At 63.2% G+C, this 42,946-nt stretch carries 41 protein-coding genes; 22 read left to right on the top strand and 19 right to left on the bottom strand.

From position 1 onward, the window contains the following. Window positions 1-51 precede the first annotated feature (51 nt). The 4 genes from trmB to CNQ84_RS19100 all read right to left on the bottom strand — a co-directional run bounded on the left by trmB (window position 52) and on the right by CNQ84_RS19100 (window position 2,351). Complete coding sequence (gene trmB / locus CNQ84_RS19115; RefSeq protein WP_245841533.1) at window positions 52-699, bottom strand: tRNA (guanosine(46)-N7)-methyltransferase TrmB; 648 nt, start codon at window positions 697-699, stop codon at window positions 52-54. Window positions 700-849: 150 nt separating this feature from the next. Further along, entirely contained in the window at window positions 850-1,641 is a 792-nt protein-coding gene (locus CNQ84_RS19110) for a thiazole synthase (protein WP_174704272.1), read from the bottom strand. Window positions 1,642-1,664: 23 nt separating this feature from the next. After that, entirely contained in the window at window positions 1,665-1,865 is a 201-nt protein-coding gene (gene thiS, locus CNQ84_RS19105) for a sulfur carrier protein ThiS (RefSeq protein WP_096006373.1), read from the bottom strand. Window positions 1,866-1,976: 111 nt separating this feature from the next. After that, complete coding sequence (locus CNQ84_RS19100) at window positions 1,977-2,351, bottom strand: DUF423 domain-containing protein (protein WP_096006372.1); 375 nt, start codon at window positions 2,349-2,351, stop codon at window positions 1,977-1,979. 50 nt (window positions 2,352-2,401) lie between these two features. Between CNQ84_RS19100 and mtgA the strand changes: the two genes are divergently transcribed. After that, window positions 2,402-3,154: a monofunctional biosynthetic peptidoglycan transglycosylase gene (gene mtgA, locus CNQ84_RS19095; RefSeq protein ID WP_096006371.1), complete on the top strand. Its 753-nt coding sequence runs from the start codon at window positions 2,402-2,404 to the stop codon at window positions 3,152-3,154. Between the two features lie 76 nt (window positions 3,155-3,230). Here mtgA and CNQ84_RS19090 read toward each other — a convergent pair whose 3' ends face one another. The 5 genes from CNQ84_RS19090 to ftsY form a co-directional block, all read right to left on the bottom strand. Next, the gene (locus tag CNQ84_RS19090; protein WP_096006370.1) at window positions 3,231-3,836 is read right to left on the bottom strand and encodes a hypothetical protein; all 606 of its coding nucleotides are present in this window, start codon (window positions 3,834-3,836) and stop codon (window positions 3,231-3,233) included. Between the two features lie 114 nt (window positions 3,837-3,950). Beyond that, complete coding sequence (gene rpoH, locus CNQ84_RS19085) at window positions 3,951-4,814, bottom strand: RNA polymerase sigma factor RpoH (RefSeq protein ID WP_096006369.1); 864 nt, start codon at window positions 4,812-4,814, stop codon at window positions 3,951-3,953. A 169-nt stretch (window positions 4,815-4,983) separates the two neighbouring features. Beyond that, a complete protein-coding gene (gene ftsX / locus CNQ84_RS19080; protein ID WP_096006368.1) occupies window positions 4,984-5,982 on the bottom strand; it encodes a permease-like cell division protein FtsX in 999 nt (332 codons plus the stop codon). Then, complete coding sequence (gene ftsE / locus CNQ84_RS19075; RefSeq protein ID WP_096006367.1) at window positions 5,982-6,647, bottom strand: cell division ATP-binding protein FtsE; 666 nt, start codon at window positions 6,645-6,647, stop codon at window positions 5,982-5,984. The genes ftsX and ftsE overlap by 1 nt, the downstream gene beginning before the upstream one ends. Next, on the bottom strand, window positions 6,648-7,850 hold the full coding sequence (gene ftsY, locus CNQ84_RS19070; RefSeq protein ID WP_096006366.1) for a signal recognition particle-docking protein FtsY: 1,203 nt from the start codon (window positions 7,848-7,850) through the stop codon (window positions 6,648-6,650). A 145-nt stretch (window positions 7,851-7,995) separates the two neighbouring features. Here ftsY and CNQ84_RS19065 point away from each other — a divergent pair, with 145 nt between their 5' ends. Genes CNQ84_RS19065 through CNQ84_RS19050 form a run of 4 tightly spaced genes read left to right on the top strand, consistent with a single transcriptional unit; the run spans window position 7,996 to window position 12,459 of the window. Beyond that, complete coding sequence (locus CNQ84_RS19065; protein WP_096006365.1) at window positions 7,996-9,342, top strand: M16 family metallopeptidase; 1,347 nt, start codon at window positions 7,996-7,998, stop codon at window positions 9,340-9,342. Next, complete coding sequence (locus CNQ84_RS19060; protein ID WP_096006364.1) at window positions 9,339-10,883, top strand: M16 family metallopeptidase; 1,545 nt, start codon at window positions 9,339-9,341, stop codon at window positions 10,881-10,883. The genes CNQ84_RS19065 and CNQ84_RS19060 overlap by 4 nt, the downstream gene beginning before the upstream one ends. Further along, complete coding sequence (gene rsmD, locus CNQ84_RS19055) at window positions 10,880-11,461, top strand: 16S rRNA (guanine(966)-N(2))-methyltransferase RsmD (RefSeq protein ID WP_096006363.1); 582 nt, start codon at window positions 10,880-10,882, stop codon at window positions 11,459-11,461. Before CNQ84_RS19060 ends, rsmD begins: the two co-directional genes overlap by 4 nt. Further along, the gene (locus CNQ84_RS19050) at window positions 11,458-12,459 is read left to right on the top strand and encodes a hydrolase (RefSeq protein WP_096006375.1); all 1,002 of its coding nucleotides are present in this window, start codon (window positions 11,458-11,460) and stop codon (window positions 12,457-12,459) included. Before rsmD ends, CNQ84_RS19050 begins: the two co-directional genes overlap by 4 nt. Here the strand turns inward: CNQ84_RS19050 and CNQ84_RS19045 are convergent. Beyond that, window positions 12,435-13,085 carry a TetR/AcrR family transcriptional regulator gene (locus CNQ84_RS19045; RefSeq protein WP_096006362.1) on the bottom strand — a complete coding sequence of 217 codons (651 nt, stop codon included), beginning with the start codon at window positions 13,083-13,085 and terminating at the stop codon, window positions 12,435-12,437. The genes CNQ84_RS19050 and CNQ84_RS19045 overlap by 25 nt on opposite strands. 165 nt (window positions 13,086-13,250) lie before the next feature. Here CNQ84_RS19045 and CNQ84_RS19040 point away from each other — a divergent pair, with 165 nt between their 5' ends. From CNQ84_RS19040 to CNQ84_RS19010, 7 genes are all read left to right on the top strand, one after another. Next, entirely contained in the window at window positions 13,251-14,693 is a 1,443-nt protein-coding gene (locus CNQ84_RS19040; RefSeq protein ID WP_096006361.1) for a coniferyl aldehyde dehydrogenase, read from the top strand. A gap of 34 nt (window positions 14,694-14,727) precedes the next feature. Beyond that, window positions 14,728-15,264: a twin-arginine translocation pathway signal protein gene (locus CNQ84_RS19035; RefSeq protein ID WP_096006360.1), complete on the top strand. Its 537-nt coding sequence runs from the start codon at window positions 14,728-14,730 to the stop codon at window positions 15,262-15,264. 9 nt (window positions 15,265-15,273) lie between these two features. Further along, the gene (locus CNQ84_RS19030) at window positions 15,274-16,863 is read left to right on the top strand and encodes a GMC family oxidoreductase (protein ID WP_096006359.1); all 1,590 of its coding nucleotides are present in this window, start codon (window positions 15,274-15,276) and stop codon (window positions 16,861-16,863) included. A gap of 125 nt (window positions 16,864-16,988) precedes the next feature. After that, a complete protein-coding gene (gene coaD, locus CNQ84_RS19025; protein WP_083724026.1) occupies window positions 16,989-17,468 on the top strand; it encodes a pantetheine-phosphate adenylyltransferase in 480 nt (159 codons plus the stop codon). 18 nt (window positions 17,469-17,486) lie between these two features. Then, window positions 17,487-17,738: a YfhL family 4Fe-4S dicluster ferredoxin gene (locus CNQ84_RS19020; protein ID WP_083724024.1), complete on the top strand. Its 252-nt coding sequence runs from the start codon at window positions 17,487-17,489 to the stop codon at window positions 17,736-17,738. A 4-nt stretch (window positions 17,739-17,742) separates the two neighbouring features. Further along, window positions 17,743-19,452: a gamma-glutamyltransferase gene (gene ggt / locus CNQ84_RS19015; protein ID WP_096006358.1), complete on the top strand. Its 1,710-nt coding sequence runs from the start codon at window positions 17,743-17,745 to the stop codon at window positions 19,450-19,452. A gap of 36 nt (window positions 19,453-19,488) precedes the next feature. Beyond that, window positions 19,489-20,286, top strand: a complete 798-nt coding sequence (locus CNQ84_RS19010) for a DUF817 domain-containing protein (protein ID WP_096006357.1) — start codon at window positions 19,489-19,491, stop codon at window positions 20,284-20,286. A gap of 376 nt (window positions 20,287-20,662) precedes the next feature. On the opposite strand, the gene CNQ84_RS20700 is transcribed toward CNQ84_RS19010, so the two are convergent. Together CNQ84_RS20700 and CNQ84_RS20695 are read right to left on the bottom strand one after the other, a co-directional pair. Further along, window positions 20,663-21,046 carry a TIGR00366 family protein gene (locus CNQ84_RS20700; RefSeq protein WP_245841528.1) on the bottom strand — a complete coding sequence of 128 codons (384 nt, stop codon included), beginning with the start codon at window positions 21,044-21,046 and terminating at the stop codon, window positions 20,663-20,665. Continuing rightward, window positions 21,018-21,908 carry a hypothetical protein gene (locus CNQ84_RS20695; protein WP_217350127.1) on the bottom strand — a complete coding sequence of 297 codons (891 nt, stop codon included), beginning with the start codon at window positions 21,906-21,908 and terminating at the stop codon, window positions 21,018-21,020. Before CNQ84_RS20695 ends, CNQ84_RS20700 begins: the two co-directional genes overlap by 29 nt. 264 nt (window positions 21,909-22,172) lie before the next feature. On the opposite strand from CNQ84_RS20695, the gene fusA reads away from it, so the two are divergent. Continuing rightward, entirely contained in the window at window positions 22,173-24,257 is a 2,085-nt protein-coding gene (gene fusA / locus CNQ84_RS19000) for an elongation factor G (RefSeq protein ID WP_096006356.1), read from the top strand. A gap of 112 nt (window positions 24,258-24,369) precedes the next feature. Here the strand turns inward: fusA and CNQ84_RS18995 are convergent, their stop codons facing one another. The 5 genes from CNQ84_RS18995 to CNQ84_RS18975 all read right to left on the bottom strand — a co-directional run bounded on the left by CNQ84_RS18995 (window position 24,370) and on the right by CNQ84_RS18975 (window position 29,306). Beyond that, window positions 24,370-26,184, bottom strand: coding sequence for a Na/Pi cotransporter family protein (locus CNQ84_RS18995; protein WP_096006355.1), 1,815 nt, complete (start codon window positions 26,182-26,184; stop codon window positions 24,370-24,372). 71 nt (window positions 26,185-26,255) lie between these two features. Next, the gene (locus tag CNQ84_RS18990) at window positions 26,256-26,588 is read right to left on the bottom strand and encodes a multidrug transporter (RefSeq protein WP_096006354.1); all 333 of its coding nucleotides are present in this window, start codon (window positions 26,586-26,588) and stop codon (window positions 26,256-26,258) included. A 132-nt stretch (window positions 26,589-26,720) separates the two neighbouring features. Next, window positions 26,721-27,533, bottom strand: a complete 813-nt coding sequence (gene mutM, locus CNQ84_RS18985; protein ID WP_096006353.1) for a bifunctional DNA-formamidopyrimidine glycosylase/DNA-(apurinic or apyrimidinic site) lyase — start codon at window positions 27,531-27,533, stop codon at window positions 26,721-26,723. Window position 27,534: 1 nt separating this feature from the next. Further along, on the bottom strand, window positions 27,535-28,881 hold the full coding sequence (locus tag CNQ84_RS18980) for a hypothetical protein (RefSeq protein ID WP_096006352.1): 1,347 nt from the start codon (window positions 28,879-28,881) through the stop codon (window positions 27,535-27,537). Then, complete coding sequence (locus tag CNQ84_RS18975) at window positions 28,878-29,306, bottom strand: PaaI family thioesterase (RefSeq protein WP_096006351.1); 429 nt, start codon at window positions 29,304-29,306, stop codon at window positions 28,878-28,880. The genes CNQ84_RS18980 and CNQ84_RS18975 overlap by 4 nt, the downstream gene beginning before the upstream one ends. Window positions 29,307-29,544: 238 nt before the next feature. Here CNQ84_RS18975 and CNQ84_RS18970 point away from each other — a divergent pair, with 238 nt between their 5' ends. From CNQ84_RS18970 to CNQ84_RS18950, 5 genes are all read left to right on the top strand, one after another. Next, the gene (locus CNQ84_RS18970) at window positions 29,545-31,059 is read left to right on the top strand and encodes a 3-hydroxyacyl-CoA dehydrogenase (protein WP_096006350.1); all 1,515 of its coding nucleotides are present in this window, start codon (window positions 29,545-29,547) and stop codon (window positions 31,057-31,059) included. 4 nt (window positions 31,060-31,063) lie between these two features. Then, a complete protein-coding gene (locus CNQ84_RS18965; RefSeq protein ID WP_096006349.1) occupies window positions 31,064-32,263 on the top strand; it encodes a 3-oxoadipyl-CoA thiolase in 1,200 nt (399 codons plus the stop codon). A gap of 147 nt (window positions 32,264-32,410) precedes the next feature. Next, complete coding sequence (locus CNQ84_RS18960; RefSeq protein ID WP_096006348.1) at window positions 32,411-32,710, top strand: hypothetical protein; 300 nt, start codon at window positions 32,411-32,413, stop codon at window positions 32,708-32,710. A 66-nt stretch (window positions 32,711-32,776) separates the two neighbouring features. Then, the gene (locus tag CNQ84_RS18955) at window positions 32,777-33,259 is read left to right on the top strand and encodes a YbhB/YbcL family Raf kinase inhibitor-like protein (RefSeq protein ID WP_096006347.1); all 483 of its coding nucleotides are present in this window, start codon (window positions 32,777-32,779) and stop codon (window positions 33,257-33,259) included. Window positions 33,260-33,464: 205 nt separating this feature from the next. Beyond that, entirely contained in the window at window positions 33,465-34,289 is an 825-nt protein-coding gene (locus tag CNQ84_RS18950) for an acyl-CoA thioesterase (protein WP_096006346.1), read from the top strand. Window positions 34,290-34,596: 307 nt separating this feature from the next. Here CNQ84_RS18950 and CNQ84_RS18945 read toward each other — a convergent pair whose 3' ends face one another. Next, complete coding sequence (locus CNQ84_RS18945; RefSeq protein WP_096006345.1) at window positions 34,597-35,265, bottom strand: crotonase/enoyl-CoA hydratase family protein; 669 nt, start codon at window positions 35,263-35,265, stop codon at window positions 34,597-34,599. Beyond that, window positions 35,262-36,887 carry an AMP-binding protein gene (locus CNQ84_RS18940; protein WP_096006344.1) on the bottom strand — a complete coding sequence of 542 codons (1,626 nt, stop codon included), beginning with the start codon at window positions 36,885-36,887 and terminating at the stop codon, window positions 35,262-35,264. Before CNQ84_RS18940 ends, CNQ84_RS18945 begins: the two co-directional genes overlap by 4 nt. A 262-nt stretch (window positions 36,888-37,149) precedes the next feature. On the opposite strand from CNQ84_RS18940, the gene CNQ84_RS18935 reads away from it, so the two are divergent. The 4 genes from CNQ84_RS18935 (at window position 37,150) to CNQ84_RS18920 (ending at window position 42,727) form a co-directional block, all read left to right on the top strand. Next, window positions 37,150-37,944 carry an IclR family transcriptional regulator gene (locus CNQ84_RS18935; RefSeq protein ID WP_065335774.1) on the top strand — a complete coding sequence of 265 codons (795 nt, stop codon included), beginning with the start codon at window positions 37,150-37,152 and terminating at the stop codon, window positions 37,942-37,944. A gap of 284 nt (window positions 37,945-38,228) precedes the next feature. Then, window positions 38,229-40,322 (top strand): 3-hydroxyacyl-CoA dehydrogenase NAD-binding domain-containing protein, encoded by a 2,094-nt coding sequence (locus CNQ84_RS18930; RefSeq protein ID WP_096006343.1) that lies wholly within the window; start codon window positions 38,229-38,231, stop codon window positions 40,320-40,322. Between the two features lie 63 nt (window positions 40,323-40,385). Beyond that, a complete protein-coding gene (locus CNQ84_RS18925) occupies window positions 40,386-41,582 on the top strand; it encodes an acyl-CoA dehydrogenase family protein (RefSeq protein ID WP_096006342.1) in 1,197 nt (398 codons plus the stop codon). Window positions 41,583-41,593: 11 nt separating this feature from the next. Then, window positions 41,594-42,727 (top strand): acyl-CoA dehydrogenase family protein, encoded by a 1,134-nt coding sequence (locus CNQ84_RS18920; RefSeq protein WP_096006341.1) that lies wholly within the window; start codon window positions 41,594-41,596, stop codon window positions 42,725-42,727. Window positions 42,728-42,946 lie beyond the last annotated feature (219 nt).

Raw genomic sequence — 42,946 nt, 5'->3', positions numbered from 1 at the left:
GTGCGCGCAGGCGGGGATCCAGTCAGGCGAACGGCGCGAACAACCGCCTGATCAGTCGACTCGTTCGAACTTCAAGTCCCACACGCCGTGGCCGAGGCGCTCGCCACGGCGCTCGAATTTGGTGATCGGGCGCTCTTCGGGACGCGGTACATAACCGGCCTCGCCCGCCTGGTTGCGATAACCGGGGGCGACGTTCATGACCTCCAGCATGTGCTCGGCGTAGTGCTCCCAGTCGGTGGCCATATGAAACACACCACCGACCTTCAGCTTGCGGCGCACCTGCTCGGCAAAGGCCGGCTGCACGATGCGACGCTTGTGGTGCTTCTTCTTGTGCCACGGGTCCGGGAAGAACAGCAGCAAGCGGTCCAGACTGCCATCCGGGATGCAGCGGTTGAGCACTTCAATCGCGTCGCAGTCGAATACCCGTACGTTGTTCAGCCCTTCTGTCAGCAAGCCGTTGAGCAACGCGCCAACACCCGGACGGTGTACTTCAATGCCGATAAAATCCTGCTCGGGCGCAGCGGCGGCCATCTGCAGCAACGAATGGCCCATACCAAAGCCGATCTCCAGCGTGCGCGGTGCGCTACGACCAAACAGGGCATCCAGGTCGAGCATGCCCTGATCCAGCGTCAGACCAAAGCGCGGCCAGCCCTGATCAATGCCCTTCTGCTGGCCTTCAGTCATACGGCCAGCGCGCATGACGAAGCTGCGAATGGCGCGGCGTGGCGGGTTATCGGTGTTGGGGGTCTCTGCGCTGTCGGGCAGTTCGGGCGTATCGGACATGAGGTGCTCGGTCGTGAGTCGGATAAAACGGCGCCCCGAAGAGCGCCTGACAGAAGAATAGCCTGCTCAGCGCAGGGTGCCGTCCAGCGGCGAGGACGCCGAAGCGTAGAGTTTGCGCGGCATGCGGCCGGCCAGATAGGCAGCGCGGCCAGCCACGACGGCATGGTGCATGGCCTGGGCCATCAGCACCGGCTGATCGGCGTGGGCGATAGCACTGTTCATCAGCACACCGGCGCAGCCCAGCTCCATGGCGATGGTGGCGTCAGAGGCGGTGCCGACACCGGCATCCACCAGCACCGGTACGGTGGCTTCTTCCAGAATAATGCGCAGGTTCCAGGGATTGCAGATGCCCATGCCGGAGCCGATCAGACCGGCCAGCGGCATCACTGCGACGCAGCCCATGGCGGCCAGCTCGCGGGCGATGATCGGGTCATCGCTGGTGTAGACCATGACGTCAAAGCCGTCCTTGATCAGCACTTCGGCCGCCTTGAGGGTTTCTACCACGTTCGGGAACAGGGTCTTCTGGTCGGCCAGCACTTCCAGCTTGACCAGCTTGTGGCCATCCAGCAGCTCGCGGGCCAGGAGGCAGGTACGCACCGCTTCATCGGCGGTGTAGCAACCGGCGGTGTTCGGCAAAATGGTATAGCGATCCGGCGACACCACGTCCAGCAGGTTGGGCTCGTCCGGGTTCTGGCCGATATTGGTGCGGCGGATGGCAACAGTGACAACCTCGGCACCCGAGGCTTCGATCGCGCGGCCGGTCTCGTCCAGGTCCTGGTACTTGCCGGTGCCGACCAGCAGACGGGAACGGTAGCGAACGCCGGCGATTTCCAGCGCATCCTGGGTCATATCAGTCATCAGGGTCTCCAACGAGGATTGGGTTAGCCGCCACCGATGGCATGCACGATTTCCACCCGGTCACCCTCGCCCAGGCGGGTGTCGGCATGCTGGCTGCGCGGCACGATCTCAAGGTTCAACTCGACCGCCAGGCGCTTGCCGGTCAGGCCCAGCTGCGCGATCAGCTCGCTGAGAGTCAAGGGCTGGTCCAGGTGGTGGGGCTCACCGTTCAAGAGAATCTGCATGGGCGCTCGGTAACAACGGATGGAGATGATAAGGCAGCGTGGCGCGGCCATTATTGATCGGCGACAAGGGCGCTATGATAACGCCCTTTGCCGCCCGCTGGCCACGCCAGTTCAGACCGTGCGCCAGACGGCGAGGCCCAGACACAGCCAGGCAATCAACCACAGCACGCCGCCCAGCGGGGTGATCATGCCCAACTTGCCCAGGCCGCTGAGAGCCAGCACGTACAGGCTGCCGGAAAACAGCAGGATACCCACGGCGAACAGCACGCCGGTCACCTTCAGCAGCGTGCTCTCCGGGCTGCGCAGCAACAGCAGCGCGACACCGATCAACGCCATGGTGTGCCACAGCTGGTAGCTCACCCCGGTCTGAAAGGCATTGAGCAGGTTTTCCGGCAGCTTGCCGCGCAGCCCGTGCGCCGCAAACGCCCCCAGCGCCACACCGGTGAACCCACTCAGTGATGCCAACATCAACAGCCACTTGGCCATGCTTTACTCCCTCGGTTTATACTCCGGGCAGACTCGCCACCCGGACGCCCATGTTCAAACGTATCCTGCGCAAGATTGCCAAGTGGCTGCTGATTGCCGCCGCCGTCAGCCTGCTGCCTATCGTCGTGCTGCGCTGGGCACCCGCGCCCGGCTCGATGCTGATGGTCGAGCGCTGGGTGACCGAGCGCGACCAGCCAGGCTATCAGCGGCAGTACCAATGGACGCCCTACGCGCAAATCCCCGACAGCATGAAGATGGCCGTGATCGCCGCCGAAGACCAGCGCTTTGCCGAGCACTACGGTTTTGATCTCAAGGCCATCCGCGCCGCCGTGGAACATAACATGCAGGGCGGCAACTTGCGCGGCGCCAGCACCATCAGCCAGCAGGTCGCCAAGAACCTGTTCCTCTGGTCTGGCCGCAGCTACATCCGCAAAGGACTGGAAGCCTGGTTTACCCTCGGCATCGAGCTGATCTGGCCCAAGCAGCGGATTCTGGAGATGTATCTGAATATCGCCGAGTGGGATCACGGCGTCTATGGCGTGGAAGCGGCGGCCCAGCACCATTTCGGTGTAGGCGCCAGCTACCTGTCCAGCCAGCAATCGGCCCAGCTGGCGGCGGTGCTGCCCAGCCCGCTGAACTGGGATGCCGCCAGCCCACCACCGCACGCCCTGCGCCGCGCCAACTGGATTCGTCAGCAAAGCCAGCAATTGGGCGGACGACACTATCTCGACCGGATGGAAGCCGGCAAACCGCTGCCGGACTGGCTGACTCTGCGTTACTGGCGCAACCGGCTGGAGATCTGAGCCGCGCAGAGCATCAGGTCGCTGCAATTAACGCCAAACAGCCCAATCAAGCGTGCAGGGCATTTGCGCGCTTAGGCTACTGGCCCAGGTCCTCGCGCAGGCCAAACATGATGGAATGCGCCTGCTCTTCGCCCACGGCGACCACGGCCCCCACCTTCGGATAGACCCAGGCTTCGCCTTCGCTGACCGGCAGTCGCAGGTCGGGATTGCCGAAGGTGCCCTGCACCTGCGCCAGCGACATCGGCTCGTTGGGGATCATGCTCAAGCGCACGACCTTGCGGTCCTTGAGGGCATCACCCACCGCCGAGCTGATCGGCTGATCGGGCAGCTCCGGCTGCCAGGCCTGGGCCTGCACCAGGCTGTCAGTCTGCTCGGGCGTCAGCGCGATCACCGCCTGGGCACGCCAGCTCAGATCGTCGCTCTCCAGGGTGTAGCGACTCACCAGCAGCGGCTCACCCTCGGAGCTGATCATCCACAGGGTGCCGTGCCCCAGCGCCGCACCGGTATCAGCCAGCGTCAGACGCTGGGCCTGCAGGGGTTTGAACAGCGACTCCTGATACTGGCCGTACCAGTCCATCGGCTCCGGCGCAGCCGGCTTCGACTGCCAGTAGCCAAAAGCATAGAAAGCGAGAATTACCACAGTAAACAGTGTGGCCAGTCGCACACCCTGACGGCGCGTCATGCGTTACTCCTTGGTCTTGTTATCTGATCGGGTACACAAAATGGGGTGGTCGGGCGGACGGCCTCACCAACAAAAAGGGCATCCCGTGGATGCCCTTTCAGTCCAACTGACGCCTTAGATGGCGACCTCGGTCTCGAGGTTCTTTTTCAGCTTGTTCATGGCGTTCTTTTCCAGCTGCCGGATACGTTCGGCCGACACCTGATACTTGGCCGCCAACTCGTGCAGCGTGGCCTTTTCCTCGGCCAGCCAGCGCTGATAGAGAATGTCGCGGCTACGCTCGTCCAGCTCGTCCAGACCGCTCAGCAGACTGCTGCTGGCGCTGTCCGACCAGTCGGCCGACTCCAGCTGGGTAGCCGGATCGTAACGCTTGTCTTCCAGATAATGCACCGGCGCGTAGGCGTGGTCATCGTCGTCGTCCTGAGCACCATCAAAACCCAGGTCCTGCCCGTACAGGCGGCTTTCCATCTCGCGCACTTCGCGCTCGGCCACGCCCAGGTCAGCGGCCACGGCTTCAACTTCGTTCTGCGACAGCCAGGCCAGCTTCTTCTTGGCGCTGCGCAGATTGAAGAACAGCTTGCGCTGGGCCTTGGTGGTAGCCACCTTGACGATGCGCCAGTTGCGCAGAATGAACTCATGGATCTCGGCGCGAATCCAGTGCACGGCAAAGGACACCAGGCGCACGCCCATCTCCGGATTGAAGCGCTTGACGGCCTTCATCAGGCCGACGTTGCCTTCCTGCACCAGGTCGGACTGCGCCAGGCCGTAGCCCGAATAGCTGCGGGCAATATGCACCACAAAGCGCAGATGGGACATGACCAGCTGGCGGGCGGCTTCAAGGTCTTCGTGATAGTACAGGCGGTCAGCCAGCACGCGCTCCTCGTCTGCGCTCAGAACAGGAATGCTGCTGACGCTCTGGATGTAGGCTTCGAGATTGGCTCCCGGAGCCAGATTATGAACAGGCTGCAGTGCAGTGCTCATGCGCTACCTCGCTAAAAATGACGGCCCAGTGTATCACCGCAAAATCGGACTGTGAACGTAGGCTAAAGTTCAACGGCGGCTCACGCTAGCTTCAAGCTGCAAGCCACAAGCTGCAAGCAAAACCCCAGACCGGAAGACCGGCGCCATCCGCTTGCAGCTTGAAGCTGCCTCACTGCGGCTCAATCGCCCTGACGTGCTGTCCCACCGCCAGCCAGGCGCCGGCGAGACCGAGCAGCATGGCGCCGAAGACCAGGGCCAGGCCGTCAGTGAACGGCATGCCGAACAAGGCGAAGTCGCTCTGGTAGAGCGCCGCGACCCGTTCCACCGTGACATTCAGCCAGGCCAGCCCCAGCGCCAGCAGCACCCAGGCCAGCAGGCCGGCCAGCAGGCCGTACAGCACACCGATATAGAGAAATGGACGACGGACAAAGGCGTCGGTTCCGCCGACCAGCTTGATCACCAGAATTTCTTCGCGGCGGCTTTCGATCGCCAGGCGAATAGTGTTGGCCATCACCAGCAACAGGGCGATGATCAACAGCACCGCCAGACCACCGGCAAAGCGCTCGAACATCGCCAGAATCGCCGACAGGCGCTCGACCCAGAGCAGGTCAATCTGCACCTGATCGACCCCGTCCAGCGCCACCAGCCGGTCACGCAGCGGCTCCAGCGCAGCCGCGCCGCCTTCGATACTCTTGGGGGTCACCACGATGACGCTGGGCAAGGGGTTATAGTCGAGCTGCAACAGGGCGTCGCCCATGCCGGCGTGTTGCTGAAACTCGGCCAGGGCCAGGTCCTTGTCAAGCAGCTGGGCGCTGGCGACACCGGCGAGCTGACCAACCTGCTCGGTCAGCGTCTGTTGCTGCTCGGCGCTGACGCTATCGGCCAGATAAACCGAGATCTGCGCCGCCTCCTGCCAGTTCACCCCCAGTTGCTTGACCTGATTGATCAGCACCGAGAGCCCCATGGGCAACGCCAGGGCGATGGTCATGACCAGAATGGTCATGGCACTGCTGAACGGGTAGTGCCGCACGCGCTCCAGTGCCTGCAGGGCACTGGTACGGTGGCTGCCCAGCCAGCTGCGCAACGGGTGACGCCAGTTGCGCTGGGAGCGCGCGGCACCGCTCGGCGCCTTGCGACGAGCGGGCTGGGTAGGTTTATTGGCGCTCATCAGGACTCTCCATCCGCCAGCAGGCGGCCCTGATCGAGGGTCAGCGTGCGGTGGTGCAGGCGGGCGATCAGCGGCAGGTCGTGACTGGCGATGATCACCGTCACCCCCACGCGATTGAAGTCTTCAAACAGCCCCATGATTTCCGCCGACAGTTCCGGGTCGAGGTTACCGGTCGGCTCGTCCGCCAGCAGCAGGGCAGGCTTGTGCACAACGGCGCGGGCAATGCCGACGCGCTGCTGCTCACCGCCGGAGAGGGCAATGGGGTAGCTATTTTCCTTGCTCAGCAGACCGACCTTGTCGAGCGCGGCGCGCACCCGGCGGCCCACCTCATCACTCGGCGTGCCATTGATGATCAGCGGCAATGCGACGTTGTCGAAGACCGTGCGATCAAACAATAGCTGGTGATTCTGAAACACCACCCCCACCTGACGGCGCAGGTAGGGAATATCGTCACTGCCCAGGTCACGCAGATTCTGCCCGCCCACGTGCACGGCGCCACTGCTGGGGCGCTCCATGCACATGATCAGCTTGAGCAGGGTGCTCTTGCCGGCGCCTGAATGGCCGGTAATGAACACCATCTCGCCGGTCCGAATATGAAAGCTGAGGTTATCCAGCCCCTGATGACCGTTGGAATAGCGCTTGCTGACCTGCTCAAAGCGAATCATTTATGGCTTCTGTCCAAACAGTGCCGCGACAAAGTCCGATGCGGTAAAGGGACGCAGGTCGTCGATCTGCTCGCCCACCCCGATAAAGCGGATCGGCAGGCCGAACTGCTTGGCCAGCGCGAAGATCACCCCGCCCTTGGCGGTGCCGTCCAGCTTGGTCAGGGTCAGACCGGTCAGACCAACCGCCTGGTCAAACAGTTTGGTCTGCGAGATCGCATTCTGGCCGGTGCCGGCGTCCAGCACCAGCATCACCTCGTGGGGCGCGTCGGCATCCAGCTTGGCCATGACGCGCTTGACCTTGGCCAGCTCGTCCATCAGGTGATCCTTGTTATGCAGACGCCCGGCGGTGTCGGCGATCAGCACGTCGGCGCCACGCGCCTTGGCCGCCTGCAGGCCATCAAAGATCACCGACGCAGAGTCCGAACCGGTGTGCTGGGCAATCACACCAATCTTGTTGCGCTCACCCCAGACCTGCAGCTGCTCGACGGCGGCGGCGCGGAAGGTGTCGCCAGCGGCCAGCATCACCTGCTTGCCCTCGCCCTGCAGACGCTTGGCCAGCTTGCCGATGGTGGTGGTCTTGCCGACGCCATTCACGCCAACCACCAGAATCACATAGGGCTTCTTGCTGGTGTCGATTTCCAGCGGCTTGGCGACATGCGCCAGCAGCGCTTCGAGTTCATCCTGCAGCGCGCGGTACAGCGCCTTGCGGCTGGAGACCTGGCGGCGGGTAACGCGCTGCTGCAGGGTTTCCATGATCATGGTGGTGGCTTCGATACCCACGTCGGCCATCAGCAGGCGGGTTTCCATCTCCTCCAGCAGCTCGTCGTCGATTTCTTTCTCGCCGAGGAACAGATTGGCCATGCCCTCGCCGAGGTTGGCGCTGGTCTTGGACAGCCCCTGGCGCATGCGGGCAAAAAAGCCGCTGGTTTCAGGCTGCACTGCGGGCTCGACTGCCTCGGCTGGTGGCTCGGCCGGCGCTTGCTGGCCCAGCTCGGAAAACAGCGAGGCGGCGGCTTCGCGCGCGGCGGCCTCACGGCCCTCGATGGTATTCAGGTCGCCACTCAGCGGCGCCGGCGCATCCGTCTGTGCCGGTGCGTCGGCGGGCTTGTCCTTGCGCCGGGCCCAGCCAAACAGCCCCTTCTTCTCGGCTTTGCTGTTGTCCTGGGTGTCGGTGTCTTGCGGCTTGTCTTTGGAACCAAACATGAAGTGTCACTATCTGAGTTCGGCGGCGCATGTCCGCCTCATTGAAGGTTGGGTTATCCTACCCCACTTCAGCCGAGGGCGGTATGACCCGCAGCCGCCGTCTGCCGGCCCGCCTTTCGACCACGCCGCACAACAGGATACCTGCATGCTGCCCTTGCGTTACCTCCTGCTTCTACTCCCGCTGCTGACGCCCCTCGCCCATGCCGAGAGTCGTCAACCGACCCACAGTTACACTCTGGACAATGGCCTGAAGGTCATTATCCGCGAAGACCACCGCGCACCAGTGGTGGTCTCGCAGGTCTGGTACAAGGTCGGCGGGGTCGACGAGCCGCCCGGGCAGACCGGTCTGTCCCACGCGCTGGAACACATGATGTTCAAGGGCAGCGAGCATCTGGAGCCGGGCCAGGCCTCACACCTGCTGAGCAGCCTGGGCGCCAGCGAGAACGCAATGACCAGTCGCGACTACACCGCCTACTACCAGATGCTCAGCCGTGACCAGCTGCCCGTCGCGCTGGAACTCGAAGCCGAGCGCATGCACCTGCTGACCCTGCCCGAGGACGAGTTCATCAAGGAGATCGAGGTCATCAAGGAAGAGCGCCGCATGCGCGTGGATGACAACCCCAACGGCCTGGCCTACGAGCGCTTCCTCGCTCAGGCCTACACCGCCAATCCCTATCGCCAGCCGGTCATCGGCTGGATGCACGACATCGAGCGCATGAGCATCGAGGACCTGCGTGCCTGGTACAAACAGCACTATGTGCCGGGCAACGCGGTGCTGGTGATTGTTGGCGATGTGTACCCCGAAACGGTCAAGCCGCTGGTCGAGCGCTACTTTGGCGCCGTGCCCGCCGGCGCCAAACCGGTGGTTCGCACACCGCTGGAGCTATCCGCGCCCGGTGAGCGCAGCATGACACTGCATCTGGACCTGCAACTGCCAACGTTGCTGATGGGCTTCAACGTGCCCTCGCTGAACACCGCCAGCGAGGCCTGGGAAGTCCATGCCCTGCGCCTGCTCGGCGCCGTGTTGGACGGCGGCTACAGCGCACGCCTGCCCAGCCATCTGGAGCGTGGCCAGGCCATCGCCACCTCGGTGGGCACCGGCTACGATGCCTTCACCCGGGGCGACAGCCTGTTTGTCTTCAGCGGCATCCCCAACGAGGCCCGCAACATTGACCTGCCGCAGCTGGAAGAGGCGATCTGGCAGGAAATCGACGAGCTCAAGCAAAACCCGCCCAGCGAGGACGAGCTGGCCCGCGTGCAGGCCCAAGTCGTCGCCGGCTTGGTCTACGCCCAGGACAGCATCATGGCGCAGGCCAATCGCATCGGTGAGCTGGAGGTGGTCGGGCTGTCCTGGGAGCTGGTGGACGAAGACACCGCAGCCCTGCAGGCCATTACCCCAGAACAGATCAGCGAGGTAGCCCGCCGCTACCTGGTGCGCGACCGTCTGACCCGCAGTTACAACCTGCCGCTTGCCGAGGAGGCACAACCATGAGCCCCCGTTCCCCGTTTTCCGCGCTGCGCTGGCTGATTGCCCTGCTGGTACTCGGCGGCATGCTGTTCCTGCTGGTTGAGCGTGCGCCCGAGCAGTCCATCCCCGAGCCGGTCGAGGTGCCTACCGAGGCGCTGGTCGTCACCGACACCGCCAGCGAAGTCTTTGGCGAGCCGCTGCCCGCACTGCAGTCACTAGAGGAGCTGGACCTGGACACCCCGCCGGCGCGCCGCGGGCTGGACCTGCAGCACTGGCAGACCAGCCAGGGTACTCCGGTCTATTACATGCACGCCGATGAGCTGCCGATGCTGGATGTGCAGATCCTGTTTGCCGCCGGCGCCAGCCGCGACGGCGAGCTGCCGGGCCTGGCCGGTTTTACCAACGCCATGCTCAACGAAGGCACCGGCAATCTGGATGCCGGCGATATCGCTGCGGGCTTTGAACGCCTGGGCGCGCAGTTCAGCAACAGCGCGCATCGCGATATGGGCCTGCTTGGCCTGCGCACTCTGACCGCCAGCGACAAGCTGGAGCCGGCGCTGTCGCTGTTTGCGCAGATTCTGGCCAAACCGAGCTTCCCCGAGGCCTCGCTGCAGCGTATCCGCGAACAGATGCTGGCCGGCCTGCGCTATGCCCGCCAGCGCCCGGACAGCCAGGCCAGCGAAGCACTCTGGTCGACCCTGTATCCCGGCCACCCCTACGGCATCCCGCCGGACGGCACGCAAGAGAGCATCAACGCCATCACCCGCGAAGACCTACAGCGCTTCCAGCAAACCTACTACAACGCCAGCAATGCGGTGATTGCGCTGGTTGGCGCCGTCGACCGCCAGCGCGCCGAGCAACTGGCCCAGCATCTTGCCGACGCCATGCCGCAGGGTGATGCTGCGCCGCGTACCCCGGCACCCGAGCCGGTCAGCGCCAGCACCCAGCACATCGACTTTGCCAGCAACCAGACCCATCTGCTGATCGCTCAGCAGGGCATCAGCCGAGATGATCCGGACTACGCGGCGCTGTATCTGGGCAACCAGATCCTGGGCGGTGGCGGCTTTGGTTCACGCCTGGTCCATGAGATCCGCGAGCAACGCGGGCTGGCCTACTCGCCGCGCAGCACCTTCAGTGCCATGCAGGCGCCCGGCCCCTTCTATATCAGCATTCAGACCCGCGCCGACCAGGCCGAGCAGGCGCTGGACGTCGCCAATCAGGTGCTGGATGAGTTCATCCGTAGCGGCCCGACCGACACCGAGCTGAGCCGCGCCAAGCAGCAAATGCTGGGCGAATTTCCGCTCAGCACCGCGAGCAACGGCGCCATCGTCTCGCAATTGGGCGCCATCGGCTTTTATGACCTGCCGCTGAACTACATGCAGCTGTTCCTGGATCGCGTGCAAGCGCTGACCAGCGAAGATATCCGCGACGCCTTTGCCCGCCAGCTGCCGGCCGACCGGCGCGTGATCATCACCGTTGGCCCGCCGCAACCGGAGCCGGAGCAAGACAGCAGCGACACCGAGAGCGACTCGGCAGCCCAGACCACAGAGAGCGAGGACGCATGAAGCCCGTTCGCACCAAGGCGCGCGTCAGCCAGCTACGCATCATCGCGGGGGAGTGGCGCAGCCGCCGTTTCAGCTTTACCGAGCAGCCGGGCCTGCGCCCGACGCCCGACCGCGTACGTGAGACGCTGTTCAACTGGCTGAGCAGCGCTGTGCCCGGCGCCCATTGCCTGGACCCGTTCACCGGCAGTGGCGCGCTGACCCTGGAAGCCCTGTCTCGCGGCGCCGCCAGCGCTTTGGCCGGTGACCTCAGCCGGGATGTGGTGCAGACCCTGCGCGGCCATCTGCAGACACTGGAATGCGATCGCGCCGAGGTGGTCCAGCAGGACGGCCTGTCCCTGCTGAGCGGTACGCCGCCGCGTCAATTTGATCTGGTGTTTCTCGATCCGCCGTTCCATCAGGGCCTGCTTGAACCGGCCTGCAGCGCGCTGGAAGCCAACGGCTGGCTGGCCGACGACGCACAGATCTATATTGAAAGCGAGCAATCGCCCAGCCAGCTGACCCTGCCCGGCAGCTGGCAACTGCACCGAGAAAAGCGCGCCGGTCAGGTCTGGTACAGCCTGTGGCACCGGGCAGCGTGAGCCGCTTCCGGCCTGCGCGCTGGCTGCCCGGCGGCCACCTGCAGACCCTGTTCAGCCCACTGCTGCGCCGTCCGCCCCTGCTGCATCGCGAGCGCGAGCGGCTGACCCTCGCCGACGGCGACTTTCTCGACCTCGACTGGTTCGGGCCGGACCATCCCGATACGCCCTGCGTGATTCTGCTGCACGGCCTGACCGGCAGCTCCAGCTCGCTGTATATCCTCGGCCAGCAACAACAACTGGCGAAACTCGGCTGGCGTAGCGTCGCGGTCAACTGGCGCGGCTGCTCGGGCGAGCCCAACCACAGCGCCCGCGCCTACCACTCTGGCGCCAGCGATGATCTGGCCGAGGTGGTCAACCATGTGCTGCTGCGCTATCCCGGGCGCACATTGGCGGCCGCCGGCTACTCACTGGGCGGTAACGTGCTGCTCAAATATCTGGGTGAATGTGCGGACCAATGCCCATTGCACGCGGCGGTCGCAGTCTCGGCGCCGTTTCGGCTGGATCAATGCGCCGATCGCATCAGCGTGGGCTTCTCGCGGGTCTACCAGGGCCGCTTCATGCGTGACATGCTGGCCTACGTCAGCAACAAGAAGCGCCTGTTCCAGCATCAAGGCAGGCACAGCGAGCAGGCACGGCTGGATGCGTTGGGCTCAATGGAGGGAATGGATACCTTCTGGGATTTCGATGGCCGGGTGACCGCGCCGCTGCACGGCTATGCCAGCGCGCAGGACTACTACCGACGCTGCAGCAGCCGATATTTTCTCGGCGCAATTCAGGTGCCCTGTCTGCTGATTCAGGCCCACAACGACCCCTTCGTCTACCCGCACAGCCTGCCGCAGCTCAGCGAACTCGGCCCGCAAACCGAGTTTGAGCTGCACCAGGGCGGTGGTCACGTCGGCTTTATCGAAGGGCCGCCCTGGCAACCGCGCTACTATCTGGAGCGGCGCATTCCCGCCTGGTTCCAACAGCAGCTTCAGTCTGCCGCGAGCGGCGAGTAGAGCCGTTCCAGCATCACGTCCACCGCCGGGCGAGCGGCCTCGCTGAGCAGGCCGCGCTCCTGCGCCAACACCTGATAGACGCCCCGTCGCAGCATCTGCGGCGTCAGGTCATCCTGCGCGTCGTTGAGCATGGTGGTGCAGAGAAAGTTGACCCAGCTGGTCATCAGCAACCAGCTGTTGAGCGCCAGTACCTCAGCGTTGGCGTAGCGGGCATCCAGAATGCCCGCATCAATCGTGCCCTGGAAGATAGCCTCGATCGCCCGCAGGGAGTGGCGCGAAAATGCCCGATAGCGCGCAGCCAGCTCCACATCGCTGGCCAGCAAGTGCTCCAGGTCGCGCAGCATGAAGCGGTAGCGCCACATGGTGGCACCCATCGACTCCAGGTAACGCGCCTTGTCATCCAGATCGAGCGCCCGGCCCTGCGGCAAGGCCAGATTCTGCTCGGCTTCAGCAGCGTAGCGCTCGAACAGCTCGGCAATGATCTGCTGCTTGTTGCGGAAGTGGTAATAGAGGTTGCCCGGCGACATGCCCAGATGCGCAGCAATGTGGTTGGTGGTAACAGCGCGCTCGCCCTGCTCGTTGAACAACTGCAGGCTGGCTTCGATGATGCGGTCGCGGGTTTTCATGGTCGTTGGTCGGCTTCACTCACAGATTATTTGACACTTTAGAGCAATTACTCTAGAAATACAGTCCAGACCGACAACGGCAGGACTCACAGACCTCGCCGACGACAACAGCGCCGATAACAACAAAACAGTGCTGGCACAGCTGACCCAGCCGACGGAGGCACCATGGTAGCCGATATCGCCTACATGCAAGAGCAGCAGCAGTCCATCAGCCGCATGCACGACCTGTTCGACGCCCAGCGCGCGGCGTTTCGCAAGGCCCCCATGCCCTCCGCCGACGAACGCATTCAGCAGCTGCAGGCTCTCAAGCAAGGGATTCTGAAACACCAGCAGGCGCTGATCGACGCCATCAGCGACGACTTCGGCCGTCGCTCGGCGGACGAAACGCGGCTGGCGGAAATCATGCCCTCGCTCGAAGGCATTCATTACGCCAGCAAGCGAGTACGCCGCTGGATGAAGCCCTCACGCCGTCGGGTCGGTATCGCCTTTCAACCGGCCAAGGCGCAAGTGGTGTACCAACCGCTGGGCGTGGTCGGCATCATCGTGCCCTGGAACTACCCGCTGTTTCTCGCCGTCGGCCCGCTGATCACCGCGCTGTCGGCCGGTAACCGGGCGATGATCAAGATGAGCGAATCCACCCCGCGTACCGCCGAGGTGCTGGAACAACTCTTGGGTGAGATCTTCCCGCAAGATCACGTCGCCGTGGTCACTGGCGAAGCCGACGTGGGCGTCGCCTTCTCCAAACTGGCGTTCGATCATCTGCTGTTTACCGGCGCTACCAGTATCGGCCGCCACGTGATGCGCGCGGCCGCCGACAACCTGACCCCGGTCACCCTGGAGCTGGGCGGCAAGTCACCGGCCATCGTGTCTGCCGACGTGCCGCTGGCTGACGCAGCCGAGCGCATTGCCTTTGGCAAGGGCGTCAACGCCGGCCAGACCTGCGTCGCCCCCGACTACATCCTCTGCCCGCGCGGCCGGGTCGAGGAGCTGACCCAGGCGCTGCATACGCAGTTTGCCCAGATGTACCCGAACCTGCGCGACAACGCCGACTTCACCCAGGTGATCAACCCGCGGCAGTATCAGCGCCTGCAGAGCTACCTGAATGATGCCGAAGAGAAAGGCGCACGCATCCTGCCGATCAACCCGGGTAACGAGGATCTGAGCGGCACACGCATTATCGCGCCGACCCTGCTGCTGGACGTCAACGACGACATGAAGGTCATGCAGGACGAAATCTTCGGCCCGCTGCTGCCGATCCTGCCGTACGACAATCTGGATGCCGCGCTCGACTACATCGCCGAGCGCCCGCGTCCGCTGGCGCTCTATTATTTCGGCTACGACAAGGCCGAGCAGCAACGACTGATGGAGCAGACCCACGCCGGCGGCATGTGCATCAACGATGCGCTGCTGCATGTGGCCCAGGATGACATGCCCTTCGGCGGCATCGGCGCCTCCGGTATGGGCCACTACCACGGCCACGAAGGCTTTCTCACCATGAGCAAGGCCAAGGGCGTCTACATCAAGCAGCGTTACAACGGCGCCAAGCCGATCTACCCGCCCTACGGTGGCAAACTGCTCAATCTCGTGTACAAACTGTTTCTGCGCTGAGACAGCGTAAACAACAATAAAAAGAAGAACGACCATGCCTGATACCAACTCGCCGAGCCTTGACCGGCGCAGCCTGCTCAAGCTGGGTCTGGGCGCCACCATGGTGCTCGGCACCGCCGGCCTGACCGCCAGCCTCAGCGGCTGCAGCAGCAGCGCGCCAGCCAGCCATCTGGCAGTGCTGCGCGACTCTGACCTGCCGCTGCTGCGCGCCCTCTACCCTGCCGTGATCGGCCCGCACCCGGCGTTTGCCGAGACCGACGCCATTACCCTGGCCACGGCCCAGCTGGACCGCTCCCTGCAAGCCGCCTCCCCCTTTGTCCAGGATGAAGTCCTCAACCTGCTGGGCATGCTGTCGCTGCCGCTGACCCGCGGCCCGCTGACCGGCATCTGGGGCAATCTGGCCGAGGCTAGCCCAAAGCAACTGGAAACCTTCCTGCTGCGCTGGCGCGACAGCCGTTTCGAGCTGTTGCGCAAGGGCCACAAGGCCATCACACAGCTGCTGCAGTTGTCCTGGTACGCCACCCCGCAATCCTGGGCCGCCGTCGGCTACCCCGGCCCGCCGCAAGTCTGAGAGGTTTCCATGCCTGTACCCGATATTTTCCTGCAGGGCCTGGCGCGCGGCTGGCAGGTCATTGATGCGCGCGAGCTGGACAGCGATCGCGAACTGGAAGCCGATGTCATCATTATCGGCACCGGCGCCGGTGGCGGCACCAGCGCAGAGATTCTGGCCAACGCCGGTCTGCGCGTGCTGCTGGTGGAAGAGGGCTCGCTGAAGACCTCCAGCGACTTCAAGAACGACGAAGCCAAGGCCTACGCCGAGCTGTATCAGGAGGCCTCGGCCCGCGCGACCGCCGACGCAACCATCGGCATCCTGCAGGGTCGCACCGTCGGCGGCACCACCACCGTCAACTGGACCAGCAGCTTCCGCACCCCCGATCCAACCCTGGCACACTGGGCCAGCGAGCACGGCGTCAAGGGCCTGGACAGCGCCAGCATGGCGCCCTGGTTCGCCCGCATGGAAGAGCGCCTCGGCGTGGCGCCCTGGGCCGTCCCGCCGAATGCCAACAACGACGTCATTCGCCAAGGCTGCGAACAGTTGGGCTACCACTGGAAGGTGATTCCCCGCAACGTGCGCGGCTGCTGGAACCTGGGCTATTGCGGCACCGGCTGCCCGACCAACGCCAAGCAATCGATGCTGGTGACCACCCTGCCAGCGGCGCTGGACAAGGGCGCCGTGCTGGTACACAGCGCCCGCGCCGAGCGCCTGTCGTTTACCGGCGACCGGGTCAGCGCGGTACACTGCCGGGCCATGGATGCGCACCTCAGCCGCCCTGCCGGGCAACGTCTGACCCTGCGCGCGCCGCATATTGTGCTGGCCGGCGGCGGCATCAACAATCCTGGCCTGTTGCTGCGCTCCAAAGCACCCGACCCGCACCAGCGCGTCGGCAAACGCACCTTCCTGCATCCGGTCAACCTGACCCTGGCCCAGTACGAGCGCGACATCCACGGCTACTACGGCGCGCCGCAGTCGATCTACTCGGACCATTTCCAGTGGGATCAGGGCACCAGTGGCCCGATGGGCTACAAGCTGGAAGTGCCGCCCATGCAGCCCAGCATTACCGCCACCCTGATGGGCGGCTTTGGCATGCAGAGCCTGCAGCGCATGGCCGCGCTGCCGCAGAGCAACATCCTGCTGGCGCTGCTGCGTGACGGCTTCCACGAACAAAGCCAGGGCGGTAGCGTCAGCCTGCGCGACAACGGCGATCCGGTACTCGACTACCCGCTCAACGACTACCTCTGGGACGGCGTGCGCCGCGCTTACCTGAGCATGGGCGAAATCCAGTTTGCCGCCGGAGCCAAGGCGGTGATGCCCAGCCACGCCCACGGACGCCTGAGTACCAGCTGGGCGGACTTCCGTCAGCAGATTGGCGGGCTGTCCTATCGCGCCCACGACGTGCGCCTGGCCAGCGCCCATGTGATGGGCGGCTGCGCCATGGGCGAAGATCCGCAGCAGGCCGTGGTCGACAGCAAGGGCCGGCATCACCAGCTGGAGAACCTGTCGATCCTCGATGGCTCGCTGTTCCCCACCAGCATCGGTGCCAACCCGCAGCTGTCGATCTACGGTCTGGTAGCGCGCCTGGCCAGCCAGCTGGCCGAGGAATTGACCTGAACGCCGGGAGCAAAGACCAATCGATGCCGCCCGCCCCCGGCGGGCGAGCGGTTCACAGCTGGGTTTTCGATGGTTGTTGAGCTACCATCTGCCTCTCTACCACCCGCTGCAGGACCCGCTCTGGCATGAACACCGTACTCTACCCCGGCACCTTCGACCCCATCACCAAAGGCCACACCGATCTGGTGGAGCGCGCTGCGCGGCTGTTTGACCGTGTGGTCGTGGCTGTTGCCGCCAGCCCGAAGAAGAACCCCGCCTTCTCGTTGGAGCAACGCGTCGACATGGCCAAGACGGTGCTGAGCCATCTGCCCAACGTCGAAGTTGTCGGCTTTTCGTCCCTGCTGGCGCACTTCGTCAAGGAAGTGGACGCCAACGTGCTGCTGCGTGGCCTGCGCGCGGTCTCCGACTTCGAGTACGAATTCCAGCTGGCCAACATGAACCGCGTGCTGGCACCCGACGTGGAAAGCCTGTTCCTGACGCCCTCGGAGAAGTACTCCTACATTTCGTCCACACTGGTACGCGAAATTGCCGCTCTGGGCGGTGATGTCACCAAGTTCGTCCACCCGGTGGTCAACGAGGCGCTGACCGAGCGCTTCAGCGGCTGAGGCAGCAGGAGTCAGAGCATGTCACTGATCATCACCGACGACTGCATCAACTGCGACGTCTGCGAGCCCGAGTGCCCCAACGGCGCCATCTCCCAGGGTGAGGAGATCTACGTCATCGACCCCAACCTGTGCACCGAGTGCGTCGGCCATTTCGACGAACCCCAGTGCCAGCAGGTCTGCCCGGTCGACTGCATTCCGCTGGACCCGGACAACGTCGAAAGCAAGGACGAGCTGATGGACAAATACAAGATCATCACCGGCCAGGCCTAAGCGCATGATGACTCGCCTGCGCCAGCCCCTTAGCCTCAGTGTGCTGCTACTGTGCAGCACTCCCCTGCTGGCAGCGGATGGCCCAGGCCGCAGCGCGGTCGCCAGCGCCCACCCGGTGGCCACCGAAGCTGGCCTTGAGATCATGGCCGACGGCGGCAATGCCTTCGACGCCGCCATCGCGGTAGCCGCTACCCTGGCGGTGGTCGAGCCCTACAGCTCCGGTATTGGCGGCGGCGGCTTCTTCCTGTTGCGCCAGCCCCGCAACCCTGACCAGCCCTATCGTTTCATCGACGCCCGCGAAACCGCACCCGGCAAGGCTGGCCGCGACCTGTACCGCGACAGCAGCGGCGAGGTACAACGCGACCCGGCCATCAACGGCCCACTGGCCGCCGGCATTCCCGGCATCCCGGCAGCCCTGGTCCACCTGGCCGAGCACTACGGTCGCCTGCCGCTGGCGCAGTCGCTGGCGCCAGCCATCGAGGCAGCAGAAAACGGCTTCACCAGCAGCGAGCACTACCGCACGCTGGTCGGCTTCCGACTGGAAGCCATGCAGCGCGACGCAGAAACCGCCCGGCTGTTTCTGCGTGACAACCAGGCGCCCGAGACCGGCACCCTGATTACCCAGCCCGAGCTGGCGAATACCCTGCGCGCCATTGCACAGGATGGACGCGACGGCTTCTACCGTGGCCCGGTGGCCGAGCACCTGCTGCGCGGCGTGCAGGCGGCCGGCGGCGTCTGGCAACAAGCCGACCTGGATAACTACCGCGTCATCGAGCGCAGCCCCATTCGTTTCTCCAGCGGCGGCTATCAGGTCATCAGCGCACCGCTGCCGTCCGCCGGCGGCATTGCACTGGCCGGCATTCTGCAGGCGCTGCCCGCCCTGCCCGCCAGCCCCAACCGCTCGATAGCGCAGACCCACCAGTTGGTCGAGCTGATGCGACGGGTCTACCGCGACCGGGCCATGCTGCTGGGCGACAATGACTTTGTACCCGTGCCGGTGGCCGAGCTGACCTCCAAGGCCTACGCCGTGGCCATGGCGCAGGACATTGACCCCGAACACGCCACCCCGAGCAGCGAGCTTGGTCCGCTGCGCGAGTTCCACGAAGGCACCAATACCACCCACTTCTCGCTGCTGGACGCCGACGGCAACGCCGTCTCCGCCACCCTGAGCATCAACCTGCCCTTCGGCGCGGCCTTCACTCCGCCCGGCACCGGCGTGCTGCTGAACAACGAGATGGACGACTTTGCCGCTGACCCAAGCGGTAGCAACGCCTACGGCCTGGCTGGCAGCGAGGCCAACGCCATCGCCCCCGGCAAGCGCCCGCTCTCAAGCATGACTCCGACCATGCTGGAAAACGACCAGCAGTTGGCGCTGCTCGGCACGCCCGGCGGCAGCCGTATTATCACCATGGTGCTGCTCGGTACGCTGGACGTCATGCACGGCGAGCCGGTCGAACGCTGGGTCAGCCGTCCGCGCTACCACCACCAGTACCTGCCGGACTACATTCAGGTCGAAGATGCCGCCTTCACCGCACAGCAGCGTCAGACGCTGGAAGCCATGGGCCACCGGATCGAGCCGGTGGGCCGCGACTACGGCAATATGCACGCGGTGTCCTGGGACAAGACCCGCAACCGCGTCAGCGCTGCCAGCGACCGTCGCGGTATCGGTGCGGCCGGCGTAGCGCCGCGCGCGGAACGAACACCGAGCGAATAACGCAGCCACAACCGATCCGCATCACCACGCAAAGGTATTCGTATAAAAACCTTTATTTACGAGTTCTGGCGCTTCGGCCTCAAACAGGCCTATGCCTGCCTGTTCGGCGGTTTTTTGTTGCTGGTGATGGTGGTGACCCGCTACTGGTACCCGATCGAAGGGTTGCACCGCTACGACTTCATCTTTCTTGCCGCGATCGGCTTTCAGCTATTTATGCTGGCCGCACGGCTGGAAACCCTGCGCGAGTCCATGGTCATTGTGGTGTTTCATGTCACCGCAACAGTCATGGAGCTGTTCAAGACCTCGGACGCCATCGGCTCCTGGCAGTATCCGGAGGCTTACCTGTTTGGTATCGGTAATGTGCCCTTGTTTACCGGCTTTATGTACAGCGCGGTGGGTAGCTACATCGCCCGCGTCTGGCGCCTTTTTGACTTTCAATACACCCACTACCCGGCGCGCTGGCAGACGGTAGTACTGGTCAGCCTGATCTACCTCAACTTCTTTACCCACCACTTCGTCTGGGATCTGCGCTGGCTCTTGCTGGCGACCACGGTCTACCTGTTCTGGCGAACGCAGATTCATTTCAAGATCAGCAAGACCCATCGCTGGATGCCCCTGCTGCTGGGCTGGTTTCTGGTGGCACTGTTCATCTGGTTTGCTGAAAACATCGCCACCTACGCCAACGTCTGGGTCTACCCTAACCAGAAAGAACAATGGCACATGGTCTCACTGGCCAAGCTGAGCTCTTGGTATCTATTGATGCTGCTGAGCTTTGTCCTGGTGTCGCTGATCAACAATCCGGTCACGCGCGTGCCGGCAAGAGCGCAGGCGTAACGCGCGGACACGCCACCGCGCGAAGAGGCAGAAAAAGCCGGACCGCGATATCGCCGGTCCGGCTTTTTCATGCTGCATCTGAGCGCGAGGCTAGGGTCTGTTGACGTTTCGTTCACCCACCTGTTGCAGCCTGTAAAGCCGCCAATCAAGGAGCGAGAAGCGTAGCGTGGTCATTCCACGTGAGCGACGAGCGACGCCGAGTGGCGGCTTTACAGGCGCAACCTCGGCGGCCCCACCCGGAGGGCCGGGGCCATTTTTCGGCCATGCTGCGTTGTCGGTCGCTTATGTAGAGCGACTACACTTCGCTTCCTCCGCCTTGCCTGGCCGAAAAATGCCCCCCGGCAGGCGGGTGAACGAAACGCCAACAGACCCTAGCTCAGCCGGTCCAGCCCACCACTTGAGCATAGATAACAAAGCACAGGGAAATGCCGATCCAGATGCCGAACAGCGGCAGGAAGAAGCGCACCCAGCGATCCCAGGTGACGCCACCCAGCGCCAGTGTGGCCATAAAGTAGCCCGAGGTCGGATAGAGGATGTTCGACAGGCCGTCACCCAGCTGATAGGCCAGCACCGCCGTCTGACGCGTGACACCGATCAGGTCGGACAGCGGTGCCATGATCGGCATGGTCACCAGTGCCTGGCCGCTTCCTGACGGAATCACAAAATTGAAGCCTACCTGGGAAATGAACATGCCCACGGCGGCCAGCGTCTCGGGGAAGGAGCCGACCAGATTACCCAGGCCAAACACCAGGGTATCCATCACCTGCCCCTGCTCCAGCATCACCGCCACGGCCCGCGCCAGACCACAGATGAGGACTGAAGTGCATCGGCTCACCGATGTCCTCGTTCTGATAGTGTCGGCGCTTCTCCGCTTCCTTACTGTCACCGGCCATCAGGCTCAGTTCGGGGTTGGCCCGCACCTTCAGAGCATAGCGGGTGATATAGAGCACACCGGAGCCGACCAGCAGCAGAAACAGCAGCGAACGTAGACCGGCGCCGGAGTAGATCGGCACCTCGGCGATCATCTGACCCAGGCCGGTGTTGATCGGGTTGAGCACCCCGGCAGAGAATCCGGCCGTGGTGGCCAGCAAGGCGACACCGACAGCCGTCATACTGTCAAACCGCAGTGCGATCATCAGGGGCAGGATAACCGGGACATAGACCAGCGCCAGCTCCTGGGTACCGATCAGGGTTGCGACCACCGAGAAGGTCAGCATCAACACCGGCAGGATCAGTACCGAGCGGTTGGCAAAGCGGCGGGTCAGCTTGTCCACGGCGATATCAATCACCCCCGTGGTGCGAATGACCATGAACATGCCGCCGATGATAAAGGTGAAAAACACCACCATGGAGGCGTCGACAAGCCCCTGCGGAATCGCCAGCATGAACTGCTCCAGGCTGACCGGGGTAGACTCGACCTGACGATAGCTCTCCGGGTTAATCGCAACCCGGCCGTTCTCCAGGGTCACGCGATCGTACAGACCCGCCGGGATAAAGTGCGTGAGCACCGCCGCGATAGCGGTAAAGACAAAAAGAATGACGTAGATGTGCGGCATCTGAAAGCCGACCCGCTCTTCAACGACGGCTTCGTCGCCCTGTTCTACATTATTGGTAGCGGCCACGTGACTCTCCGCTCGCTCGATTGGTATCAGGATGAATGACAGTACTGCTGCAAAAAAAGCGGAAACCTTAACAGTCGAGCACCCTGCACGCCGCGAGATTAGCCTGATTGATGAACCATAATTGCGCATACCCATGATCCATGCCCTCTGCTGCCAGACAGGCGGCAGAGGGCTTAACACTATTTCATCGTAAAAGCCGAGAGTTTCTTTTCCGATTCCTGTATATTGACCGCCTGTTTTTTCACCCGGCTATCAGAGACTGCCATGACTGATCTATCCCTCTACCGCAATATTGGTATCTTCGCCCACGTTGATGCCGGTAAGACAACTACTACCGAACGTATCCTCAAACTCACCGGCAAGATCCACAAGCTGGGTGAAACACACGAGGGTGAGTCCACCACCGACTTCATGGAACAGGAAGCCGAGCGCGGTATTACCATTCAGTCCGCTGCTGTCAGCTGCTTCTGGAAAGGCCACCGCTTCAACGTCATCGACACCCCCGGCCACGTTGACTTCACCGTTGAAGTGTATCGCTCGCTGAAAGTGCTCGACGGCGGTATCGGCGTATTCTGTGGTTCCGGCGGCGTTGAGCCCCAGTCCGAAACCAACTGGCGCTACGCGAACGACTCCAAAGTTTCCCGATTGATCTTCGTCAACAAGCTGGACCGCATCGGTGCAGACTTCCTGCGCGTAACCGAGCAGGTCAAGAACGTACTGGGTGCCAAGCCGCTGATCATGACCCTGCCGATTGGCCGCGAAGACACTTTCTCCGGTGTGGTTGACCTGCTGACCCGCAAGGCCTACATCTGGGACGAAACCGGTCTGCCGGAAAACTACAAGGTTGAAGACGTACCGGCTGACATGGCCGACGACGTTGAAATGTACCGCGAGCAGCTGATCGAAAGCGCCGTAGAAATGGACGACGACCTAATGATGGCCTACATGGACGGCGAAGAGCCGGCCATCGACGACATCAAGCGCTGCATTCGTAAGGGTACCCTGGAACTGGCGTTCTTCCCGACCTACTGTGGCTCGGCCTTCAAGAACAAGGGCATGCAACTGCTGCTCGACGCCGTTGTTGATTACCTGCCGTCGCCGACTGAGGTTAACCCGCAGCCGCTGACGGACGAAGAAGGTAACCCCACCGGCAAGCACGCCATTGTCTCTGCCGACGAGCCCTTCCGCGCTCTGGCATTCAAGATCATGGACGACCGTTTCGGCGCCCTGACCTTCTGCCGCATCTACTCCGGTAACCTGAACAAGGGTGACACCATCCTGAACTCGTTCACCGGCAAGACCGAGCGTGTCGGCCGTATGGTGGAAATGCAGGCAGACGAGCGTAACGAACTGACCTTCGCGACCGCGGGCGACATCATCGCCATCGTGGGCATGAAGAACGTTCAGACCGGTCACACCCTGTGTGATCCGAAGCACCCCTGCACCCTGGAAGCAATGGTCTTCCCCGAGCCGGTAATCTCCATCTCCGTTGAGCCGAAAGACAAGGGCTCCACCGAGAAAATGGGCGTTGCCATCGGCAAGATGGTTGCTGAAGATCCGACTTTCCGTGTTGAAACCGATCCGGATTCCGGCGAAACCATCCTCAAGGGCATGGGCGAGCTGCACTTGGACATCAAGGTCGACATCCTCAAGCGTACCTACGGCGTTGAGCTGGTTGTAGGCCAACCGCAGGTTGCCTACCGCGAAACCATTACCCGTGAAGTGGAAGACAGCTACACCCACAAGAAGCAGTCGGGTGGTTCTGGTCAGTACGGTAAGATCGACTACGTCATCCGTCCCGGCGAGCCGAACTCCGGCTTCACCTTCAAGTCCAGCGTTGTTGGCGGTAACGTACCGAAGGAATTCTTCCCGGCCATCGAGAAGGGCTTTGCCTCTCTGATGGGCACTGGCCCGCTGGCTGGCTTCCCGGTTCTGGACGTTGACTTCGAGCTGAAAGATGGTGGCTTCCACGCCGTTGACTCCTCGGCCATCGCGTTCGAAATCGCCGCCAAGGGTGCCTTCCGTCAGTCCATGCCCAAAGCTGGCCCGCAGCTGCTGGAGCCGGTCATGAAGGTAGACGTGTTCACGCCTGAAGACCACGTTGGTGACGTGATCGGTGACCTGAACCGTCGCCGCGGCATGATCGCTGGCCAGGAAGCCGGTGTAACTGGCGTTCGCATCAAGGCTGACGTACCGCTGGCAGAAATGTTCGGCTACATCAGCACCCTGCGTACCATGACCTCCGGTCGTGGTCAGTTCTCCATGGAGTTCTCGCACTACTCCGCGTGCCCGGCCAACGTTGCCGAGACCGTGATCGCCAAGGAGAAAGAGAAGCGCGCTGCCAAATAAGGCTCGCGTTACTCTGCGCCGAAAAACGCCTGATGCCCCGCATCAGGCGTTTTTTTATGGGCGCGTGTTATGGCACCGGACAAACGTCGCCACACCAGATATCCGTCAGAGCTCAGGCCTCGGCCAGGTCGCCTGGAATAGCCAGGGCGTCGTGGGCTGCGCGCAGGTTGGCGCTGGATTCCAGCAGGTAGTGCAGATCATTCAGCAGGCTGGTGGCCTGCCAGCCGTCCAGCTCGCCAGCACGCAACTGCTGGTTCAGACGCTGTTCGAACTGACTGCGGAACAGCTGCTGCTGATCCACATAGGCGTCGGAGCGTTGCTGCTCAACTGTCACAGACAAGCCATCGGCGTCACGCCGCGCCTGATCGCTGAGCAGCAAACGCCCCTGCTCACGCAACTGGCGGTAACCTTCGCGCAGCGCCGGGCGCTGACTGTCGATATGCTTGCGCAAGTTGCTCTGCAGGTGCTTGGCCGCCTTGACCGCCTCGACCAGATCCCGTGCGGCCAGATTCAACTGCATCAGCGCCTGCTGCTGCTCGGGCAAGGGATCACAATCCAGATGACTGAGAAAGTCGACGATATCCGCGTAGATACCTTTGATGTGCTGGTGATACAGCGCATCCGCATCCTCCCGCTCGGCTAGCGGCGGTACCGGCAACGGCTCGCTGAGGGCGCGCTCGCGGGTCATGTCCTGACGAAACTCCGGCGGCAAATACAGCGCCGAGGCAATCACCTGTCGACTGTTTGCGGCCAGATGCCCCAGCTCCTGCTGCAGTACCTTGAGCGCGGTATCAGCATGCCGCCGCGCCGCCTCGTCCAAATACAGGGCACGGGAGCGTGGTTGCTCGGCCAGGTCCTCGCCGGAGACCAGTGCCGGAGCCGGCAGCCAGCGCGGTAGCAGGCGCACCAACACCGGCAACATGGGCAACATCAGCGCCAGGCCAAGCAGATTGAACAGGGTGTGAAACAGTGCCAGCTTGAGGGTGTAAGCGGTTGCCTGCATACCCATCCAGTCCGCCAGCCAGTCCACCAGGTGAGCCAGCAGCGGCAACACCGCCAACGCCACCAGCCCCGTCAGCAGGTTGAACAGAATATGCGCCGCCGCCAGCTGACGCCCGGCGTTGTTGGCACCCAGCGCCGCAATCAGCGCGGTCACGGTGGTGCCCAGGTTGGCCCCCACGGCCATGGCCAGGGCATTGCTGTAATCCAGCTGGCCGCTGGCCAGCGCCGCCAGGGTGATCATCAGGGTGGCATGGCTGGACTGCATCAGCACGGTGGCCAGGGTACCCAGCACGGCGTACAGGGCAATGCCGCGCCAGCCTTCGACCTGATATGCCGTCAGATCGAACACCTGATCCAGCCCGGCAAAGCCGGCCTTCATCTGGTCTATCCCGAGAAACAGCAGCCCGATTCCCAGCAGCACCTGCCCGGTACCGCGCCAGCGAGCCTGACGATGGCGCTCCAGCACCACGCCAAACACCAGCAGCGGCATGCCAACCTGGGCCAGGTCCAGCTTGAGACCAACCAGCGCAATCAGCCAGGCCCCGGTGGTGGTGCCGAGGTTGGCACCAAAGACAATGCCGATACCTGCCGTCAGGCTGATCAGGCCGGCACTAAGGAAGGCGATACTGAGCAGAGTGACCAGCGAGCTGGATTGCACCAGCGCGGTACTCAGGGTTCCAAAGGTCAGGCTCTTCCAGAGACGGTCCGTGCTGGCTGCCAGCCAGCGCTCCAGCGCGCCGCCGGTAAAAGCGCGAAAGCCGTCTTCGAGGTAGCGCATGCCCAGCAGAAACAGGGCAACACCAGCGAACAGCTGGGCCAGGGAGGGATGTCGCAGAAATAACAGAACGACCACGACCAGGCCGAGCAACAGCCCGGCCGGACGCAGCAACGCTGCCGGTGCCGGCAGCGAGCGAGGCTCACTCATGCGAGACCTCCGTTACAAGACGGCCGGTCCCTGCGCCAGCGAGCCCCATCGAGGCACACGGTGCCCGCAGCTCAGCGAGTCTCGTCCTGCTGCTTGCGGCCGTAGCCGGCACGGGAGCAACCCAGGCAGCGTACGAAGGTTTCTTCTGCGGGGCGAATAACCAGCTCGTGACCGGCTTCGCCAACATTGCCACCCATGGCACTGAACGGCAGGCTGACCAGGAAGGCCCCAGCGCCGACCAGCGTCACGCCGAGCAGCAACGGGCGGGCGATGACCAGATCACCGACCATGGCGAAGTAGCCCGGCTCGTCCTGGTGATAATCGTTGTAGGAGTCCGCAGCCATGACGCTGGCGCTCATCAGCAGGCCGGCAATAAGTGCGGTGGAATGACGTAACAGGCGCATAGTTAATCCCTGGTTGTGGCCCGAAAGGCATGGTTCTTGTCGCCCGACCCAACTCCTCTGGATCGATGGCATCGACTTCATTGTAGGCACAATCGGACAAATACGGAACGCACCGACTGCAAATGCCGCTTATCAGCGCTGACAGTTGCGACAAAATACCGAACTACGCTGCCCCAAACGGACTTCCGACAGCGTGGTGCCGCACTGCTTGCACAGCTGGCCGCCGCGCCCATAAACGAACAGCTCCTGCTTGAAATAGCCGGGCTGCCCGTCGCCGCCAACAAAATCCCGCAGCGTCGTGCCACCGCGTTCGATGGCGGCCGCCAGAATACGCTTGATCTCCTCGGCCAGACGCAGATAGCGCTGCCGACTGATACGCCCGGCCTCGCGGCGCGGATCGATGCCAGCGGCAAATAGCGCTTCACTGGCATAGATGTTACCCACCCCCACCACCACGGCGTTGTCCATGATGAACGGCTTGACCGCCGTACTCTTACCGCGCGAGAGCTGATAAAGACGCTCGCCGTCAAAGGCCGCCGACAGCGGCTCTGGCCCCAGCTTGCCCAGCAGCGCGTGAGGTTCGTCAGCCCGCGCCCAGAGCAGCGCACCAAAGCGACGCGGGTCGGTGTAGCGCAGCACCATACCCGACGCCAGCTCGATATCGACGTGATCATGCTTGCCGGCCGGCGTGCCGGCGGCCACCAGCCGCAGACTGCCGGACATGCCCAGGTGACCGATCAGCGTGCCACCGCCAATGCGCATGAGCAGATACTTGGCCCGGCGCTCAATCGCCTCGAAGCACTGGCCCTCTATCTGGATGGCCAGGTCCTCCGGGATGGGCCAGCGCAAACGGCGCTCACGCACCACCAGGCGAGTGACTCGCTGCCCTTGCAGATGAGGCGCAATACCGCGCCTTGTGGTTTCGACCTCAGGTAATTCAGGCATCTCAACTCTGCTGCCAGTAGGTGAAGAAGATCAGCAACAGCAGCAACGGCATGACACTGGCGACAAAGCGCCCGTTCCAGCCGAAGGCCACCCGGTAAGGCGACTCACCACTGTAGCGCGACAGAATAAGGGTGGAAGGCCCAAAGGGCGAGAAGATCATGGCCAGCGAGAAGCCGCACATCAGGCCCACCGCCGGCGTCATGATCGGCACACCAAGATGGGCCAGCTGCGCCAGCAGTCCGGCGGTCAGCGACAGCGAGACAATCGGCGCCAGCCCCAAGACGGCCAGCACGATGGTACTGAACAGCGTACCGATGGCCAGCAGTACATTGTATTTGGGTTCCTGCGCCAGCCAGGCAGCAATCTCTTCCAGTGGCGCCACCGCCCCCAGCACACCGCCCAGCAGCGCCGCACAACCGAAGATGAACATCTCGTTGTGCATGCTGACCATGTTGCCGGTCACCTCCTCTACCACGGTCCGCGGCGAGCGCTCGCGCCACAGCAGATAACTGACAACGCCGGCCGGCACCAGCACCATGGCAGCCTGGGAGGCACTGAGATCGGTCACCGAAGCCAGCAGTCCGATGGCGCCCAGCCCCAGCAGGCTGCCAATCAGCAATTGCGGCATGCCGTCAGCCTTGCTGGTATCGCCGATGTTGTCACGCAGCGCGAGCAAGCCTGTGGTTTCCCGGCGCCAGCCGACCACGATCATCATCAGCGCCGCAACCGCACCATAGGGCACCATGGTGCTCCAGGACTGCTCCGGCATCTCGCGCGAGATGATGGCGATGGTCACACTGGTCGGCGCCAGCAGCGGCACCAGGGCAAAGCCGCGCAGGGTCGTCACCATGACGCTACGCAACCCGGCCCGGCGTTGCTCGTCACTGAGCGGATAACGCTTGAGATGATCGGTCAGGGTGCCGCAAAGCAGATTCATCATGCCGAAGTTGAGAATCGAACCGATGCTGCCCGCCGCCAGCACATAACGCGGATACAGCACGACCTTGGAGCCCGACAGCAACGCCTTGTGCAGTTCACGCAGCTGGGGCAGACGCTGGGCCAGCAGCTGCATCAGCCCGAGCGCGCCGAGAAAGCTGGTGTAATAGGCCACCGAACTGGCCAGCTTTGGCCAGAGGCTGGCGTCGGGCCGGGCGAACCACACCGCCGCCACCAGCACCGCCAGGGTGACCATGCCCAGCCAGCGGGGATACGGGTTGAGACGCCGAAAATACAGCAAAAAGTAGACGCCAAAGGCCAGCGCCGCCGCCCAGCTGAGCGGCGGCACATGGCCAAGCAGTGCGCCCAGCTCCAGCACTACCCCAAGGGGCAGCAGCCAGGCAGGGGTCACGGCAGATCCTTGCGGTAGGCGCCCTTCTTGAATACGCCCTCACCAAAGCCGATCAGCTTGTCGTTCTCGTCCAGCAGATCGCAGCTGGCCATGAAGATTTTGTGCCCGGCATTGCGGCAGGTCGCGACCGCACGCACGCGGGTGCCGGCCGGTGCGGTCGAGGTAAAGTTGGTATTCAGCGACAGGGTAATCGCAACGCGGCGCTCCTCCGGCGAGGCCGCCCAGGTGCCACAGAGGCCCATGGCGATGTCCAGCAGACTCGCGGTGACGCCGCCATGCAGGGAGCTGGCGTTGTTCATGTGTTTTTCGGTCAGGGTCAGACCGACTACGGCACGCCCCTCCGAGTACTCTTCCAACTGGGCACCCAGCTCCTGAAAAAAGCCTGTTACGGTACGGGCGATAGCCTGACGATGATCCTGATTCACGGGTGCGACACCTTTTATTCTCTACACTCGATCTGGCCGACTGGACGCGACGCGTCTGTTTGGCAGCCTGCACGGCGCACAATACGACCAGTTTGAAGCCGGCGAGTATGCCACGGGAAGCAGTGTTCAGACTGTCGCCAAACTTGCACTCCCCGAGCACAGGATTTAATCTCGCACCACTTTAAACGAAATACCGTTTCGCCATGCGGAACAATCAGCGTACTCCAGGAGGCAAAGCATGTTCAAGCGGATTGGCGTCATCGGCGCCGGAGCCATGGGCCGCGGCATCGCCCAACTGTTCGCCAGCAGCGGTCAGCAAGTGCTGCTGTTCGACACCCGTGCGGAGGCCATCGACGAAGCACTGGCCTTCAACCGCAACCTGCTGCAACGCGCCCAGGCCAAGGGCAAGCTGACCGAAGCCGAGCTGGAAGCGACCGTCGCGCGCATGCAGCCGGCGGCCAAGCTGAGCGACCTGGCCGATTGCGACCTGGTGATCGAGGCCATCGTCGAGCTGCTGGAGGTCAAACAGAAGCTGTTTGCCGATCTGGAAGCCATTGTCAGCGAAAGCTGTGTACTGGCCACCAACACCTCCTCGCTGTCGGTCACCCGCATTGCCAGCACCGCCAAGCACCCGGAACGCGTCGCCGGCTTCCACTTCTTCAATCCGGTGCCGTTGATGAAAATCGTCGAGGTGGTGCGCGGCGAGCGCACCGACGAGCGTCATATTCAGGCGCTGGTGGCGCTGGCCGGCCAGGCTGGTCACTTCCCGGCGATCACCCCGGACACCCCCGGCTTCCTGGTCAACCACGCCGGTCGCGCCTTCGGCACCGAAGCCCTGCGCATGCTCAGCGAAGGCGTCGCCACGCCATCGCAGATCGACCGCATCCTGCGTGATGGCCCGGGCTTTCGCATGGGCCCGTTCGAGTTGTTCGACCTGACCGGTCTGGACGTGTCCCACGCGGTGATGGAGTCGGTCTACGAGCAGTTCTACCACGACCCGCGCTACACCCCCTCGTTCATCGCCGCCCAGCGCGTGGCTGCCGGCCTGCTGGGCCGCAAGACCGGTCAGGGCTTCTATCGCTACGAAGACGGCCAGAAGATCGAGCCGGCCGAAGCGCAGCCCGAGACCGTACTGATCACCCGTCCGTTCTGGCTGGAAACCGACGATGACGCGCTACGCGGCCAGGTCAGCGAGGTACTGAGCAAGGCAGGCGCCACCCTGGAAACCGGCAGCAAGCCGTCGGACGACGCCATCTGCCTGGTGACCCCGCTGGGCGATGACTGCAGCAGCGCGCTGACCCAACTGGGCCTGCCGGCCTCGCGCACGCTGGCCCTGGACAGCTTCGCCAACTGGGACAAACGCCGCACCCTGATGCGCCAACCTGCCGCCCGCGCCGACGTTGTCGCCCAGGCGCGCCAGGCCCTCGGCGCCGATGGTGTGCCCGTGGAGGTGATCAACGATTCCCCCGGTTTTGTCATCCAGCGCCTGATCGCCAGCGTGGTCAATCTGGGCTGCGAAATCGTGCAGAAGGGCATTACCACCCCGCAAACGCTGGACCGCGCCATTCAACTGGCGCTGGGCTATCCCAAGGGCCCGCTGGCCTTCGGTGAGCATTACGGCGCAGCCAACATTCTTGCCGTCCTCAACAACCTGCAGACCAACTACGGCGAGCCGCGCTACCGCCCCAGCCCCTGGCTGCGTCGTCGCGTACAGCTGGACCTGCCTTTGACCACACCCGATTTCCAGGAGTAAGAGTATGACTGCCTATATCTATGATGGCCTCCGTTCACCTTTCGGCCGCCACGCCGGCGCCCTGGCCAGCGTGCGTCCCGATGACCTGCTGGCCGAAGTCATTCGTGCCGTAGTCACCCGCAACCCCTTCGAGGGTCAGGACTACGAAGACGTGGTCATGGGCAACACCAACCAGGCCGGTGAAGACGCGCGCAACGTCGCCCGTCATGCCGGCCTGCTGGCCGGTCTGCCGCAGGAAGTCGCCGGCGTTACCGTCAACCGCCTGTGCGGTTCCGGTCTGGCGGCCATTCTCGACGCCGCCCGTGCGGTCAAGACCGGTGAAGGCGACCTGTTCGTAGCCGGTGGTGTGGAAAGCATGAGCCGCGCGCCCTTCGTTATCGCCAAGAGCGAAAGCGCCTACAGCCGCGACTTCCGCGCCTTCGACAGCACCATCGGCGCGCGTTTCCCGAACCCCAGGGTCGAGAAGCAGTACGGCGATGACACCATGCCGCAGACCGCCGACAACGTCGCTGCCGATCTGGGCATCAGCCGTGAGGAAGCCGATACCTACGCCGCTCGCAGCCAGGCGCTGTACGAGAAGGCTCGCGCCGACGGTTTCTTCGCCGAAGAGATCCACCCGATCGAGGTTTCCCAGGGTCGCAAGAAGCCGGCCAAGGTGATTGATCAGGACGAACATCCGCGCCCGAGCAGCGATCTGGCTGCCCTGTCCGGTCTGCGCCCGCTGTTTGAGGGCGGCGTGGTTACCGCAGGCAACGCGTCTGGCGTCAACGACGGCGCCGCTGCGCTGATCATCGGCAGCGAAGCCATTGGTCAGAAGTACGGCGTCAAGCCGCGCGCCCGCATCCTGGCCGGCGCCGTGTCCGGTGTCGCGCCGCGCGTCATGGGCCTGGGTCCGGTCGAAGCCTGCAAGAAGGCACTGAGCCGCGCCGGCCTGACACTGGATGACATGGACGTGATCGAGATCAACGAGGCCTTCGCTTCCCAGGTCCTCGGCTGTGCCAAGCAGCTGGGTATCGCCTTCGACGACCCGCGCCTGAACCCGAACGGCGGGGCCATCGCAGTCGGCCACCCACTCGGCGCCTCCGGCGCACGCCTGACCCTGACCGCCCTGCGCCAGCTGGAGCGCACCGGCAAGCGTTACGCACTGGTCAGCCTGTGTATCGGCCTGGGCCAGGGTGTGGCGGCGGTGATCGAGCGCGTTTAACGCGCTCGCGGAGCTACAAGCTACAAGCTACAAGCTACAAGCTGAGAACCCCTGCCTCGTCCTGGTTTGGGTGTTAGCTTGCGGCTTGAAGCTTGCGGCTTGAAGCTGATAGCTTCTACCCCTCATTCCCTGTCAGCGACCCCTTGCATGCAGCTCAACTCCAGCAGCCCCTTTGAATGGCTCGGCTCGGCCATCGGTAGCGTCGTCCGCGTTGTCATCGACAGCCTGGTCTGGCTGTTCACCATGCTGAGCAATGCCAGCTCCGACTTCATCAACGGTTTTGCCAGCGCGCTAGGCGTCAACAGCAACTGGCTGAGTATTGCAGCAGTGGTGCTTGGCCTGTTCCTGATCTATACCGGGGTACGCGCCTTTATCCGCCGCAAGATCGTGCTGGGTATCACCTGGGTCTTGCTTGGACTCTGGCTGCTGAGTGCACTGATCAACTGACACGCACCTGTCAGCAGACGCTGTCCTGTTTCAGTCGTCTTCACCTTCAACGCCAAGGAGAACACCATGGGATTTGCCTTTTCGAATGAGCTAGAGCTCACCAGCAGCGCCTTCGACAACAACGGCGCCATTGCCGCCAAACACACCGGCGACGACGTTGATGTGTCTCCCGCCCTGAGCTGGAAGAACGCACCGGAGGGCACCAAGTCCTTCGCCGTCATCTGCCACGATCCGGACGCACCGCTGATTTCCGCCAATGGCACCTACGGCTTCGTACACTGGGTGCTCTACAACATCCCGGCCAGCGTCAGCGAACTGGCCGAAGGCTGCGCCGACTATACCCAGGGCGTGAACAACTTCGGCAACAGCGGCTACAACGGCCCGCTGCCGCCGGAAGGTCATGGCCAGCACAAGTACTATTTCTGGGTCATCGCGCTGGACGCCGAGCTGAATCTGCCGGCCGGTTTGACCCTGTGGCAACTGCTGGAAAAGATCGAGCCGCACGCCACGGCGATGAACCGCCTGATCGGCACCTATCAGCGCGGCTGACAGGCCGTTGCGCTGACGGCCGTTCAGCAGCCGTGACAAGCAGCAAAAGCGGCACTCGCAACGGGTGCCGCCACCCTGACAGGCGGCGCCCTCGCCACCGTCGATGACCGCGAATTCACCGCATCAAGCTTGCTGGCCAGGACGCCTGACAGCGCCCTATTATGACCATCATATTGTCCTTTCCCGCTGTAACGGAACCCCGAAGATGACCGCTTCCCCCACCGCCAGTCACGCCTTTGACCGTGCCATCGCCCTGACCGCCGCTGGCACCAACCTGTTCAAGGGCGAGGTTGATGACAGCTTTCAGAACATGGTCGGCCCCTTCGGCGGCGTTACCGCCGCCACCCTGCTCAACGGCGCCCTGCAGCACCCGGAGCGCATTGGCGAACCGGTCTCGCTGACCGTGAACTTTGCCGGCCCGGTCCAGCTCGGTGCCTTTGACCTGGAGGCCGTCCCGCTGCGCACCAATCGCTCAACCCAGCACTGGCTGCTGCTGCAGAAGCAGGACGGCGAGGTGGTTACCAGCGCCACTGCCTTCTTCGCCACCCGCCGTGAGACCTGGTCCGAGCAGCAGCATGAGATGCCCGCAGCCCCTGCCGCCGACAGCCTGCCACAGCTGGTGCGCAGCGAACGCAACTGGTTCCGCAATTACGATTTCCGCTATGTGTCCGGCCTGTTCGACCCCAGTCGCTCGGACAGCACCGAGGATGCCGACAGCGAAACCCTGCTATGGACCCGCGACAATCCGGCCCGCCCGCTGGACTTTGCCTCGCTGACGGCACTGGGTGACGTCTTTGCCCCGCGGATTTTCCATCGCCGCCAGCGCTTCACCCCGGCCGGCACCGTATCGCTGACCCACTATTTCCACGCCGACACCGAGCAACTGGCGCGCGCCGGCGACCGCCATGTCCTCGGCCACGCCCGCGCCACGCGCATGCACAACAATTACTCGGATCAGGTCGCGCACCTGTGGAGTGACGACGGCCAGCTGCTGCTGACCACCACCCAGGTGGCGTATTTCAAGGAATAGGCGGGCCTCATCCAGACTAGCGGAAGAGATACGAACCTGGAGACGCTCCACAATAGGCAGAGTGTGCACCGCTTGTGGTCCCGTTTACGCGGGTGAGTAGCGCAGATTTGTCGGGAAAAAGAGCCACAGGTTGTCTGAGGAGCGTAGCGACGAGTTTTGTGGCTCCCCGATAAATCGAGCAACGCAGCGAACCCGAAGGGCCGCGTAGTCGGGTGCCCGGGGGGATTGCTAAGGGGGGGCTGGGCAAGCAGCCCCCCTTAGCTCGCCGTGAAGGCGAAAAGCGAACTACCAGAAACCATGCCGATACTCAGCCCAGCAAGCCGACAAACGCCTCACGCAACGGCGCATTCAGCAGCGCCCGCGTCTCGCGGTAGGCACGACGGTCCAGCCCTGCCAGCTGCCGGATCTTGGCGCGGGCACGCTCAAGCAGCTGATCGGCCGGCTGCAACTCATCAAAGAAACCGACTTCCAGCGCGCCGGCCGAGGCAAATACCTCGGCCTGCAGGACGCAGCGGTTCAGCCACTGCGGCGACAGACGCGCGCGCGCCTGCAGCATGGCGCCATCCGGCATGGTCATGCCAATCGCAACCTCGTTCAGCGATACCCGGTAGTCACCCTCGGTGCCCAGCCGGTAATCCGCCAGCAGCAGCATGAAGGCGGCCTTGGCCATTGCATGGCCCGTGGCGGCGATGACCACCGGTGCCGGGTAATCCAGCAGCGCCAGCGTCAGCCGATCACCAGCGGCGCGCATGGCGTCGCAGGCCGGGCCACCGGCGTCAATCAGCTTGCGGTCATAGCCACCACTGAAGATCGCGGGGCGACCGCTGATCAGCAGCGCCGCATCGGCCTCCGCCGCCTTGGCGATGGCCGCCAGCAACTGCTCCAGCATGGTTTCCGACAACGCATTGGCCTTGCCGTCGTCCAGCTGGATCTCAGCCACCCCGTCCTGCAGGCTGAACTGCAGTGGCTCACTCACGCCTTGCCCTCACCGCGCGCTTCGTCACGCAGTACCCGTCGCAACAGCTTGCCGACGGTGGACTTGGGCAGGTCGTCGCGAATCTCGACGTGCTTGGGCACCTTGTAGCCGGTCAGGTGTTCCCGACAGTGGCCAATAATGGCGCTTTCATCCAGCGTGGCGTCGTTCAGGCTGACGAAGATCTTGATCGCCTCACCGGTGCGCTCGTCCGGCACGCCTACGGCAACGCACTCACGAATACCGGCATGACGCATCACGGCGTCTTCCACGTCGTTGGGGTAAACGTTGAAACCGGACACCAGAATCATGTCTTTCTTGCGGTCGACCAGCTTGAGGAAGCCCTCTTCATCCAGCACGCCGACGTCACCGGTCTTCAACCAGCCGTCGTCCGAGAAGGTAGCAGCCGTCTCGTCTGGACGGTGCCAGTAGCCTTGCATCACCTGCGGGCCCTTGACCAGCACTTCGCCCGGCTCACCGCGTGGCGTTTCGTTGCCATTGTCATCCACGGTCTTGACCCAGGTGTCGATCACCGGCTGACCGATAAAGCCTTCTTTATAAGGCGTCTTGGAGGTCGAGGCGACCACCACCGGCGAGGTTTCGGTCAGGCCGTAACCTTCACGCACCACGCTGCCGGTGCGCGCCTGCCAGCGGCGAGCGATTTCGGTATTGAGGGGCGCACCGCCCGAGTTGACCCACTTCAGGCGACTGAAATCGACGTTGTCGAACTCGGGGTGATTCATCAGCGACACGAACAGCGAGTTGATACCGGTCAGCAGGGTGAAGGGGTGACGCTTGAGGTCGGCAATCAGCCCATCCAGATCGCGCGGATTGGTGATCAGGATGGTGTGGAAACCGGTAAACACCGAGGCGATGCAGTTCGCGGTGAAGGCGAAGATATGGTAGAGCGGCAGCGGCGACACCCGCACTTCATTGCCGTAATCCACATCGCCTTCCTTGAGGATGCTTACCGCCTGCAGCACGTTGCAGAGAATATTGCGGTGGGTCAGCATCGCCCCCTTGGACACCCCGGTGGTGCCGCCGGTGTATTGCAGCAGCGCCAGGTCATCCAGGCCGCGCTCCGTCTCGATGGCCGGCAGCTCGTCGCCCAGCCGTAGCGCCTGCATAAAGCGCACCTCGTCCGACTCACTGCTGTCGAATTGCGGGTTGCTGTAATCATCCATACTGGTGACGATCAGCGTATCGATCTCGGTGGCGCCCTGGATCTTGCGCACCAGCGGGACCAGCTTGTCGAGCACGACCACGGCGCGAGCGCCGGAGTCGGCAAACTGGTGGCGGGTTTCGTGATAGGTGTACTGCGGGTTGGTATTGACGATCACCAGGCCGGCCCGCAGAGCTCCGAAGATGGCGATGGTGTACTGCAGCAGGTTGGGCAGCTGAATGGCCAGGCGGTCACCGGGCTGCAGACCGGCATGCTGGCGCAGATAACGAGCGAAAGCGTCGGCGCGGCCACGCAGTTGATTAAAGGTCAGAGTGTCGGCGCCGCAAGAAAATGCCGGACTGTCGCCATAGCGGCTGCAGGACTGTTCCAGGATATCGAAGATCGTGGTGTGACCCAGTTCTGCCAGTTGCGCACTGACGGCATAGTGCTCAGGTGTAGACATCTCAGCCTCTTGTTTTTGGACTATTGTTTTGCACTGCGGAACGAAATACCAAAAAGATGCTAGTCTATTCAAGGCGGGCTGTGCAATGATCGAGACACTTCGCACTGCCGCCATTAACAAAACAGATACAGAGTATCAGTGTGTCACTGTGCCGGGCTTTTGATCGTGATATCTTTCCGCGCGCTGGCGACAGCAATACCTGATAAGGCACCAAACCACATTCGGCCGCATCACCCTGATGCGCCACAAGGTACATGACCCGATGAAAGATGAGCTGGAACCAACAGTAAAGGACGCCCCTGCCAAGGACCGCAAATTCGTTGAAGCGCTGTCACGCGGGCTGGACGTGTTGCGCGCCTTCAGCCAGGGTTCCGTGGTCATGGGCAATCAGGATATCGCCCGCATCACCGGACTGCCCAAGCCGACGGTCTCGCGCATGACCTACACGCTGACCAAGCTGGGCTACCTGAGCTACTCCACTCAACTGGAAAAGTACCAACTCGACTCCGGCGTACTGGCGCTGGGCTATGCCTACGTCTCCAACCTGCGTGTGCGCCAGCTGGCCAAGCCGTACCTGGATGAGTTTGCCCGCAACACCAATACCTCGGTCGGTCTGACCTGCCGCGACCGGCTGTCGATGATCTATGTCGAAAACTGCCGCCCGTCGGAATCCACCTCACTGCGCATGGATGTGGGCGAGCGTCTGCCGCTGGCCACTACCGCCGCCGGACGCGCCTATCTGGCCGCCATGAAGGACGACGAGCGCAGCTACCTGCTGAGCGCGATCGAAGCCCGCAACCCGGATACCTGGCCGGAACTGCAGGCCTCGCTGCAGCGCAGCTTTGATGAGTACCAGCAGCACGGCTTCTGCCTGTCACTCGGCGACTGGGATCGCAGCGTCAACGCCGCCGGCGTGCCGCTGCGCCTGCAAGACGGCAGCCTGATGGTACTCACCTGCGGCGCCCCCTCCTACCTGGTCTCCGAAGAGCGCGTCAAAACCCAGCTGGCCCACCAGCTCGCCATGCTCGCGCGCGATATCGAAAGGCTTGGGGTTTGACCCCAGCTGCAAGCGGCAAGAAAAACCCGGACCTGTGTGAGCCGGGTTTTTTGTGCCCACCTGAAACAAGCCCCCTCCGGTTCGGGGTTCGCTTGAAGCTTGCAGCTGTGATGAATCCGGCCATCGCTAGCGACGGCCGGATTCATCACCTTAACTAATAAACCCCCATTTCCTTTTCCCGAGGCATCGACAAGCGGTTTTATTTTTTGTATTTTGCCTAGCGAAACATGATTCCGCTATTTCGCGTAGTGAAACACACCCAACAAAACAGACGGAGATCGAGCATGTCTGATGTGGTCACTCTGGAGCGCAAAGGCGCCATCGCGGTCGTTACCGTGAACAATCCCCCGGTCAATGCCCTCGGCATCGCCGTGCGTGAAGGCCTGCAGCAAAGCTTCAAAGCTGCCGAAGCCGATCCGGACGTCAAGGCGATCGTCCTGGTCTGTGAAGGCATGACCTTCATGGCCGGCGCGGACATCAAGGAATTCGGCAAGCCGCCGAAGGAGCCGAGCCTGCCTGACGTGGTCAACGGCATCGAAGCCGGCAGCAAGCCGAGCGTTGCTGTCATCCACGGCACCGCCCTGGGCGGCGGCCTGGAAGTGGCCGTCAGCTGCCACTACCGTATCGCCGTCAAGAGCGCCAAGGTGGGTCTGCCGGAAGTGAAACTGGGCCTGCTGCCGGGTGCTGGCGGTACCCAGCGCCTGCCGCGCCTGGTTGGCGTTGCCAAGGCCCTGGACATGATCGTCAGCGGCAACCCGATCGGTGCCGTGGAAGCGCACGATCTGGGCGTGATCGACGAGCTGGTTGAGGGCGACCTGACCGCTGCCGGTATCGCTTTTGCCGAGAAGCTGCTGGCCGAAGGCAAGGGTCCGCGTCGCACCGGTGAGCGTACCGACAAGCTCGACGGCGTCGACAACGCCGCCGCTGTTGCTGCCAAGCGCGCCGAAATCGAGAAGAAGATGCCGGGTCTGTTTTCGCCCCAGCGCTGCGTCTCCGCCGTTGAAGCCGCTTTTGCCCTGCCGCTGGCTGAGGGCCTGAAGCGCGAGCGCGAGCTGTTCGGCGAGTGCCTGGTCTCTCCTCAGCGCGCCGCGCTGGTTCACGCCTTCTTCTCCGAGCGTCAAGCCTCCAAGATCAACGACCTGCCGAAAGACACCCCGGTGCGCGACTTCAAGTCGGCCGCTGTCATCGGTGGCGGCACCATGGGCGTCGGCATTGCCATCTGCTTCGCCAACGCCGGTATTCCGGTGAAGATTCTGGAAATCAGCTCAGAAGCCCGCGACAAAGCCCTTGAGCGCGCCCGTGACACCTACGGCATGAGCGTCAAGCGCGGCAGCCTGAGCCAGGACGCGCTGGAACAACGCATGACCCTGATCAGCGGCGTGACCGACTATGCCGACCTGTCCGACGTCGACGTTGTTGTCGAAGCCGTGTTCGAAGACATGGGCGTCAAGCAGAAGGTCTTCGAAGCACTGGACGCCAACTGCAAGCCCGGCGCCATTCTGGCCTCCAACACCAGCTCGCTGGACCTGAACGCCATCGCCGAGTTCACCAAGCGCCCGCAGGATGTGGTTGGCCTGCACTTCTTCAGCCCGGCCAACGTGATGCGCCTGCTGGAAGTAGTGCGTGGCGAGAAAACCGCCAACGACGTACTGGCTACCGCAATGGCGATCGGCAAGAAGCTGAAGAAAGTCTCGGTGCCGGTGGGCGTGTGCGACGGCTTTGTCGGCAACCGCATGGTATTCCAGTACGGCCGCGAGTCCGAGTTCCTGCTGGAAGAAGGCGGTACCCCGGAGCAGATCGACGGCGCCCTGCGCAAGTTCGGTCTGGCCATGGGCCCGTTCGCCATGCGCGACCTGTCCGGTCTGGATATCGGCCTGGCGATTCGTACCCGTCAGCGTCAGACCCTGCCGGCCGAGTTCAAGCTGCCGGTCGTATTGGATAAGATGGCCGAAGCCGGCCTGCTCGGCCAGAAGACCGGCAAAGGCTTCTACGTTTACGAGAAGGGCTCGCGCACCCCGCTGCCCAACCCGGAACTGCCGGCCATCATGGAAGCCGCTTCCAAGGAGCAGGGCATTGAGCGTCGTGAGCTGAGCGATGAGTACATCATCGAGCGCACCATCTACGCCCTGATCAACGAAGGCGCCAAGATTCTGGAAGAAGGCGTTGCCCAGCGCGCCAGCGACATCGACGTCATCTACCTGAACGGCTACGGCTTCCCCGCGCATCAGGGCGGCCCGATGTTCTATGCTGACGCGGTCGGCTTGGATCGCGTGTACGCCCGCATCTGCGAATTCCACGAACAACATGGCGCCTGGTGGAAGCCGGCCGCCCTGCTGGAAAAACTGGCCAAGGAAGGGCGCAAGTTCGCCGACCTGTGATGAATCAGTACGGTCAGCCCACGGGCTGACCGTCGGATACCCGTATTACAACGAGGAACCACAATGGAAATCCATTTTTCTCCCGAACAGCTCGCCTTCCGTGATGAAGTGCGTGAATTCCTGAAGCAGGAGCTGCCTGCCGACATCGCTCAGAAGGTCAAGCTGGGCAAACACCTGCACAAGGCAGACCACGAGCGCTGGCAGAAAATCCTGTCCAAGCGCGGCTGGTACGCGCCGGGCTGGCCGGTAGAGCACGGCGGCACCACCTGGGGCCCGATCGAGAAGCACATCTTCGACGAAGAGTCCGCCGCTGCCGGCGCACCACGTCTGGTGCCCTTCGGCGTCAACATGGTTGCTCCGGTGATCATCAAGTTCGGCACCGAAGAGCAGAAAGCCACCTACCTGCCGCGCATCCTCGACGGCACTGACTGGTGGTGTCAGGGTTACTCCGAGCCGGGCGCCGGTTCCGACCTGGCCTCGCTGAAGACCCGCGCCGTGCGCGATGGCGATCACTACATCGTCAACGGTCAGAAAACCTGGACTACCCTGGGCCAGCACGCCAACTGGATCTTCTGTCTGGTGCGTACCGATCCCGAAGCCCAGCAGCAGCGTGGTATCTCCTTCCTGCTGATCGACATGGCGACCCCGGGTATCACCGTTCGCCCGATCATCACCCTGGACGGCGACCACGAAGTCAACGAAGTCTTCTTCGACGACGTCAAGGTCCCGGTCGAGAACCTGGTCGGTGAAGAGAACAAGGGCTGGACCTGTGCCAAGTACCTGCTGACCCACGAGCGTACCGGCCTGGCTGGTATCGGTGCGTCCAAGGCCGCGCTGACCAACCTCAAGCGCATCGCCTCCAAGCAGCAGAAGAACGGCAAGCCGCTGCTCGAAGACGCGCTGTTCCGCAGCCAGATCGCCGAAGTCGAAATGTCGCTGATGGCGGCGGAAATGAGCACCCTGCGTATCGTTGCCGCAGCGTCCGAAGGCGGCGTGCCGGGCTCCGAGAGTTCCATCCTGAAGGTGCAAGGCACCGAAATCCGTCAGGCCATCACGCACCTGATGCGCAAGGCGCTGGGTCCGTATGCCCTGCCCTTCCTGCCGGAAGAAATGGAACTGGACTACGACGGCGAGATGCTGGTTGATGACTACGCGGCCACCCCGGCGTCGCAGTACTTCAACATGCGCAAACTGTCGATCTTCGGTGGATCCAACGAGATCCAGAAGAACATCGTCTCGAAAATGATTCTTGAGCTCTGAGGAGGCCGACCGTGGATTTCAAATTGACCGAAGAGCAGCAAATGCTCAAAGAAACCGCCGAACGCCTGGTTCGCGACGTTTACGATTTCGAAAGCCGTAACAAATTCAGCGCCAGCGAAGCCGGTTTCAGCACCGCCTTCTGGCAACAGCTGGGTGAGCTGGGCCTGACCGCCATTCCGTTCTCTGAAGAACTGGGCGGCTTCGGTGGCACCGGCGTTGAGACCATGCTGATCATGGAACAGCTGGGCAAGGGCATCTGCCTGGAACCCTACATGGAGTCCGTGGTGCTGGCCGGCGGCCTGATCGGCCAGCTGGGCAGCGATACCCAGAAAGAAGAACTGCTGGGCGGCATCGCCACCGGTGAGCTGCAAGCTGCCGTTGCACTCGACGAGCTGAACAGCCACTACGACCTGGCCAACGTCACCACCACGGCCACCGAGCAAGGCGGCAGCTGGAGCCTGAGTGGCCGCAAGGGTGTTGTGATCGGCGGTCAGACTGCCGGCAAGATTCTGGTCTCTGCCCGTACCGCTGGCAACAGCCGTGACGAGCAAGGCATCAGCCTGTTCGTGGTGGACCCGAACGCAGCTGGCGTAACCCGCCGCGTGTACGCCACCGTTGACGGTCGCAAAGCCTGCGAGCTGTTCCTGGACAACGCGCCAGGCGAGCTGCTGGGCGAAGCCGGCAAGGCCTTCGACGCCATTCGCTACCAGAGCGGCCGCGCCATCGCTGCCCTGTGTGCCGAAGCGGTCGGTGCCATGCGCACTGCCTGCGACCTGACCCTGGACTACCTGAAGACCCGCAAGCAGTTCGGCGTGCCGATCGGCAAGTTCCAGGTCCTGCAACACCGCATGGTCGACATGATCAGCGAACTGGAGCGTGCCACCTCCATGGCCATTCTGGCCGCCTCGCTGGCAGACGATGCCGACAGCGCCGAGCGCAGCGCCAAGCTGGCCGCCGCCAAGTTCATCGTCAACCGCGCAGGTCGCTACGTGGCCGAGCAGTGCATCCAGCTGCATGGCGGTATCGCCATGACCTGGGAGTACAACGGCGCCCACTACGCCAAGCGCCTGGTCATGATCAGCCACCAGTTTGGTGATGATGACCACCACCTGGAAGCTTACGCAGCGCAACTCGGCGCCGCGTAATTCCCTTCAGGACTGCCGGGTTGGCGACAATCGGTCACTAACCCGGCATTTTTGTCCAACAAAGCGACAATTTGTACTTTCGGGCGCTCACTCTGCCCGGTATCCTATGCACCCCTTTTAACGTCATGCGCCCGCGGGCGTCTCAAGACTTGTGGAGGACTAACGTCCATGAAAATCCTCGTTGCCGTTAAGCGCGTGGTTGATTACAACGTCAAGGTT

This window comes from Pseudomonas abyssi (genome assembly GCF_002307495.1).
Classification (GTDB): Bacteria; Pseudomonadota; Gammaproteobacteria; order Pseudomonadales; family Pseudomonadaceae; genus Halopseudomonas; species Halopseudomonas abyssi.
This window is presented reverse-complemented; position numbering and strand designations above follow the sequence as displayed.

Excerpts from the sequence above, each read along its gene's own strand:
- trmB (WP_245841533.1), bottom strand. The coding sequence starts at position 699 with ATGCGCGCTGGCCGTATGACTGAAGGCCAGCAGAAGGGCATTGATCAG.
- CNQ84_RS19110 (WP_174704272.1), bottom strand. The coding sequence starts at position 1,641 with ATGACTGATATGACCCAGGATGCGCTGGAAATCGCCGGCGTTCGCTAC.
- thiS (WP_096006373.1), bottom strand. The coding sequence starts at position 1,865 with ATGCAGATTCTCTTGAACGGTGAGCCCCACCACCTGGACCAGCCCTTG.
- CNQ84_RS19100 (WP_096006372.1), bottom strand. The coding sequence starts at position 2,351 with ATGGCCAAGTGGCTGTTGATGTTGGCATCACTGAGTGGGTTCACCGGT.
- mtgA (WP_096006371.1), top strand. The coding sequence starts at position 2,402 with ATGTTCAAACGTATCCTGCGCAAGATTGCCAAGTGGCTGCTGATTGCC.
- CNQ84_RS19090 (WP_096006370.1), bottom strand. The coding sequence starts at position 3,836 with ATGACGCGCCGTCAGGGTGTGCGACTGGCCACACTGTTTACTGTGGTA.
- rpoH (WP_096006369.1), bottom strand. The coding sequence starts at position 4,814 with ATGAGCACTGCACTGCAGCCTGTTCATAATCTGGCTCCGGGAGCCAAT.
- ftsX (WP_096006368.1), bottom strand. The coding sequence starts at position 5,982 with ATGAGCGCCAATAAACCTACCCAGCCCGCTCGTCGCAAGGCGCCGAGC.
- ftsE (WP_096006367.1), bottom strand. The coding sequence starts at position 6,647 with ATGATTCGCTTTGAGCAGGTCAGCAAGCGCTATTCCAACGGTCATCAG.
- ftsY (WP_096006366.1), bottom strand. The coding sequence starts at position 7,850 with ATGTTTGGTTCCAAAGACAAGCCGCAAGACACCGACACCCAGGACAAC.
- CNQ84_RS19065 (WP_096006365.1), top strand. The coding sequence starts at position 7,996 with ATGCTGCCCTTGCGTTACCTCCTGCTTCTACTCCCGCTGCTGACGCCC.
- CNQ84_RS19060 (WP_096006364.1), top strand. The coding sequence starts at position 9,339 with ATGAGCCCCCGTTCCCCGTTTTCCGCGCTGCGCTGGCTGATTGCCCTG.
- rsmD (WP_096006363.1), top strand. The coding sequence starts at position 10,880 with ATGAAGCCCGTTCGCACCAAGGCGCGCGTCAGCCAGCTACGCATCATC.
- CNQ84_RS19045 (WP_096006362.1), bottom strand. The coding sequence starts at position 13,085 with ATGAAAACCCGCGACCGCATCATCGAAGCCAGCCTGCAGTTGTTCAAC.
- CNQ84_RS19040 (WP_096006361.1), top strand. The coding sequence starts at position 13,251 with ATGGTAGCCGATATCGCCTACATGCAAGAGCAGCAGCAGTCCATCAGC.
- CNQ84_RS19035 (WP_096006360.1), top strand. The coding sequence starts at position 14,728 with ATGCCTGATACCAACTCGCCGAGCCTTGACCGGCGCAGCCTGCTCAAG.
- CNQ84_RS19030 (WP_096006359.1), top strand. The coding sequence starts at position 15,274 with ATGCCTGTACCCGATATTTTCCTGCAGGGCCTGGCGCGCGGCTGGCAG.
- coaD (WP_083724026.1), top strand. The coding sequence starts at position 16,989 with ATGAACACCGTACTCTACCCCGGCACCTTCGACCCCATCACCAAAGGC.
- CNQ84_RS19020 (WP_083724024.1), top strand. The coding sequence starts at position 17,487 with ATGTCACTGATCATCACCGACGACTGCATCAACTGCGACGTCTGCGAG.
- ggt (WP_096006358.1), top strand. The coding sequence starts at position 17,743 with ATGATGACTCGCCTGCGCCAGCCCCTTAGCCTCAGTGTGCTGCTACTG.
- CNQ84_RS20700 (WP_245841528.1), bottom strand. The coding sequence starts at position 21,046 with ATGGATACCCTGGTGTTTGGCCTGGGTAATCTGGTCGGCTCCTTCCCC.
- fusA (WP_096006356.1), top strand. The coding sequence starts at position 22,173 with ATGACTGATCTATCCCTCTACCGCAATATTGGTATCTTCGCCCACGTT.
- CNQ84_RS18995 (WP_096006355.1), bottom strand. The coding sequence starts at position 26,184 with ATGAGTGAGCCTCGCTCGCTGCCGGCACCGGCAGCGTTGCTGCGTCCG.
- CNQ84_RS18990 (WP_096006354.1), bottom strand. The coding sequence starts at position 26,588 with ATGCGCCTGTTACGTCATTCCACCGCACTTATTGCCGGCCTGCTGATG.
- mutM (WP_096006353.1), bottom strand. The coding sequence starts at position 27,533 with ATGCCTGAATTACCTGAGGTCGAAACCACAAGGCGCGGTATTGCGCCT.
- CNQ84_RS18970 (WP_096006350.1), top strand. The coding sequence starts at position 29,545 with ATGTTCAAGCGGATTGGCGTCATCGGCGCCGGAGCCATGGGCCGCGGC.
- CNQ84_RS18965 (WP_096006349.1), top strand. The coding sequence starts at position 31,064 with ATGACTGCCTATATCTATGATGGCCTCCGTTCACCTTTCGGCCGCCAC.
- CNQ84_RS18960 (WP_096006348.1), top strand. The coding sequence starts at position 32,411 with ATGCAGCTCAACTCCAGCAGCCCCTTTGAATGGCTCGGCTCGGCCATC.
- CNQ84_RS18955 (WP_096006347.1), top strand. The coding sequence starts at position 32,777 with ATGGGATTTGCCTTTTCGAATGAGCTAGAGCTCACCAGCAGCGCCTTC.
- CNQ84_RS18950 (WP_096006346.1), top strand. The coding sequence starts at position 33,465 with ATGACCGCTTCCCCCACCGCCAGTCACGCCTTTGACCGTGCCATCGCC.
- CNQ84_RS18940 (WP_096006344.1), bottom strand. The coding sequence starts at position 36,887 with ATGTCTACACCTGAGCACTATGCCGTCAGTGCGCAACTGGCAGAACTG.
- CNQ84_RS18935 (WP_065335774.1), top strand. The coding sequence starts at position 37,150 with ATGAAAGATGAGCTGGAACCAACAGTAAAGGACGCCCCTGCCAAGGAC.
- CNQ84_RS18930 (WP_096006343.1), top strand. The coding sequence starts at position 38,229 with ATGTCTGATGTGGTCACTCTGGAGCGCAAAGGCGCCATCGCGGTCGTT.
- CNQ84_RS18925 (WP_096006342.1), top strand. The coding sequence starts at position 40,386 with ATGGAAATCCATTTTTCTCCCGAACAGCTCGCCTTCCGTGATGAAGTG.